The sequence below is a fragment of the Methylocystis iwaonis genome (genome assembly GCF_027925385.1).
GTDB classification, from domain to species: Bacteria; Pseudomonadota; Alphaproteobacteria; order Rhizobiales; family Beijerinckiaceae; genus Methylocystis; species Methylocystis iwaonis.
In genome coordinates this window covers 2,556,922-2,614,592 of sequence record NZ_AP027142.1, presented here as the reverse complement: position 1 = coordinate 2,614,592, position 57,671 = coordinate 2,556,922, and the positions used below count along the sequence as shown (strand labels likewise).

At 64.8% G+C, this 57,671-nt stretch carries 45 protein-coding genes and 1 pseudogene (2 of these 46 only partly in view); 20 read left to right on the top strand and 26 right to left on the bottom strand.

The window, feature by feature from the left end; genetic code table 11:
- A protein-coding gene (locus QMG84_RS12675) for a DUF1476 domain-containing protein (protein WP_281928288.1) crosses the window boundary here: on the top strand, window positions 1-240 show its 3' portion. The gene continues 84 nt to the left of window position 1, outside the view; 240 of the gene's 324 nt are visible here — the last part of the coding sequence; its start codon lies beyond the left edge, outside the window; the stop codon is at window positions 238-240.
- Between the two features lie 221 nt (window positions 241-461).
- A complete protein-coding gene (locus QMG84_RS12670) occupies window positions 462-1,454 on the top strand; it encodes a tyrosine recombinase XerC (protein WP_281928286.1) in 993 nt (330 codons plus the stop codon).
- 22 nt (window positions 1,455-1,476) lie between these two features.
- On the opposite strand, the gene QMG84_RS12665 is transcribed toward QMG84_RS12670, so the two are convergent.
- The 3 genes from QMG84_RS12665 to QMG84_RS12655 form a co-directional block, all read right to left on the bottom strand.
- Window positions 1,477-2,571 (bottom strand): right-handed parallel beta-helix repeat-containing protein, encoded by a 1,095-nt coding sequence (locus QMG84_RS12665; protein ID WP_281928285.1) that lies wholly within the window; start codon window positions 2,569-2,571, stop codon window positions 1,477-1,479.
- 125 nt (window positions 2,572-2,696) lie between these two features.
- Window positions 2,697-3,779: a 3,4-dihydroxy-2-butanone-4-phosphate synthase gene (gene ribB, locus QMG84_RS12660; RefSeq protein ID WP_281928284.1), complete on the bottom strand. Its 1,083-nt coding sequence runs from the start codon at window positions 3,777-3,779 to the stop codon at window positions 2,697-2,699.
- Between the two features lie 75 nt (window positions 3,780-3,854).
- The gene (locus QMG84_RS12655) at window positions 3,855-4,244 is read right to left on the bottom strand and encodes a hypothetical protein (protein WP_281928282.1); all 390 of its coding nucleotides are present in this window, start codon (window positions 4,242-4,244) and stop codon (window positions 3,855-3,857) included.
- Between the two features lie 127 nt (window positions 4,245-4,371).
- On the opposite strand from QMG84_RS12655, the pseudogene QMG84_RS12650 reads away from it, so the two are divergent.
- Window positions 4,372-5,125, top strand: a pseudogene (locus QMG84_RS12650) (phosphodiester glycosidase family protein).
- 3 nt (window positions 5,126-5,128) lie between these two features.
- On the opposite strand, the gene QMG84_RS12645 reads toward QMG84_RS12650, so the two are convergent.
- The 5 genes from QMG84_RS12645 to QMG84_RS12625 form a co-directional block, all read right to left on the bottom strand.
- Complete coding sequence (locus QMG84_RS12645) at window positions 5,129-5,449, bottom strand: hypothetical protein (RefSeq protein ID WP_281928280.1); 321 nt, start codon at window positions 5,447-5,449, stop codon at window positions 5,129-5,131.
- A gap of 10 nt (window positions 5,450-5,459) precedes the next feature.
- Window positions 5,460-6,464, bottom strand: a complete 1,005-nt coding sequence (locus QMG84_RS12640; protein WP_281928278.1) for a histone deacetylase family protein — start codon at window positions 6,462-6,464, stop codon at window positions 5,460-5,462.
- Between the two features lie 331 nt (window positions 6,465-6,795).
- Window positions 6,796-7,869: a chorismate synthase gene (gene aroC / locus QMG84_RS12635; protein WP_281928276.1), complete on the bottom strand. Its 1,074-nt coding sequence runs from the start codon at window positions 7,867-7,869 to the stop codon at window positions 6,796-6,798.
- 49 nt (window positions 7,870-7,918) lie between these two features.
- Complete coding sequence (locus QMG84_RS12630; RefSeq protein ID WP_281928274.1) at window positions 7,919-9,010, bottom strand: hypothetical protein; 1,092 nt, start codon at window positions 9,008-9,010, stop codon at window positions 7,919-7,921.
- 30 nt (window positions 9,011-9,040) lie between these two features.
- A complete protein-coding gene (locus QMG84_RS12625; RefSeq protein WP_281928272.1) occupies window positions 9,041-9,574 on the bottom strand; it encodes a SixA phosphatase family protein in 534 nt (177 codons plus the stop codon).
- Between the two features lie 387 nt (window positions 9,575-9,961).
- On the opposite strand from QMG84_RS12625, the gene QMG84_RS12620 reads away from it, so the two are divergent.
- The 3 genes from QMG84_RS12620 (at window position 9,962) to QMG84_RS12610 (ending at window position 12,631) form a co-directional block, all read left to right on the top strand.
- Window positions 9,962-11,686: an aq_1923 C-terminal domain gene (locus QMG84_RS12620; RefSeq protein ID WP_281928271.1), complete on the top strand. Its 1,725-nt coding sequence runs from the start codon at window positions 9,962-9,964 to the stop codon at window positions 11,684-11,686.
- 338 nt (window positions 11,687-12,024) lie between these two features.
- Window positions 12,025-12,228, top strand: coding sequence for a hypothetical protein (locus tag QMG84_RS12615; RefSeq protein WP_202073526.1), 204 nt, complete (start codon window positions 12,025-12,027; stop codon window positions 12,226-12,228).
- A gap of 106 nt (window positions 12,229-12,334) precedes the next feature.
- Window positions 12,335-12,631 carry a hypothetical protein gene (locus tag QMG84_RS12610; protein ID WP_281928270.1) on the top strand — a complete coding sequence of 99 codons (297 nt, stop codon included), beginning with the start codon at window positions 12,335-12,337 and terminating at the stop codon, window positions 12,629-12,631.
- 3 nt (window positions 12,632-12,634) lie between these two features.
- On the opposite strand, the gene QMG84_RS12605 is transcribed toward QMG84_RS12610, so the two are convergent.
- The 6 genes from QMG84_RS12605 to QMG84_RS12580 all read right to left on the bottom strand — a co-directional run bounded on the left by QMG84_RS12605 (window position 12,635) and on the right by QMG84_RS12580 (window position 19,151).
- Window positions 12,635-14,539, bottom strand: coding sequence for an AsmA family protein (locus QMG84_RS12605; RefSeq protein ID WP_281928268.1), 1,905 nt, complete (start codon window positions 14,537-14,539; stop codon window positions 12,635-12,637).
- Window positions 14,540-14,879: 340 nt separating this feature from the next.
- Window positions 14,880-15,320, bottom strand: coding sequence for a response regulator (locus tag QMG84_RS12600; RefSeq protein ID WP_281928267.1), 441 nt, complete (start codon window positions 15,318-15,320; stop codon window positions 14,880-14,882).
- Between the two features lie 71 nt (window positions 15,321-15,391).
- On the bottom strand, window positions 15,392-15,772 hold the full coding sequence (locus tag QMG84_RS12595; RefSeq protein WP_281928266.1) for a DUF423 domain-containing protein: 381 nt from the start codon (window positions 15,770-15,772) through the stop codon (window positions 15,392-15,394).
- 20 nt (window positions 15,773-15,792) lie between these two features.
- A complete protein-coding gene (locus tag QMG84_RS12590) occupies window positions 15,793-17,331 on the bottom strand; it encodes an undecaprenyl-phosphate glucose phosphotransferase (protein ID WP_281928264.1) in 1,539 nt (512 codons plus the stop codon).
- 16 nt (window positions 17,332-17,347) lie between these two features.
- Window positions 17,348-18,520, bottom strand: coding sequence for a glycosyltransferase (locus QMG84_RS12585; protein WP_281928262.1), 1,173 nt, complete (start codon window positions 18,518-18,520; stop codon window positions 17,348-17,350).
- A gap of 34 nt (window positions 18,521-18,554) precedes the next feature.
- A complete protein-coding gene (locus tag QMG84_RS12580; protein WP_202073520.1) occupies window positions 18,555-19,151 on the bottom strand; it encodes a polysaccharide biosynthesis/export family protein in 597 nt (198 codons plus the stop codon).
- Window positions 19,152-19,315: 164 nt separating this feature from the next.
- Here QMG84_RS12580 and QMG84_RS12575 point away from each other — a divergent pair, with 164 nt between their 5' ends.
- From QMG84_RS12575 to QMG84_RS12565, 3 genes are all read left to right on the top strand, one after another.
- The gene (locus QMG84_RS12575) at window positions 19,316-21,400 is read left to right on the top strand and encodes a GumC family protein (protein WP_281928260.1); all 2,085 of its coding nucleotides are present in this window, start codon (window positions 19,316-19,318) and stop codon (window positions 21,398-21,400) included.
- 105 nt (window positions 21,401-21,505) lie between these two features.
- The gene (locus tag QMG84_RS12570) at window positions 21,506-22,258 is read left to right on the top strand and encodes a class I SAM-dependent methyltransferase (protein WP_281928258.1); all 753 of its coding nucleotides are present in this window, start codon (window positions 21,506-21,508) and stop codon (window positions 22,256-22,258) included.
- Between the two features lies 1 nt (window position 22,259).
- Window positions 22,260-23,069 carry a class I SAM-dependent methyltransferase gene (locus QMG84_RS12565; protein WP_281928257.1) on the top strand — a complete coding sequence of 270 codons (810 nt, stop codon included), beginning with the start codon at window positions 22,260-22,262 and terminating at the stop codon, window positions 23,067-23,069.
- Window positions 23,070-23,422: 353 nt separating this feature from the next.
- Here the strand turns inward: QMG84_RS12565 and QMG84_RS12560 are convergent, their stop codons facing one another.
- Window positions 23,423-24,538 (bottom strand): GNAT family N-acetyltransferase, encoded by a 1,116-nt coding sequence (locus tag QMG84_RS12560; protein ID WP_281928255.1) that lies wholly within the window; start codon window positions 24,536-24,538, stop codon window positions 23,423-23,425.
- A gap of 189 nt (window positions 24,539-24,727) precedes the next feature.
- Here QMG84_RS12560 and QMG84_RS12555 point away from each other — a divergent pair, with 189 nt between their 5' ends.
- Window positions 24,728-25,783: a polysaccharide deacetylase family protein gene (locus tag QMG84_RS12555; RefSeq protein ID WP_281928254.1), complete on the top strand. Its 1,056-nt coding sequence runs from the start codon at window positions 24,728-24,730 to the stop codon at window positions 25,781-25,783.
- Window positions 25,784-25,857: 74 nt separating this feature from the next.
- Window positions 25,858-26,724 carry a J domain-containing protein gene (locus QMG84_RS12550; RefSeq protein ID WP_281928252.1) on the top strand — a complete coding sequence of 289 codons (867 nt, stop codon included), beginning with the start codon at window positions 25,858-25,860 and terminating at the stop codon, window positions 26,722-26,724.
- Window positions 26,725-26,821: 97 nt separating this feature from the next.
- On the opposite strand, the gene QMG84_RS12545 is transcribed toward QMG84_RS12550, so the two are convergent.
- Window positions 26,822-27,841, bottom strand: a complete 1,020-nt coding sequence (locus QMG84_RS12545; protein WP_281928251.1) for a linear amide C-N hydrolase — start codon at window positions 27,839-27,841, stop codon at window positions 26,822-26,824.
- A gap of 306 nt (window positions 27,842-28,147) precedes the next feature.
- On the opposite strand from QMG84_RS12545, the gene QMG84_RS12540 reads away from it, so the two are divergent.
- Together QMG84_RS12540 and QMG84_RS12535 are read left to right on the top strand one after the other, a co-directional pair.
- Complete coding sequence (locus QMG84_RS12540) at window positions 28,148-29,374, top strand: M48 family metallopeptidase (protein WP_350356490.1); 1,227 nt, start codon at window positions 28,148-28,150, stop codon at window positions 29,372-29,374.
- A 107-nt stretch (window positions 29,375-29,481) separates the two neighbouring features.
- Window positions 29,482-30,819: a PAS domain S-box protein gene (locus QMG84_RS12535; protein ID WP_281928247.1), complete on the top strand. Its 1,338-nt coding sequence runs from the start codon at window positions 29,482-29,484 to the stop codon at window positions 30,817-30,819.
- Here the strand turns inward: QMG84_RS12535 and QMG84_RS12530 are convergent.
- The gene (locus tag QMG84_RS12530) at window positions 30,783-31,400 is read right to left on the bottom strand and encodes a transglutaminase-like domain-containing protein (protein WP_281928246.1); all 618 of its coding nucleotides are present in this window, start codon (window positions 31,398-31,400) and stop codon (window positions 30,783-30,785) included. The two genes, QMG84_RS12535 and QMG84_RS12530, sit on opposite strands and share 37 nt — an antisense overlap.
- 481 nt (window positions 31,401-31,881) lie before the next feature.
- On the opposite strand from QMG84_RS12530, the gene QMG84_RS12525 reads away from it, so the two are divergent.
- The 4 genes from QMG84_RS12525 to clcA are packed head-to-tail and all read left to right on the top strand — an operon-like array spanning window position 31,882 to window position 39,914.
- Window positions 31,882-35,175 (top strand): transglutaminase family protein, encoded by a 3,294-nt coding sequence (locus tag QMG84_RS12525; protein ID WP_281928245.1) that lies wholly within the window; start codon window positions 31,882-31,884, stop codon window positions 35,173-35,175.
- Window positions 35,165-37,702 carry a circularly permuted type 2 ATP-grasp protein gene (locus QMG84_RS12520; RefSeq protein WP_281928243.1) on the top strand — a complete coding sequence of 846 codons (2,538 nt, stop codon included), beginning with the start codon at window positions 35,165-35,167 and terminating at the stop codon, window positions 37,700-37,702. The genes QMG84_RS12525 and QMG84_RS12520 overlap by 11 nt, the downstream gene beginning before the upstream one ends.
- Window positions 37,699-38,586 carry a transglutaminase family protein gene (locus QMG84_RS12515; protein ID WP_281928242.1) on the top strand — a complete coding sequence of 296 codons (888 nt, stop codon included), beginning with the start codon at window positions 37,699-37,701 and terminating at the stop codon, window positions 38,584-38,586. Before QMG84_RS12520 ends, QMG84_RS12515 begins: the two co-directional genes overlap by 4 nt.
- The gene (gene clcA, locus QMG84_RS12510) at window positions 38,583-39,914 is read left to right on the top strand and encodes a H(+)/Cl(-) exchange transporter ClcA (RefSeq protein ID WP_281928240.1); all 1,332 of its coding nucleotides are present in this window, start codon (window positions 38,583-38,585) and stop codon (window positions 39,912-39,914) included. The genes QMG84_RS12515 and clcA overlap by 4 nt, the downstream gene beginning before the upstream one ends.
- A 155-nt stretch (window positions 39,915-40,069) precedes the next feature.
- Here the strand turns inward: clcA and QMG84_RS12505 are convergent, their stop codons facing one another.
- From QMG84_RS12505 to QMG84_RS12490, 4 genes are all read right to left on the bottom strand, one after another.
- Window positions 40,070-41,797: an MEDS domain-containing protein gene (locus QMG84_RS12505; protein ID WP_281928239.1), complete on the bottom strand. Its 1,728-nt coding sequence runs from the start codon at window positions 41,795-41,797 to the stop codon at window positions 40,070-40,072.
- Window positions 41,798-42,107: 310 nt separating this feature from the next.
- Window positions 42,108-43,526 carry a DUF1236 domain-containing protein gene (locus QMG84_RS12500; protein WP_281928237.1) on the bottom strand — a complete coding sequence of 473 codons (1,419 nt, stop codon included), beginning with the start codon at window positions 43,524-43,526 and terminating at the stop codon, window positions 42,108-42,110.
- A gap of 478 nt (window positions 43,527-44,004) precedes the next feature.
- A complete protein-coding gene (locus QMG84_RS12495; RefSeq protein ID WP_281928235.1) occupies window positions 44,005-45,000 on the bottom strand; it encodes an AraC family transcriptional regulator in 996 nt (331 codons plus the stop codon).
- 765 nt (window positions 45,001-45,765) lie between these two features.
- Window positions 45,766-45,966, bottom strand: coding sequence for a hypothetical protein (locus QMG84_RS12490; protein WP_281928233.1), 201 nt, complete (start codon window positions 45,964-45,966; stop codon window positions 45,766-45,768).
- 245 nt (window positions 45,967-46,211) lie between these two features.
- On the opposite strand from QMG84_RS12490, the gene pdxR reads away from it, so the two are divergent.
- Window positions 46,212-47,744, top strand: a complete 1,533-nt coding sequence (gene pdxR, locus QMG84_RS12485) for a MocR-like pyridoxine biosynthesis transcription factor PdxR (RefSeq protein ID WP_281928231.1) — start codon at window positions 46,212-46,214, stop codon at window positions 47,742-47,744.
- 887 nt (window positions 47,745-48,631) lie between these two features.
- Here pdxR and haoB read toward each other — a convergent pair.
- On the bottom strand, window positions 48,632-49,579 hold the full coding sequence (haoB, locus tag QMG84_RS12480; RefSeq protein WP_281928229.1) for a hydroxylamine oxidation protein HaoB: 948 nt from the start codon (window positions 49,577-49,579) through the stop codon (window positions 48,632-48,634).
- A 234-nt stretch (window positions 49,580-49,813) separates the two neighbouring features.
- The gene (locus QMG84_RS12475) at window positions 49,814-51,517 is read right to left on the bottom strand and encodes a multiheme c-type cytochrome (protein WP_281928227.1); all 1,704 of its coding nucleotides are present in this window, start codon (window positions 51,515-51,517) and stop codon (window positions 49,814-49,816) included.
- 147 nt (window positions 51,518-51,664) lie between these two features.
- Between QMG84_RS12475 and QMG84_RS12470 the strand changes: the two genes are divergently transcribed.
- Window positions 51,665-52,402: a metallophosphoesterase family protein gene (locus QMG84_RS12470; protein WP_281928226.1), complete on the top strand. Its 738-nt coding sequence runs from the start codon at window positions 51,665-51,667 to the stop codon at window positions 52,400-52,402.
- Between the two features lie 163 nt (window positions 52,403-52,565).
- Here QMG84_RS12470 and QMG84_RS12465 read toward each other — a convergent pair whose 3' ends face one another.
- Window positions 52,566-52,946, bottom strand: coding sequence for a YraN family protein (locus QMG84_RS12465; RefSeq protein WP_281928225.1), 381 nt, complete (start codon window positions 52,944-52,946; stop codon window positions 52,566-52,568).
- A 205-nt stretch (window positions 52,947-53,151) separates the two neighbouring features.
- Entirely contained in the window at window positions 53,152-54,066 is a 915-nt protein-coding gene (gene rsmI, locus QMG84_RS12460) for a 16S rRNA (cytidine(1402)-2'-O)-methyltransferase (protein ID WP_202073496.1), read from the bottom strand.
- A gap of 199 nt (window positions 54,067-54,265) precedes the next feature.
- Between rsmI and QMG84_RS12455 the strand changes: the two genes are divergently transcribed.
- Window positions 54,266-55,489, top strand: a complete 1,224-nt coding sequence (locus tag QMG84_RS12455) for a penicillin-binding protein activator (RefSeq protein WP_281932000.1) — start codon at window positions 54,266-54,268, stop codon at window positions 55,487-55,489.
- A 215-nt stretch (window positions 55,490-55,704) separates the two neighbouring features.
- Here QMG84_RS12455 and glyS read toward each other — a convergent pair whose 3' ends face one another.
- Window positions 55,705-57,671, bottom strand: the 3' portion of a protein-coding gene (gene glyS / locus QMG84_RS12450) for a glycine--tRNA ligase subunit beta (protein ID WP_281928224.1). It continues 352 nt past the right edge of the window; only the last 1,967 of its 2,319 coding nucleotides appear in the window; its start codon lies beyond the right edge, outside the window; it ends in the stop codon at window positions 55,705-55,707.

Below are 57,671 nucleotides of genomic sequence, written 5' to 3'. Positions count from 1 at the left end.
CGCAACAAGCTCGTCGGCCTCTGGGCGGCGGAGAAGCTCGGCAAGACGGGCGCGGACGCCCAGGCCTATGCCGAGGCCCTGGTGGCGGCGGAAGTCTCCGCGCATGCCGATGAGCAGGTCGTCGCGACGGTGAAAAAGGACTTCGAGGCCGCCGGCGTCGACCAGTCCGAACATCAGATCCGTCGCACGATGGACGAGATGCTCGCCAAGGCCAAGGCGGAAATCCAGGCGGGCGAGTAAGGCGCAGGCGCCCGTACGATCGTAATGCCTCCCCTTCATGGGGAGGCCGGCCATTGCCGCTGTGCCGCTGGACCGCGAGCCTTCAGGCTCCCCGTCATTGCGAGCGGAGCGAAGCAATCCAGAGCCGCAATGGCTGCTCTGGATTGCTTCGTCGCTTCGCTCCTCGCAATGACGAGCGGTCCAGAGGCGTTCTTTTAAGCTTTCCGCGCCAAGCTCCGCCCATGCGCGAACCCTCCTCTCGAATCGCCCGTCCGGCCGCAAAGCCTCTGCCCGACGCCGCGCGGTTTTCCGCCGCGCCGCAAATAGCCCGAGAGGCCGGCCTTTGGCTGCAGGCGCTCGCGGGCGAAAAACGCGCCTCGCGCCACACGATCGACGGCTATGGACGCGACGTCGCCGGCTTTCTGGCCTTTCTCACGGAACATCTCGGCGCCCGGCCCGATTCTGCCGCGCTCCTCGCCTTGCAGCCGGCGGATTTGCGCGCCTATCTGGCCATGCGCCGCAATGAGGGGCTCGAGAACCGCTCGCTGCTGCGGGCGCTCGCCGCCATCCGCAACTTTCTGCGGTTTTTAGAGAAGAAGGGGCTCGCCAAAACAGACCTCTTCGGCGCCGTGCGCGCGCCCAAGAAGCCGCACAGCCTGCCCAAGGCGCTCGCCGTCCAAGACGCCCGCGATCTCATCGACCCCGAGCAGCGGGCGGGCGAGGCGCGCGAACCCTGGGTGCTGGCGCGGGACGCGGCCGTGCTCGCTTTGCTCTATGGCGCGGGGCTGCGCATTTCCGAAGCGCTGTCGATCGCGCACAAAGATGCGCCGATCGGCGGGATCGACCGGGTGACCATCACCGGCAAAGGGGGCAAGATGCGCACGCTTCCCGTGATCGAGCCCGTGCGGCGCGCAATCGAATCCTATCTCGCGATCTGCCCTTACGAACTCTCCGGCGGCCCGCTGTTCCTTGGCGCCAAGGGCGGACCGCTGTCGCCGCGAATCGTGCAGCTCGCCGTGCAGCGCCTGCGCGGCGCGCTGGGCCTGCCCGACAGCGCGACGCCCCATGCGCTGCGCCATTCTTTCGCGACGCATCTTCTCGGTCGGGGCGGCGACTTGCGTACGATCCAGGAGCTGCTGGGACACGCGTCGTTGTCGACGACGCAGATTTATACGGCCGTCGACAAGAAGCGCCTGCTCGACGCTTATAAATCGGCGCATCCGCGGGCGGATTAGCGTCGGCGCGCCCAAGAATATTTCAGTAGATCGGGTCGATCAGGCTGCCGGTCGTGGGCGCGGCGCCGAGAGTGGGCGCAACGGTGTAGCCGCCGTGAATATTTGTCGCCGAATATTTGCCGCCGGCGATCAATCCGCGCAGCGCGAAGTAACTGTTCCCGGAGCCGTAGGAGACGACATAGCTGGGGGTGCGCGCGCCAGCCCCATCGTTGTCCTTGCCCGTCTCGCTCGATCCGCCCGTGATGGTGATCTTGCTCGAATTGGCCATGGTGATCTGCGCGTTTTCGGAGGCGACTGTTGCGAGGCGTCCGTTCCGATAGAAGAAATTATTCGAGATGTTCCAATTGATCGCATGTTCGAGCACGATGGCGGCCTTGCCGTTGCGATCGAAGAAGCAGTTCGAAACATTATTGCCAAACGCCGCGTCGGCGCCGCTGGCCCAGGTGGAAATCCCCGGCCCATTATTCCATTCGAAGCGTGTGTTCGTGATGGTGTTCGCGTTGCTCCCCGAGCGCAGGTCGAGTCCAGGCCCCCAATTATTGGCGAAGTCGACGTTCGACAGATAGGAATCGATGATATTCATGATTCCAGTGTTATTCGCGCCGAAGGTGCTGTTAGTGATGCGCATGAAGCTCGTATAGGGCGCATTGACGCCGCCGAGACCCACGCCGCAATTAACAACAGTCAGATTGTCGATGCTGAGCGAAAAGCTGCCGTGCGAAATGCCGGTCATGTTGGATGACGCGCAGTCGAGGAAGAGGCCGACAATCGCGCCGCCGTCGGTGACCGATGTGACGTCGAGAAGATAGGCCGATCCCGCCTTGCCCTTGAGGATCGGCCGGGTCGCCGTGTTCGTGGCGTTGTCCATGCCATATTGCTGGACGGCCAAGCCTTGCAGTCGGTTTCCAGAGTTCATATGCACATTGCCGACAATGTAACTGCCTGCGTCGACCCAGCAGGTCTTATTGGCGGCGAGGCAGTTATTGAAGGCGGCGGTGTCGTCGTTCGCGTCAGCGCCATTCGCGCCATAATCCGAAACTGATGCGATGACGACGGCCTGCGTCGGCGACGAGAAAGCAAGGAGCGACAAGGCAAGCGCAGTCAGAAAGCGTTTCATAATATTCTCCCAATATTTGGCCCTCGAAATCCGGCAGTGTCATAAAATCTATAGCCTGGCCGGGCAGGCCGAAGTCTGCCCGAGCATGTCATGAAAGCATTGAATGCCTTGCCGGTGGGTGAGCGCTACTCCACCGGCTCCACCGCCGTAATCTCGATCCCGAATCCCGACAGTCCCACAAACGCCCGCGGCTTTGCGGATGAAGACCGCAGGCGGATCGACGACACGCCGATGTCCTTCAAAATCTGCGCGCCGAGGCCCACGTCGAGCCATTGCCGCTTGCGCGTCTCTTCGGCGTTCTCGTCCGGGAGGCCGACCACATTGGTCGGCACGCCGGCCGCGCCGTCGCGCAAATAGACGAGCACGCCATGCCCCTCGCGGGCGAAGCGCGCGAGGGTCTTCTTGATGGTCGGCGCGCCGCCCATGACGTCGGCGAGAATATCGGCGCGATGCAGCCGCGCCGGCACGTCGCGGCCGTCGCCGATCGAGCCCATCACAAAGGCGAAATGCTGCACGCTGTCGAAGGGCGTGACATAGGCGTGGCCGGTGAGATCGCCATATTCCGTATGCACCGGGAAGGTGGCGACGCGCTCGACCAGCTTCTCGCGCGCCTGGCGGTAAGCGATGAGATCGGCGACCGAGACGAGCTTGAGTCCGTGCTTCTGCGCGAATTCGACGATCTGCGACCCGGTCATCACCGTGCCGTCGTCATTGGCCAATTCGCAGATGACGCCGACCGGCGGCAGGCCGGCGAGCCGGCACAGATCCACCGCGGCTTCCGTATGGCCGGAGCGCATCAGCACGCCGCCGTCCTTGGCGATGAGCGGGAAGACATGGCCCGGCCGCACGAAATCGCCCGCGCCCATATTGCCGTTGGCGAGCGCCCGCACCGTATTGCAGCGCTGCTCGGCCGAAATGCCGGTCGTGAGCCCATGGCGCACGTCGACCGAGACGGTGAAGGCCGTGCCGAGCGGGGCGTCGTTCTGCGCCACCATGGGCGCAAGATGGAGCCGCCGCGCCTCTTCGAGCGTCAAGGGCGCGCAGACGATGCCGCAGCAATTGCGGATGATGAAGGCCATTTTCTCGGGCGTGCAGAGCGACGCCGCTATGACGAGATCGCCTTCATTCTCGCGGTCGTCGTCGTCGGTGACGACGACAATTTCGCCGCGCGCGATGGCCTCGATGGCCTCGGTGATGGAGTGGGACAAGCGGGTCTCCAAAAGGCGCCGGACGGCGCCGCTCCCGCATATGTAGCGGCGCAGGCGCGCCGATTCAAATCGCGCTCATTCGCTCGGCGTGGCGCCTGCGATGCGCGGCGCGCCGCAGTTTGTGCAGGGGAGGAAGCGGAGCTGCCCCGCCGGAAGGCCCTCGGTCGGCTCGCGGCGGGCAGGGGCGTCGACGGCGTCCGTGGAAACGAGCTTGATCCGGATGTCGTCGCCGATATGCAAGCCCGTATCCTCGATCCATTCGACGCTCTGCTCCCCGGCGGGATCGGAGGCGTCGATGCCGCCCACGCGCAGATCGAGGCCTTCGATGGCAGGGCCGTCGGCCAGGAGGAAAGGAGCCCCGGCTCCCTTGCCAACCCAGGTGAGCATGAAGGAAATCACGCCGTTCTCGTTGACGCCAGCCGTTGCGAGCTTCTCGCCGTTCTTCCAGATTTCGAAGCCGAGCAATCTAGCCTCCTGCCCTTGTCGCTCCGCAATGAATGCGCGCAATATCTTGACAATTAGAAACGGTTTTTCGCAACAATTTTATCGAAATGCGGGCCTTTCCCGTTTCCTCGAGCTCAAAAAGGGCTTCATGCGCATCGCTCACCGACAGTTAACCACAGCGCTTGCGCTGAGCCTGATCTGCGCCGCGCCGCGCGCGGCCGACGCCGCCTGTGCGGAGATGTCGCAAGCGGGCGCCTCCTATACGGTCTGCGACTATGACGCGCGGAAAACGTCGATCAGGCTGTTTCTGCGTGACGCGCGGGGCGAAACCTATGGCGCTTTCTCCCGTCTCGCCGATGATCTTTCCTCGAAAGGGCAAAGCCTCATCTTCGCGATGAATGCGGGGATGTATGGCGAGGATTTTTCACCCGTGGGCCTCTATGTCGAGGCGGGCAAAATGTCGCACGCCGCCAATACGGCGAATGGCGCGGGCAATTTCCACCTGAAGCCGAATGGGGTCTTCTGGATCGACGGCGCGCGGGCCGGCGTCACGGAGACAGGGCGGTTCTTAAGATCGGGCGTGCGCGCCGCCTACGCCACGCAATCCGGGCCGATGCTGCTGGTCGGCGGGCGGATCAATCCGCATATTCAGTGGAACGTCGGAGAAGTTCCGCAATGGCGTCGGGGTCTTCGACGGGCATGTCGTGCGCTTCGCCATCTCTAACCAGCCGGTCACCTTCCACCAATTCGCATCGCTGTTTCGCGATCGGCTGAAGTGCGCGGACGCGCTCTTTCTCGACGGCGGCTCTGCTTCGGCGCTCTACGCGCCCTCGATCTCGCGCCACGATCGGTTTCATCCGATGGGGCCGCTGATTGGCGTTGTGGAGAAGGCGGCGCGCTGAGGTTTATTTTTTCTTCGGCTCGGTGACGCAGCGGCGCGCTTCGCAGGAAGCGGCCGTATCGTCCTTCGCCGAGCCGAGGCAGAAGAAATAGGTATGGTTCAATCTATCCTGCGCTTCCTCTGCATGGGCGGCGCTCACGGCGAGGCCCGATTGGCAAGGCGCGGAGACGAGCGCGCAATCGTCGCTCTTCTTGCAGGCAAACCACGCTGCGGGGAGATTGGCCTCAGTGCGGATGCGCGCGTCATAGGCGTCGAGGTGGTGGGCTTGCGCTGTCGGCGGTAGGCAGGCGGCGACCATGAACGACAAGGCAAAAGCTTTCTTCATATGAGCCTCTTCAGGCGCTCATCAGCGCGCCGACATGCGCCGCGACGGACGCCGCCAAATCGGGCGGGCGATAGCCGCCTTCGAGCAGCGATACGATGCGCCCCTCACAGCGTCGCGCCGCGACTTCCATGATGCGCAGCGTCGCCTCGCGAAAATCCGCTTCCACGAGACGCAGCCCGCCGAGCGGATCGTGAAGATGCGCGTCGAAGCCTGCGCATATAATGACAATATCCGGCCGGAAGGCGTCGAGGCGGGGAAGGATGCGGGTCTCGAGCGCGGCGCGAAAGGCTTCGCCGCCATCTCCTTTGCGCAGCGGGGCGTTGACGATGTTGTCGTAAGCGCCGGTCTCCGTAACGGCGCCGGTGCCGGGATAAAGCGGCATCTGATGCGTCGAGCAATAAAGGACGTTCTTCTCGCCCCAGAAAATTTCCTGCACGCCATTGCCGTGGTGCAAATCGAAATCGACGATCCCGACGCGCTCGGCGCCATGCGCCGCTAACGCGTGGCGCGTGGCAATGGCGGCGTTGTTGAAGAAGCAGAAGCCCATCGGCGCTTCGGCGCGCGCATGATGGCCGGGCGGGCGCGCGGCGACGAAAGCGTTGTGCGCCTGCTTTTTCATGACGGCGTCGACCGCTGCGACGGCGCCGCCGGCGGCAAGATAGGCGGCGCGCAGCGTTCCCGCGCTCATGACGAGGTCATTGCCGAGGCGCGCCTGGCCCTCCTTCGGCGCGGCTTGTTCCAGATGCGCAAGATGCGCGGCCGAGTGAACGCGCAGCAGCGCCTCGCGCGACGCTTCGCTCGCGTCGAGGCGCGAGAGCGCGGCGAAGCCGGGCTCGCCGAGTTGGGAGAAGATTGCTGTCAGCCGCGCGGGACTGTCGGGAAAGCCGGGGCCGGGATCGTGTTCGAGTTCGGCCGGGTTGGAGACGAAGAGCGTAGACGAGGCCCCCGCCTGCGCGCCGACGGCGGCGAGGCTTGCGGCGCCGGCGAGGGCGGCGCGGCGGGTGATCGAGGCCATGATTGGGGCTCCCTTCTGAAATTTCCGCTGCGCCTCATCGATTGTGTTCGTGGCAGGCAGAGGCGGCGGCCCCATACCTCCCCGTTGCACTACGCCGTCATGGCCGGGCTCGTCCCGGCCATCCACGCCGCGCAGTGACGGCTCGTGTTGGGCGGGAGGACGCCAATCTCGAAAAATCATCCACTCGCATGTCGCCCGGCTCGGTCTTTGGCGCAGAGCCGGTCCTGTCCGTGGCTAGGCCGAGCCCCTCGGCGTGGGTGGCCGGGACAAGCCCGGCCATGACGTCCCCGAAATGTGTGACTCGCTTAGCCCGTTAAAGGGAGCGCTTCGCTCACCCGCACTGTCCCCTATGCCGCAGAAAGTGGTCCGCCAGCACGCAGGCCATCATCGCCTCTCCCACCGGAACGGCGCGGATGCCGACGCAGGGGTCGTGACGGCCCTTGGTGACGATCTCGGTCTCATTGCCCGCGCGGTCGATCGTGCGGCGGGGCGTCAAGATCGACGAGGTGGGCTTCACGGCGAAGCGCGCCACAATCGGCTGTCCCGTCGAGATCCCGCCGAGCACGCCACCGGCGTGGTTCGACAAGAAGGTGGGCCCGGCGCGCATCTCGTCGGCGTTTTCCTCGCCCGTCAGCTCCGCGGACGCGAAGCCGTCGCCGATTTCGACGCCCTTCACGGCGTTGATCGACATCATGGCCGCCGCGAGATCAGCGTCGAGCTTGCCATAGAGCGGCGCGCCCCAGCCGGCCGGCGCGCCTTCGGCCACAACCTCCACAACGGCGCCGATGGAGGAGCCCGCCTTGCGCACGCCGTCGAGATAGTCGGCCCATTGCGCGGCCATGACGGCGTCGGGGCAGAAGAGCGGATTGCGCTCGACTTCCGCCCAGTCGAAGCGGGCGCGGTCGATCTTATGCGGCCCGATTTGCACCAGCGCGCCGCGGATCGAGACGTTGGGAATAACTTTGCGCGCCACCGCGCCGGCGGCGACGCGCGCCGCCGTCTCGCGCGCCGAGGAGCGCCCGCCGCCGCGATAGTCGCGAATGCCATATTTCGCCTCATAGACGTAATCGGCGTGTCCGGGGCGGTACTTATTGGCGATCTCGCCATAGTCCTTCGAGCGCTGGTCGGTGTTCTCGATCATGAGCGCGATGGGCGTGCCGGTCGTGACCTGCCGGCCCTCGGCGTCAGTGAAGACGCCGGACAGGATTTTGACGTCGTCCGCCTCGCGCCGCTGCGTGGTGAAACGCGATTGCCCCGGCTTGCGCTTGTCGAGAAAGCCCTGGATGTCGGCCTCGCTCAGCGCGATCCCGGGCGGGCAGCCGTCGACGATCGCGCCGAGGGCGATTCCGTGGCTTTCGCCGAAAGTGGTGACGCGGAAGAGGTGGCCGAAGCTGTTGTGGGACATTGGCGCGTTCTAAGTCGCGCGGGCAGGCGGGTCAAACCCAGTGGCCGGCTCAGCGCTGCGAGGTGGCCTCGGGCGTCGCCGGGCTCTCCAAAAGCCGGCGCAACTGCGCGACCGCCGCATTCACAAGCCCCGAGCGCGGCCGGGCCGGGCCGATCTCCACCGCGGCCATATTGGCCAGCGCCCGGGCGAGCTTGTCGGTGGGGCGCCCCGTTGCGTCGAACAGCGCGAGGTCGTCGTTCGGCGTCGCGGCGATTCCTTCCGAGACATGCGCGGCGTAATTGCCGATGCGCGCGAGCTCGCCCGAGCAGTCGATGGTGGGCAGGGGCGGGAACGCCGGCGGCAAAGCGGCGAGCGACGCCGTCGCCTCGAGGCGGGTGTCGGGCGCCGGCGCCGCCAGCGTTTTGGCGCGCTTGGGCCGCGCCTCGGAAACGCCGGCCATGATCGACGGCGCAGGGATGAGGTCCGGCGCGGCGGGGGCGGAGCGTCGCCTTCCCCAGCCGACGTCGCCGCGGCCATGTGCGGCGAGCCAGCGGGCCCGCAGCGTATTCTGCAAGCCGCGCGGCGCGATCCCCATCGGCACGATGCGCTGCGGCAGCATGCGCATCATGCCGGCCCGCGAGGCCGGCGCGGCGCTCAGCGTGGGGCCGGTCGCCGGGCTCGGAGCCGGCCGGGCGGCTGCTGCGGGGGGCGTCGCGCGCGCCACCACAGTCGCGCATTGCGCCGGCGCCCAGCGCTCGATAATGGCGCGGGCGCTGTGGCGCTTATAGTCGACGTAATAGCGCCGCAGCAGCAAAGCGGCGACGGCGGCGCCTTCCTCGGCCGAGGCAAAGGCGACATGGCCGTCCGCGTCGGCGGCGATCTCGCCGTTCCAGCCGGCGCTTTTCACGCACCAGTAATTATTGAGCTTCACGCAGCGCGCCGGTTCGTTGTCGTCGGCGTCGAAGGCGCGTTTCGCCGCGGCGAGCGGGCTCATGTCGAGCCAGAGGGCGCTTTCGACGCGCCAATTGTCGACGGCGCGTTTCTCGGGCGCATAGGCGGGCGTCGGCGTGCGCCAAAAAAGCGCGGCGGGCGCGATGACGAGCGGCGGCGGCTTGGCGGGCGCGGCGGCGGCGATCAGCGTCACGAGCGTTTCGATCAGCATGCGCCACGCCCCCGCGCCTTTGGGTGAAACTCAGTCCGGATCGTCGGCGTCGCCGCCGAGCGCCGAGGGCGTGACGAAGCGATGCAGTCGCGCGGCGCCTCTGCGGACCTCGGCCCAGTGTTCCGTATCGAAGTCCAGAATGGCAAGCGCGGCCGTCGGAAAGCTCGAGCGCATATGGCCGAGTTCTTTCTCGTCGCCGCTGCCCGCGAGCCAGACGGCGAGTTCGGCGAAGCCTGGATTATGGCCCACCGCCAGCAGGGTTTGCGCCTTGTCGGGCGTTTGCCGCAGCACATCGAGGAGGTGGTCGGCCTCGGCGAGATAGATCGTGTTTTCGACGACATGCGTGACATGGCCGGGAAAGGCTTGCAGCGCCAGCTCCATCGTCTGCTTGGCGCGCCGCGCGTTCGAGGCGACGGCGAGATCGGGCGTCATGCCGGCCTCATGCAGAAAGGCCCCCATGCGGCGGGAGTCGTCCTCGCCGCGCCGCGTGAGTGGGCGCTCGCGGTCTCCACCAGCGGAGTGTCGGTCGGCTTTGCCGTGGCGCAGAAGAAGCAGTCGTCGCATGGCGCCTCTCTAGCACGCATTCGAAAGCTCGGGCTATCGTCGAGCGGGCGATTTACCCAGCTCACGCCCCTTGGAATGCGGGGAAATCGTCGCAGGCTTTACCCGGTAGGGCCCGCAGTGCAAGCTCCGCCCCGCCATTCGCCTCAGGGCAATCGGGTGAAAGCTGGGCGTGAGCCAATCCCTCCCCTTTACGGGGAGGGTGGCCCCGCGAAGCGGGGTCGGGTGGGGTAAGCCCCACCGGCTGCCGTTGCTGCGCGAACCCCACCCGGCGGCCTTTGGCCGCCGACCTCCCCGTAAAGGGGAGGTATTGGAGCTCGTGACGCCAAACAGCTATCACCCGATTGCCTGCTTCGCCGCCCGCCCGGGCAAGGGCCTAGAGTGACTATCATGCAAGAGCTTAGACACAGGAAGGCGGTTCTGGCGCGCCTCGTTTTCCTCGGCCTCGTCGCCGCGGCGGCCCTCGCGCCGCTTGCCCCGCGCGCGGGCGAGAGCGACATCGTCCTGGATAATCTTACCTTTACGGTCGGCGCCACGACCTATCGCATTCCCCATCTGGAGCTCAAAGGCGCTTCCCTGTCGGCCATTGATCTCGCCGATCTCTTCAAGGGCGACGCAAAAGCTGTGGATGGGCGGCTTGCGCGCCTCTCGGCCAAAAGCCTTCGCATTCCCGCGCTCACGAGCGAGACCAGGGCCGGCGGCGTCGTCGAGCGAAGCGCCTATCGCGACATTGACGCCGCCGACGTCGTCGCAGGCAGGATCGCCATCCTGCGGGCGGCGGGCGCCGAGCAGACGGTGGAAAAACCGGATGGCGGCGCGCAGCATTATCTCTGGGGCGCGAGCGTCGCCAAGGGCATCGACCTGCGCCAGCTTGCCTATCTCGCGCTCGCGACGCGGCTCGATTCGCAGGAGGCGACAAAGCCAGTCGTCGATGAGGAAAGCGTCGAGCAGCTTATCATCGAGGACAAGGCCGGCCGGATGACGACGACGATTGGCCGTCTTGCCGTCACGGGCGTGAAGGGCAGGGCGCTGCCTTTCCCTCTCCCGCAGCTTCGCGACCGGCTGGCCAAATTCGACGCCGACAAGGCGGAGGCCGATCCGGCGCTGCTGAAGGATGTGATCGACGCGGCTGCTTCTTTCGACGTGGCGTCGCTGGACATTCGTGAGATTGCCGCCACGGGCAAGGGCGCGCCGGCAGAGAGCCCCTATACGGTGAAAATCGGCCGCATCGCCGCTGCCGGCGTCGCCAATGGCGCGGTCGGGAGCCTCGCGCTGGAGGACCTCTCGCTCGTCGCCTCCGATGGCGGGCGGCTGGCGCTGAAGCGCTTCGGCCTGCGCGACGCGCGTCTCGCTTCTCTCGTCGAAAGCCCCTTTCCTCAGGTCGGCCATATCGAAGCCAAGGGCCTCGACGGCGATCTCCCGGACGCGCGACTGGGCGAGAGCGCGCGCATGAAATTCAGCCTCGCGGGCGCCGAGGCGGATTTCGCCGACTTCCGTGAAATTGCGCCGACGAAACTCTCCGGGCGCATGGACCAGCTCGCCATCGACCTCGCGTCGCGCGGCGAAGCGCCGTCGACGGCGCAGTTTCTGGCGCTGGGCTATCGCACTCTCGATCTCTCGGCCTCGCTTGCCGGGGAATGGCGCGAGAAGACTCAGGAGGCGGTTTTTGCGCCCTTGCGCGTCGAAGGGAAGGACATGGGCGCGGCGACGCTCAATGTGACTTTCGGCGGCGTGTCGGCGGCCGTTTTTTCGCCCATGGCGATCGTCTCCAGGGCCGCTTTGCTGGCGTCGTCGCTGACATCGGCGGAGCTGACGCTCGACGGCGGCGCGCTAGTCGAGCGGGTGCTGGCGCTCGAATCGAAAACCGAGAAGAAGCCGGTCGACAAGCTGCGCGCCGACTACGCCAAAACGGCGGCCGCCGCCGTTGCTGTCGTGTTCGGCGGCGGCGAAAAGGCGCGCAAGATCGCTGACGCCGTGGCCGCCTATGTCATGAAGCCCAAGCGGCTGCATGTGCGCCTCGTCTCCGAGAAGGGCGTCAATGCGCTGGACGCGATGGCGCGCAGGCCGGGGGACATATTGGAGAGCATGGAGGTGGAGGCGGTCGCCGAGAGGTAATATCGTTTCCGTTTGAATAGCTCGGACTGGCGCTTGTCATTCCCGACGTGCCGAAGGCCCGATCGGGAATCCAGAGCCACAAAAGCGCTGGTTTGGCTCTGGATGCCCGATCGCTCGCAGCGCGAGCGTCGGGAATGGCGCAAACTAATCAAGCGGATCTCGTATAAACGGCCTCAAAATCCGCGCCGCCCAAGGAAATGGCGATCTCGACCAAGGCGGGGCCAGTTTTTGCAGCGCGGCGCCCGCCATTTTCATCGCTGTCATTTCCGCTTAAAATACCTGCGGATGGGCAAAAAGCGCCGAAAAATCGGCCACGCTCACCTGAAGAGGGGAGAACAATGTTGCATGCTCTGATTGCCGACGCACAGACGAGGCTCGACGAAGCGCGTCGCCAGCTACGCCTCGCCGCCATCAACTTCGAGGTTCCCGACGACGAGTTGCTGGCGCTGCGCGCCGACGCCCGGAAAATCTATGACGAGCTCGCGGCGCTCGATCGTAAGAAGTTGAAAAAAGGTCTGCTCGGCTTGTTCAAATTCTGGTGAGCCGCCTGCGCTGACGATTTGCGTCTTGCTTCCGGAGCCGCCGCGCCCTCCATATCAGCGCATGAGGGCGCGGCGTGCGCCGCCCGCTTTCAGGTGAGGAAGCAAGATGATCAGCCCGGACACCCCTCCCGGAACGGAGGTCGTCTGCGTCGAAGCCCGGCCCGGACGCTATGGCGACGGCGGCCTGCGGCGTGGCGCTATTTACACGGTCGAGCGAATCGCGCCGGCGATCGACGGCGGCTATGTCGTGGTCCTGGGCGAAATCCCGCCCTGGCAGACCTATACGCCGCCCTGGGGCCTCGTGGGGATCGGCTTCGAGCTGCGGCGGTTCCGTTATCTCGACATTCCCAGCTCTCTGACGGAGCTTCTCGAGCACGCCCCGCGCGAAACCGAGGCGGCGTAAAGACTATTCGATCGGCGGAGCCTCGGGCAGCAAAGGGGCCGCGGCGCCCGAGCGGCGAATGAAGGCTTGGGGATCGGGCGCGAGGCGCAGCTCGTCCCAGCCGCCGGCGAGATCGAAAGCGATCTGCAGGCCCTTATCGCGCGGCTTGCCGGCGGCGTCGGCCTCCTGGGCGGCGGCTTTCAGCGCCAGGATACGCTCCGCGAGATTGGCGCTCCCTTCGAAGCGCAAGGCGAAACCGGGCCCATGGGCCGCGCCCTCGCTCAGCGCGCCGACGCCGTTTTCGATGAGGAGACTCAGGCGCGCATTCTGAAGCGCCGAGCTGCCCGAGCGGGCGGCCTGAGCGCTGGAGAGCGGGCGCTTCTCGAAGCGGCGAAGCGCGCGTTCGAAATCCACGCCGGTGATCTCGCCGTCGCTCAAGGCCGCCGAAAACCTGCCGTTCAGACTGTGCATCATGTCGGCGACGGCGGCGCCCGAGGCGTCGAGCGCGAGCGAGGAATCGAGCGTGCCGCCGAGCGTCTGCGTGCCGAGCGCGTCCCAGAGCAGGGCGCGGGCGTCGACGCCGGCGGTCTGCGCCGAGGCGTGCACGGCCAGCGCGCCGTCGGCCGGCTTGAAGGTGGCGTGCGCCTTCAGCGCGCCCCGATAGGCCCGGGCCTCGGCCAGCGAGAGGTCGAGCACGCCGTCGCGCAGCGCAAGGAAGATGCGGGCTTCGTCGATCGTGAGCCGACCAAGCCGGGCGTGGCGGGCGGTGACGTCGAGGTCGACGTCGACCCCGGAAAGATTGGGCGGATCGAGCGGCTCGCGGCTCCATTGCCCATCGGGCCCGAGCAGGGGCGGCGCGTCGGCGAGCATTGGCTTCAGCGCGACGAAATCGCTCTTCAAGGCGGCGGTGAGACAGGGCTTGCCGTCGTCGTCGCGTAAGGTGATGTCGCCCTCGAACGCATTGCCGTCGACATGGACATGCAGATCTTTGAGCGCGGCTTCCCGCGCCGTGATTGCCGCCTGAGCGGAAAACTGCGCATCCCCGAAGGGGCCGGGCAGGGGCGCTTCGAGATCGAAGAGATTGAGCGCTTGCCGCACCGATGCGGCTGAACCGGCGACGCGCCCCGCGTAACGCGCATTGGCGCTCGCTTCCACCACGCCTTGCGCCTCGAGCTTCAGGCTTTCGCCGTCGAGCCGGGCGGTGACGACCGAAGGATCGCCGCGCAGCAGCATGCCGGGCCGCGCGACCCAGAGAATGAGCTGCAAACGTTCGCCCCGCCAGTCGAAGGCGCTGGTCAACGCCGCCGGCTCGCCGATCTTGCGCCAGTCGAGCGTCGCCGACACGCGATCCGCCGCGTAGTCTTTGCCGTTTCGTCTCAGCCGCAGCGAACCATCGACGAGGTTGAGGACGCCGAGGCGGAAATTATCGGCCTTTTGGGCGGCCGGGCTCGCCGGCTGGGTGGCGGCGGCGCGCGAGGCGGCGCCGGGCGCGTCGATCGGTTTCTGGTCGAGATCGACCTTGATGCGCGGGCGTTTCAGGGTGATCGAGTCGACGTCGAGCCGGCCGGAGAGGAGGGGCAGCAGCTTCAGCCCGCCGAAAAGCTCCTCCGCCTGGATGACAAGGGCGCCGTTGTGATCGGCGAAGGCGACGCCTTCGATCGAAACGTGGGGGCGGGGGGCCAGCAGGAGGCGCGGCTTGCCATGCGCCTGGATGTAGAGGCCCGTCGCGTCCTGGAGCTGTGCGGCGATCGCGGATTGCGCGGCTGTCGAGGAATAGAGCCAGGGCGCGACGGCGACCGCGACGCCGCAGACGCCGAGAAGAGCCGTCATGGCGCCGATCAGCAGGTTGCGCTTGTTCGCGGCAACCCACGAAAACCGGCCCCGCGCGCTGGGCGCCTGCTTGGGATCGCCTTCCGCATCCGACGACAAGCTCATCTCTCCTTGGCTTTCATTTCGTTCTCGCGGGCAAGCGCGGCGATAAAGTGGCGGACACGAAATATGGCTCCCTGTGTCACACATCCTGGGGCCCGTCATGGCCGGGCTTGTCCCGGCCACCCACGCCGAGGGGCAAGGCTAACAAGACGCGTTATTACTGCGGATGAAGATCCTGCAGGGCTTTGGAGGCTCAAGGCCCCGTTCCTTTCGTCGTTGCGAATGTTCCAATTGCTCTCCGGCATTGGCTGATGTTGCGCGGCGTGGATGGCCGGGACAAGCCCGGCCATGACGCATGCGCCGGCACGCGAAGCGGGGGAGGGATGGGCAGGCGTCGTTAGCCGCTTCGCGCGAGAGCGAGCTGCTCGCGCAACGTCCGGAGGATCTCTTCGACATAAAAAGGCTTCTCGATAATGGGCCGAAGCAGATAGCTTTCGGGAAGCCCGGCGCGACCGCAACCTGTCGTAAAGACGAAAGGAATTTGGCGCGCGGAAATTGCGTCGGCGACCGGGTCGATCCTGTCCGATCCAATATTCACGTCGAGGAGCGCAATGTCGAAGGCGGCGGTTCGCGCGAGCAGCACGGCCTGGGATAAAGTCCGGGCCGAGCCGGCGACGACAAGGCCGAAATCCGTCAGCGTTTCTTCCAGAGCGAGCGAGATATAGGGGTCATCTTCGACAATCAGCACCCTGCGTCCGAGCAGGGGGTCGCTCGGCCGTTGCGGCGCATCGCTCGATGCGCCGCCGGGTCTGGGGTGTGGCGCGTCCGAGACAGACATAAGCAAGGATCGTGCGGCCGTTCACCGCACGAGTCCAGCGCTCGCCTCAAAAGCTTGTCGACTGTTGCAATTCAGTCGCAGTCGGCGCGGCTGGTTCTCCTCGCGCCCCAAAGCGCCAGCGCAAGCCAGGCGATGATGGTCAGCGAGCCGCCGCTGGGCGCGGCGAAGGGAAAGAGCTTTCCCCCCAGGTAGACGCGCGCCGCGAGGTCGGCGGAAAACAACGTCACGCCGGCCTGCAGGGCGAATGCGGCGCTCGTCAAAAGGCCGGGAAAGAGCGGCTTGTTGCGCGCCAGCGCCGAGAGCCCTAATCCCACGCCGGCGTGGATCATCAGGAACTGGCTCGCGGTCGCGAGCAGGGGATTGGCGTCGACATGCGCGGCCGCCGCGGCGAGAGACACGCCGGCCGCGCCCTGCAGCGCCGCGATGGTGGCAATGATCGCGCCTTTATTCACGCGGGTTCTCCTCTCGGCGCTCAATAGGCGTTTTCAGCCTTGAGGAGCGCGAATGGCGTCATCGCCAGAATATAGACGTCGAGCAGAATGGACCAGTTTTCGATGTAATAGAGGTCGCATTCGACCCGCTTTTGAATCTTTTCGGGCGTGTCCGTTTCGCCGCGCCATCCGTTGATCTGCGCCCAGCCGGTGATGCCGGGCTTGACGCGATGGCGGGCGAAATAGCCGTCGACGACCTCTTCATAGACGTGCTCGGCGGCGCGCGCGATGATCGCATGCGGACGCGGGCCGACAAGCGATAGATTGCCTTTGAAGACGACATTGAAGAGCTGCGGCAGTTCGTCGAGCGAGGTCTTGCGGATGAAGCGGCCGACGCGCGTAACGCGCGGATCGTTGCGGGTCACTTGTTTCGCCGCAGAGTGGTCGAGCTTGTCGACATACATCGAGCGAAACTTGTAGACCTCGATATTCTCGTTGTTGAAGCCGTGGCGCAGTTGCCTGAACAGGATCGGTCCGGGCGAGTCGAGCTTCACGGCGATGGCGATGAGCGCCATGATCGGCGCGGCGAGGATCAGGCACATCGCGCCGACGACCCTGTCGAAGATATTCTTGACGACGACGTCCCAGTCGGCGATCGGCTTGTCGAAAATATCGATCACCGGAACATTGCCGATGTAGGAATAAGAGCGCGGACGGAAGCGGAGCTTATTTGTGTGCGCCGCCAGCCTTATGTCGATCGGCAGCACCCAGAGCTTGCGCAGCATCTCCAGAATGCGTTCCTCGGCCGTGATCGGCAAAGTGAAGATGATGAGGTCGATGCGCGTATGACGCGCGAAGTCGACGAGATCAGCGACGGCGCCGAGCTTGGGATAGCCGGCGACGACATCGGGCGAGCGCGCGTCGGCGCGGTCGTCGAAAAGGCCGAGAATGCGCAGATCGCCGCTTTCCTGCGCCGCAAGCTCCCGCAGGACCGGATCGGCCAGTTCGCCGCCGCCAACGATCACGGTGCGGCGCTCGAGCTTCCCCTGGCGGGTGAGGACGCGGACAATGACGGAAAGCGCCAGCCGCTCGCCGGCGAGCAGCGCGAGACCGAGCGCATACCAGCCGAGGAGCCAGACGCGCGAGAAAGAATCGTCGAGCTTGAAGAAGAACAGGACGACAAGGGCGAAGATAAAGACGAGCGTCCAGGCGGCGGCGGCCTTCATTCCGTCGCGGATCGGCGCGCGAAAGGACGCCGTCGAGTAAAGCCCCAAAGACTGCATGACCGCGACCGCCGCCAGCGCCATGGCCGGCATCACCAGATAATAGTCGAGCGACCTTCCCCAGTTCGGCGCGACATGCAGCTCGTGAACCAGAACGCCGGCGCCAAGAAGCATGACGAGCTCGATGAGCCGCACGCTCCCGGCGAGCACAATCGGCGAATAGGCCTTTCCGGGCGTGCTGTTGCTGGCGATTTCCGCCAGCGTCGGGCTCAACGAGGCTTTCTCGCTCGTCTCCTTGTCGGCGCGGTCTTTATCATGAGGCCCGCCCTTCATGTCGCCGGCGGCAAAAGCGCCCATTTCTTTCTCTCCAAATTTAAAAAACGCCGCCAGATGAGGCGCGCATGCGCGCAGACGCGAGCGCGTCGCGATACCCGCGTAGCACGCCTTCATTCATGGAGGCGACAGTGAAGCGCGCGCGAATGACATCCGCCATGCGTTGGGCGAGCGCCGCGCGCGCCTCGGGCGGCGTCTCCAGCATCTCGCGCATGGCGGCTGCGAGCGCAGGCGCATCCTGCGGCGGAACGAGGCGATGCGCCTCTTCCCCATAGATTTCCGGCACGCCCCCGACATTGGTCGCGACGACAGGGATGCTTGCCGCGATGGCCTCCAGGACGATGTAGGGCAGAGACTCGGCGCGGCTGGGGACGATGAGAATGCGGCCGCAACGCAGCGCCTCGCGCGTGGGCATGCGCGGGAGGAAGCGGACGCGGGGCGTGAGGCCGAGGCGATCGGACAAATCGCGAAAGGCGGCTTCGTCCGGTCCGGAGCCGACGAGCGCGAGGCTGAGATGATCGGGCAGAGCGCGAAAGGCGTGAAGCAATTCCTCCACGCCCTTGGCCGCCCGAATTTCGCCGACGAACAGAAAATCCGCGGCGTCTGGCGCGGGAAGCGCCGGCTCGAATTCGCTCGGCGCGAGACCGTTGTGGACGACGGGCGTCAGCGCGCGCGGCGGCTCGACCGCTTCATGGAAGCGCCGCCGCGCAAAATCGCTCTCGAATGGCATCAGATCCGTCACGCGGCCCATTATGCGCTCGGCGGTAAAGAAAACTTGTCCGGAAAACGTGCTCGTGCGGAAATGTAGGCTTCCGCCATGCGGCGTGTAAACGCGCGCCAGCGGTCGCGCCGGTTTGGGAAACAGGGGCGCCAAGGCCGGAAGGCGCGCATAGAGCCCGCCTTTGGCGCCGTGCCCGTGAACGATGTCTGGAGACAGGCTTTGGATCAGGCGGGCAATCCGCCAGCCCGCCACGAGGTCGCCGGGGTGGGGCAGGCGCCGCATCGGAAAGCGGCTTACGCCAAGAGCAAGATGGGGCGAAAGCTCCGCGAGCGCACGCGCCGCGGCGTCGCCGCCGGTCAGAGAATCCGCGACAACGCCTACGCTATGGCCGTCTTGCGCCTGCGCGCGCGCGAGGTCGGCGACATGCCTGAACAGGCCGCCGACCGGCGCGCGCATTACATGCAGAACGCGCAGCGCCTCATGTCCATCCATATTGTTTCGCAAGGGGCCACAACCGCCCTTTCGGTTAGAAAATTCGTTCTTTGACAGTGATTGTGTCGCCGGGCCTGACCGGCGTATCGAGCGGCACGCGGCCGGTGACGGGATAGCCGTCGATCATGCGCGTGATGTCCACGCCGCCTTGATAGCCGCGCGGGCTGAAGCCGCCCGCGATGGCGACGGCCGTGCGTGCGGTCATGCCCTCGAGGAAGGGATATTGGCCGGCGGTCGTCACTTCCCCGAGCACGAAGAAGGGCCGGAAAGCTTCGACCTCGACGGAAACGCGCGGCTCGCGGATGAAGCCGTTGCGCAGCCGGGCGGCGATCTCGCGCTCGACGTCGGGCACGGTGCGGCCCTGCACGGGCACGGATCCGATGAGCGGCATGGCGATGCGCCCCGCGCCATCGACCGAATAGCTGTTTGAAAGCGAGTCCTGGCCGAAAACGATCACCCGCAACCTGTCGCCGGCGGCGAGGGTGTAGGGGGCGTCGGCGGTGGCGACGAGGAGCTCCCCCCGATAAGTGCCAGGCGCCGCGCAGGACGACAGAAAAGCGCTCGTCATCATTGCCATCGCCAAGGCAAGCGTCTTGCGGGCGACCCTCTTCGAGGCGAGTATCTTCGCCATTTCGGTTCCGTGCCTTGTAAACAAATCAAAAGACCGCCGCAGGGCGACGGCTTCCTTTTATTGCTTCATGGTTAACAAACTTTGACCTGGCCGGCCGGGCGCGGCTTAACCCCGCCTCAACCATAATTTCGTATGACGTCAACGCTTCATCTTCGGAGTAAGCCATGCGTTCGGGCGTTCCATCAGAAACAGAGGCCACGACAGGCGAGATCGATCTGTCCGGAATCGGCCGCGCGCTCGCCAGAAAACGGTGGTGGGTGATCGGCCCGACGCTCGTGGCGTTCGTCGGCGCGTTCGCCTTCGTCAATCTCGTGAAGCCGCGCTACACGTCGGACGCCAAGCTCCTTCTTGAAAATCAGGACAGTTTTTTTACGCGCGTCGACAAGGGCGAGCGCGTCGCCGCCACCGAGCCCGACGCCGAAGATGTGCAGAGCCAGATTCAGCTCCTCACCTCGCGCGACCTTGCGCGCCGCGTGATCAAGCAGCTCGGCCTGCAGGGAAATCAGGAGTTCGATCCGCTCGCCAATGGCGTGGGGGCGCTCACGCGCGTGATGATTTTGCTCGGCATCGTGCGCGATCCCACGCGCATGTCGCCAGAGGACCGCATTTTGGAAAAATTCGGCGAAAAGCTCGCCGTGCTCTCGCCGACCAAGACGCGCGTTCTTTCCATTGAATTCTCGTCTCGCGACCCCGACCTCGCCGCGCGCGGCGCCAACGCCGTCGCCGACGCCTATATCGAAATGCAGCAGGAAGCGAAGCGCGATCTGGCGCGCTCGGCCGCGCAGTCGCTCGCGACGCTCGTCTCCGACCTCCATACGCGCGTCGCCGAGGCCGAGGCTAAAGTCGAGGATTATCGCGCCAAAACCGGTCTTCTCGTCGGCTCGAACAATACGATCATTTCGACGCAGCAGCTCGGCGAGCTGAACAATCAGCTCTCCGTTGCGCGTGGCGCGCAGGCGGATGCGCAGGCAAAGGCCAATCTTCTGCGCGATATGCTGCGCCAGAACCGCATCGGCGAGATTCCGGACGTCGCCAATAATGAAGTCATGCGCCGAATCTTCGAACAGCGGGTCGCCTTGCGCGCGCAGCTTGCGCTGGAATCGCGCACGCTGCTGCCGCAACATCCGCGCATCAAGGAGCTGAACGCGCAGCTCTCCGATCTCGACATGCAATGGCGCGCCGCCGCAGAGCGCACGGCGCACACGCTCGAAAACGACGCCCGCATCGCCTCGGCGCGCGTCGAAAATCTCACCCGCGCGCTCGAAGATCAAAAGCGCGTCGCCGGCGCCGCCGGCTCGGAGGAAGTGAAGCTGCGTGATCTCGAGCGCGGCGCGCGGCTTCTCAAAGATCAGCTCGAAGCCGAGACGGCGAAATATCAAGAGGCGGTGGCGCGCGAGCGCGTGAAGGCGACGCCGGCCGACGCCCGCATCATCCAGCGCGCGCTGGCGCCGCAGATTCCTTCCTTCCCGAAGAAAATTCCGATCACGGCTTTTGCAACGCTGGCCGCTTTCATTCTTTCCGCGGGTGCGGTCGTCGCCGGGGAATTGCTCAGCGGACGCGCGCGCATGTCGTCGCGAGATTTGGCGGAAGAGGATGCGCCGGAAACGCCGCCTCCGGCGTCGCCAGCGCCGGCCGGTCCGGCTCCTGCCGGCGGCGGAGCCGCATCCGCCAAAGCTTTCGACGCAGGCTGGCGGAGAAGCGACGCCGACGCCTTGCGCCGGATCGAGAGCGCGCGCGCCGTCAGCTCCTGCGTGAAGGTCCTGGTGACGCCCTGCGAGGCAGGGGGCAAGCCGATCGAGACGGCGATTGCTTTAGGCCGCAGCCTCGCGCGGCGCGGACGCACGCTGCTGGTGGCGGCCGACGCCGGCGTTCGCAGCCTGGACGCGCTTGTGCATTCGCCGGGGCGCACGCCGAAAGGCCTGTCGGATCTGTTGACGGGCGGGGCGGATTTCACCGAGGCGATCCACCGCGACATCGGCTCGCGTCTCCATGTGATGCCGGGCGGCGTCGCGGAGGGCGCGGAGCGGGACGACCTTTCGCTCGTTGTCGCGGCGGTCGCGCATACTTACGACTTTGTGGTGTTCGCAGCGTCGGCGACGCAAGCGCTCGACCTCGCCTGGCATGTCGATCTCGCCTTCGTGCTCGGCGGGGACGCTACTGCGGAAGCCCTGCGCGCCACGCTCGCGGAAGAGGGCGCCGATGCGCATCTTCTCGAAGACGCTGCGAGCCTCGATGAACTCGCCGCCTGATACTATTGGAGCGGCCACGCGCGCGCGTGGCGGCGGGCAGGTCAGTCTCCCGACAGGCTGAGCGGCTAAGAGCGATCATCGGCATCATTTTTGGCGGGAACGCTGGTGCAAGACGCTCAATCGCTCGATCATTCGACTGCCCCCAACGTCGCCGAGACGCTCCGTCTGCTGGTGGAAACCGAGATCAAGCGCATATTCGGAATGGGCCTGTTTCCTTGCGACGGCGCAAATCTCGACGCCGTCGCGCCGCTCGCGGCAGGCGTCGACACGGCCATCTTTGTCTCCCAGCATCTTCCCGAGGCGGCGAAATTCCCCAATGCCGGCGCTTTGCTCGACGAGGCGATGCGCCGCCGCGAAGTCGACGGCTTGATCCTCGAATTTGGCGTCTTCTCTGGCCGGACCATCAACCGTCTTGCCGCTCAGACATCGCAGCAAATATTCGGTTTCGACAGTTTCGAAGGGTTGCCGGAAGACTGGCGGCCCGATGTCGGCAAGGGGGCCTTTCGCGCTGGGCTTCCGAGCGTCGCGCCTAACGTCGAATTGGTTGTCGGCTGGTTCAACGAGACGTTGCCGGAATTTCTCGAGCGGCATGAAGGGCCCGCGTCGCTTATTCACGTCGACTGCGATCTCTATTCGTCGAGCAAGACTGTCTTCGATTGCTGCAAGGAGCGAATTATAGCCGGGACCATTTTGGTCTTCGACGAATTCTTCAACTATGTCGGCTGGCGCCGACATGAATATCTCGCCTTCATGGAGTTCGTCGAGGCGATGGGCGTGCGCTACGAATATATCGGCTACGTCCCTGCGCACCAGCAGGTCGCTGTGCGGATCGTATCGGTGGGCGAGCGGACCGATTGACGTGAACGAGTTCGAGGCGGCGAAAGCCAAAGCCGCTGCGGCCTATAATGCTGCGGCCGATTATTTCGACCACCCCGTCAGCTCGTTCTGGCATCGCTTCGGGCGACGCACCGTCGAGCGCCTCGGCTTGCGGGCGGGTGAAACCGTCCTCGACGTTTGCTGCGGGAGCGGCGGCTCTGCGCTGCCCGCCGCTGAAGCCGTTGGTGCGCAAGGGAAGGTCGTTGCGGTCGATCTTGCCGAGCGCCTCGTCGCCTTGGGGAAAACGAAGGCGCGTGAGAAAGGCCTCGGCAATATCGAATTCGAGGCGGCGGACATGCTGTCGCTTGGCTACCCGGATGCAAGCTTCGACGTCGTCGTCTGCGTGTTCGGGATTTTCTTCGTTCCCGACATGGTCGCGGCCACGAGAGAGTTGTGGCGCATGGTGCGCCCAAACGGACGGCTGGCCATCACCACCTGGGGGCCGGAACTATTCGAGCCCGCCAACGCAGCCTTCTGGGAGGCCATCCGCGACGAGCGCCCCGATCTTCTGAGAGGCTTCAATCCGTGGGAGCGGATTTCGACGCCGGCAGGCCTGCGCGAGATGCTTGCCGAAGCCGGGATCGGCGAGGCGGAGATTGTCGCGGAAGCGGGGAGCCATCCGATCCGCTCTCCCGACGATTGGTGGCTGATCGCCATGGGAAGCGGCTATCGCGGAACGCTCACGCAGCTCGACGGCGCAACATTGGCTCGGGTGCGCGAGAGAAATCTGGCGCTTCTGGAGCGATGCGAGGCAATCACGACGAACGTGCTATACAGTGTCGCTGTCAGGTAAGTCATACCATTTTCGTTTGAACTGTTCGCATCGGTCGCGTGTCATTCCCGGCGGGCTGAAAGCCCGACCGGGAATCCAGAGTCACAAAAGCGCTGGTTTACTCAGAGCCCGTCATTGCGAGCGAAGCCAAGCAATCCAGGGCGGCGATGCGGCCCTGGATTGCTTCGTCGGCTCCGCCTCCTCGCAATGACGGCGATGATTCCTGTGGGTCCAAACGGCGCGAGCGTCGGGAATGGCGCCGAACAAATCAAGCGGATCTCGCATCATCCGTCATTGCGAGGAGCGCAAGCGACGAAGCAAATCCAGAGCCACATCACGGCCCTGGATTGCTTCGCTTCGCTCGCAATGACGGACTATGACAGCAAGCTGCGCGCTCTGCGGTAGAGGCGCGTCAGCTCGGGGTTCTGTTTGATGTATCGTTTGAGGCCGAGAAACGCCGAGAACAGTGGCGCCGCGAGGGCGCCTTTCGTCGTCAGCGAAATGACCTCGTCGCAAAGCTCGATCGTCTCATCGCAGACGGCGTTTTTGTAGCGCGCCTCGCCCGCGCCGAGGTCGAAATGCGTCATGCCGCGCGCGACGAGATTGCGCATCAGCGCATGCAACAGCAGCTCTCCGGGCGATGAGCGCGCGATGTCTTCGTCCATGTCGAATGAATTGAGCATGGCGGAGAAACGGCCGCGGCGCACGAGGCCGGCATAGGTCGCGACAATGCGCTCGCCGACGCTCAACGCATGCAGCTCGATGGCGCCTTCGCCATCGCCGGAGGACAAGCGTTCGAGCAGCGCGCGCACGCGCGCCATATCGAGAGCGCCTTCTGCGCCAATATCGGAAAAGCGCGCGGATTTTTGCGCGATCAGCGCGTCGATGATGTTCGCGGCGCGTTGCCCCGTCGCGCAATGCTCGTAGGAGAGCGCGCCGCGCTCCACGAGACGGGCTTCCTTCTTTCGTAGTTTCTTGCGCGTATCTTTCGAAAGGCGCGCCGCCAGTTCATCGACTGTCGCCGGAAGCGCGGCGCCATAGGCGAAGCTGGCGCTGTCCCTGGCCGTCTGAAAGGCGAGCGGATTATCCAGCCCCTCGAAGCGTCGCGGTTGATTGCGCAGATAGATCAGATCCGGACGAATTGGGGCCCGCTGCGCGGAGTCGAGTAGCAATCCGCGCAGGTCCGCCTCGGTGAAGCCGGCGGCTGGGTCCAACAGCGGCAGATTGAAATTGCTTTCGCGCCCGCCGAGGAAAAGAGCGATGTCGAGCCCCGCATGGCGCTCGATGCATAATGGCAGCAGCGCCAGCGGGCGCCCGGCCGCGTTGCGCGCGACGATGAGCAACGGGCGCGCGCCATCCGCCCGGCCCATCGTCTCGTGCCAGGCGGAGAGGAAGCGATAGGATTGATAGGGGCTGACGACCGCTTTTTCGGCAAGCTCGGCCCAATCCCCGCGTGCGTCCTCGAAAGTGACGAAGACGTCGATGCTCATGGAGCCGGCGGCGCTTACGCGCCGATTTTCGCGCGCTGATCGAATGGTCTCCAACCCCGTAACGATGCGTCTCATGAAACTCGCAGCCGAAAGGTTCGCCAGTGCGATAATCGCCGCAAGGCGCATAATAGATCGTTAGAACCTTGGCCCTAAAGCTATGAAGGCTTTCTTATGTGGGTTGAGGGATTCATGGCGAGCTGGCGCGAGCTTGCGATCGAAGCCGGGATGCAGCTTTTCAAGGCCAGCGGCGCGCATCGGCTCGCCGCCCCCTTCACCAGCGGCCTCGGCGCGATACTGATGTTTCATCGCGTGCGGCCCGAGCGGGGAGAGGCTTTCGCGCCCAACGCCGGCCTCGAGATCACGCCGCAATTCCTCGACGCCACGCTGACCCATCTCGCCGCGCGGGGCTATGATATTCTTTCGCTCGACGCCGCTCTCGACGTGCTGCGCGCGCACGCGGCTCCAAAGCACCCCTTTGTCGTTCTCACTTTCGACGACGGCTATCGCGATCTCGTCGAGCACGCTTTGCCGGTGCTGGAGCGTCATCGCGCGCCCTTCACAGCTTATGTGACGTCGGGTTTCGCCGATCAAACGGCGCGGCTCTGGTGGCTCGAGATGGAAGAGGCCCTGCGCCGGCAGTCGCGCGTCGATACTGTCGTCGAGGGTCGGCGGATCGCGCGCAACTGCGCGACGGCGCAGGAAAAGCGCGACGCTTTCGGCGACATTTATTGGGCGATCCGCGACGGCGGCGAGGCGCAGCTCCTCGACGTCGTTGCTCGGCTCGCGGCGGCGGCGGGCCTCGACTCCCATGCCCTCACCGCTGAAACCTGTCTCGATTGGTCGGGTATCGCAGCGCTGGCGCGTCATGAGCTTGCGACGATCGGGGCGCATTCGGTCACGCATGCGCGTCTCGCCAAGCTCGACGCCGCCGATGCGCGGCGCGAGATGGGGGAAAGCCGTGACGCCATCGCGCACCATACGGGCATTGCGCCCAAGCATTTCTGCTACCCGGTCGGCGATCCCACTTCGGCCGGCGCGCGCGAATTCGCGCTTGCAGCGGAGCTTGGCTTCGACAGCGCCGTCACCACGCGGCCGGGAATGATCTTTCCCGAGCATCGCGACTATTTGCACGCGCTGCCGCGTCTCTCGGTCAACGGCAAGCATCAAAGCCTCGCTGCGCTCGACATATTGCTGAGCGGCGCGCCTTTCGCGGTGATGAACCGCGGTCGGCGCGTCACGGCATAGCGAGGGAGGGGGCCATCAGCTTCGACCCGTTCAACGCGCCCTGGCGGGAGATCGAGAAGGGCGAGAGCCGCGGCATGCTGGCGCCGGCGCTGACTGTGGCGCTGGCGGTGGTTTGCCTGACGCTGCTCGGCGTCCTTGCGCTCTATACCAGCCAGCCGGGCGAGATGGCGACGCTGCCGGCGAATGAGGAAGCGCTGCGGCGTTATGCCGAGCAGGGCTATTTTCCGCTGATGGCGGCCGCGAATGCCGCGGAGCGGCGCGCTTTGGCGACGCTCGCCGGGCTTCAGACCTTCGGCGGCCTTTTCGCCATGCTGATGTCCTTCGTCTATGGCTGCCGACGCGGTTACGCCAATCCCCGGCCGCGCGGCTGGTCCAACGCCTTTTGGGCCTCGACCGTTGTCGGTCTCGCTTTGGCGACGTGGATCTTTCCCGAAGTCTCCGCGCAAAAGCTCGATTATCTGCTCACGTCTCTTGCAGCGAATGGGCGGAGCGCTCAGCTATCGCCCGTCGTCGTGCTTCTCGAGCGCGGCGGCGCGGTGGCCATGCTCGTCGCGTTCTTCCTTTTGCTTGGCCATGACCTCGGTTACCGGCTGCGAGAGGCTCTGGAAGACTTCGGCCTCGTCGAGGCGCATGAGGCGGCTCGGCGCGCGCCCTCGTCCAAGCCGGACCCGTCGGCGCATAGCCGGCGCCGCGACAGCGCGGGCGGGCCGGAGACCGAGACCAACTTCGGCGCGCGCGAGGCGTCGTCGCCGCCGCCGAGCGCCCCATCGAGTGCGGAGGTCAAGGCGCGCCTTATTCTCGGCGTCGGCTCCAACGCCTCAAAGCGCGAAATCGAGCGCGCCTATCGCGCGCAAATGAAACGCGCCCACCCGGATCACGGCGGCTCGGTGGAGCGCGCCTCGGCGCTCAACGCCGCCAGGGACGTGCTGCTCGGGCGTTGACGGCGCGCCGGGGGCCACGGACCGCGCGCCTTCAGGCGCGCTTTAAGGAAATGCGAACCCTGAAGGCTCGCGATCCGCCCGGCGCGAGGTTGCGCGCCTACATCTTCAACTGGGACGGCTTCAGCTTATCGGAAATCTCCCCGCTCAAATTGACGTCATAGGCGTCGACATCCAAGACCGGCGCCCCGTCAGCGACGTTCAACTTGCTGAGATCGACCCAGAACAGGTTCGCGCTCTTTGTCGACTGGAAGAAGTAGACCTTATTCGAGAGGTCGGCGAGCGAGGCCCAAAGCGTCGGCCATGTATCCGAAGAGTCGCCGCCCGACGTGTCATGCGCGCCGAAGGGCACCGCGACATTTCGGATGACGCTGTAGGCGCCTGCCACGGCTTCACGCAGCGACGCGGGCTTGGGGAGCGTCTTGAGATAGCTCGAGGCGCGGACAAAGCGGCTCTTCGGGTCGATGCCCCCCGGCATGGGTAGCTTCCCGCCGAACAACTTGTATCGCAGCAGGTTTTTCCGCTGGATGGAGAACGCGGGCTCGTTGGTCATAACCAGAGTTTCCGGCCCGCGATTGATGGTCAGTTTCCCATTCACAAACTCGAATATGGCGGAGTCGCCCTTGGCGTCGGCGATAGACAGGTGCAAGGGCCACTCCCGTCCTTCGGCGACGAGCGAGACGATCTGGAGCTGCTTCATCGCCTCGACGGCCTCCTCGACAGAGGCGAAATTGTCGAGAATATATTGCGCCCAGGCGGCATTGGTCAGTCCGGCCCGGCTGTCGCGCTTTTCATATTTCGTATCGTGCAAATACAACAGATTCGCGCTCAAACCCTTTTCATTCAGGCCGTCGCTCACGGCGATGTCCAACGCCGTGGCGCCTACGCTGGCATATTTGGATTTCCACGACAGCATGTTCGGCATGCCGGCCGGTCCGCCATGCGATGCGCCGCGAGGGAAAACGGCGATCCGCGCTTTGTCGCTCATGTAAAGGTCCATTGTCCGCGCGACGACATTGGCCTGATCCGTGTTCCATAAAATTCGGGAACAGGCGAAAGCGCTCGACGTAAGCAGGCTTGTGGCGAGGACCGCGGCGACAACGGTTGCTCTGGACGGCATGAGTATCGGCCTCCTTTGTGCGTGACGAGACGAAGAAAACGCCCGTGACACTATCTTTGGAGCCGTTCCACGCCGTGGAGGTCGGGCCGACGTCCAGGCGCATTTATCGGCGTTTCCAGCTCAATAGTTGCGAAGAAGCTTCAATTTTTTCTGAATCACCGTTCAGTGAACAAACGCAAAGCATTGTTCAGGCTGAGGCGGTCAGACATAGGCTATGCCGTAAGCAACTCCGCTCTGGCAAAGCTGGCGGGAAACGCCTATTTTTGACGTAAATCACAAAAACCCGGAGTGGACAGAATGAGCGCCATGGGCGTTGTAATTTGTTTGGCCATCGCGCTATCGGCGGCGTTGGGCGTCTATCTGCGTAAGCGGCAGACCGACAATGTCGCGGCAAACCGCGAGGCCGTGCCTGCCGATTTCGCCCGTGACGTCCCGCTCGACGAACATCGTCGCGCCGCCGACTACACCATCGCCCGCACCCGTTTCGCGATGGGCGAGACGCTCTACGACGCCGCGGTCTCCATCCTGTGGCTTGCGGTCTGGATGGCGCCGCTCTATGCGCTCGTCTCGCAGTTTCTCGCGCCGGGCCTGACGCGCAGCGTCGTCTTCGTGCTCGCGGTCGCGGCGTTCGGGCATCTTCTGGAGCTGCCCTTTTCGCTTGCGAACGCCTTTTGGCTGGAGGAGCGGTTCGGCTTCAATCGCCTGACGCTGAAGACCTTCATTCTCGACGAAGCGAAGGCGGCCTTGCTCGGCGCCGCGATCGGGACGCCGCTGCTTTACGGCATGTTCTGGCTGCTCGGCGCCTTGCCCGACACCTGGTGGCTTGTCGCCTATGTCGCCTTCATGTCGCTCACCGTCGCCATGACCGTGATCTATCCGACCTTCATCGCGCCGCTCTTCAACAAATTCACGCCGATGGAGGAGGGGACGTTGAAGGCCCGCATGGAGGCGCTGCTCGCCAAATGCGGCTTCGAGTCCAACGGCCTTTATGTGATGGACGCCTCCAAGCGCTCCGCGCATGGCAATGCTTATTTCACCGGCTTCGGCAAAGCCAAGCGCATCGTCTTCTTCGATACGCTGTTGGAGAAACACTCCGTCGACGAGATCGAGTCGATCCTTGCGCATGAGCTCGGCCATTTCAAATTCGGCCATGTGCGCGGGATGATCCTGCAGGCGGCGATCATCGCCTTCATCGGCTTCGCCGCATTGTATTGGGCTTTCGGCAATCAGACCTTCGCCGGCTGGTTCGGCCTGCCCAATGATCCCGGCGTCGTGCTCATCGCGCTGCTGCTCGCCAAGGAGCCGCTCTCGCATCTGCTGCGTCCCTTGCTCGCCTGGCGCTCGCGCAAGAATGAGTTCGAGGCCGATGATTTCGCCCGCCAGATCGTTGGCAAGGAGCCGATGATCTCGGCCTTGACGCGTCTGACCCGCGATAATCTGTCGACGCTGACGCCCGACCCGCTCTATGCGACGTTCTACTTCTCGCATCCGCCCGTGCCGGTGCGCGTCGCGCAGCTTCGATCGGCGGGCTGAAAAAGCCCCCGAGCCGGGGCCTGCGGCGGCAGGCGTAACAATTCGACGCGCGCTCTCGCCTCGGCAGGCTTGGCCACTATCTGTTCGCCTCATCGGAGGCGAGAGAGATGAGCATCGAGACGGCGCTGGGCGCGCGGCTGTCGCCGATGGCAAGGCGGCGAAACCCTTGGGCCGCTTACGGCGTCGCGCTGGCGGCGGTCATGATTGCCGCCTGGATTCGCTGGTCGGCTGCCGGCGCGCTTGGGGCAGGCGTTCACTTCATTACGTTTCTGCCGGCGGTGTTGATCGCCGCGGTCGCCGGCGGATTCTGGGTCGGGCTTTTTGCGATGGCGGCCTCGATGGCCGCGATTGGGCTTCTTGTCCAGAGCAGCTCCTTCGCCGGGGCGTTCGAGCCGCCGACGGCGGCGGCGCTCTTTGCTTTCGCCTTCGCCAGCGTCGCCGTCGCCGCCGTCGTCTCATTCTTCGAGCAGACGATCGATCGTATCGCCGCCCAGGCGCATAATCAGCATTCCCTCATCGAGTCGGCGCCCAATGGCATTGTCATCGTGGACGCCGGCGGGAAAATCATCGGGCTGAACCACAGCGCGGAGGGGCTCTTCGGCTATGAGCGCGCCGAGCTGTTGGGCAAAGGCGTGGAAATTCTCGTCCCCGCCCAAGTCGCCCGCGCTCATGTCGGCTTGCGTGAGAAATTCCAGCAGGCGCCAGAAACGCGCGCCATGGGAGCGGGGCGCGACCTGAGCGGGCGGCGCAAGGACGGCAGCGAGTTTCCCCTGGAAATTGGGCTCAACCCCATCGAATGGGACGGCCAAAGGGCGGTGCTCGCGACCGTGACGGACATTACCGAACGCAAGCAGCACGAGGAGCGGCAGGCGATACTGGCGCGCGAATTGGAGCATCGGGTCGGCAATATTTTCGCGGTCATTCTCGCCACCATCCGTCGCACGCTGACGAGGGGACGAAATGTCGTCGAGGCGGCGCAGATTTTGACGCAGCGCGTTCAGCTCATGGCGGACGCGCATGCGGTGCTCTCCGAATCCATGTTCAAGAATATTCCGTTGAACAAGCTGATCGACATCGGCGTCGGCAGCTTCAAGGATCAGGTCACGTCAAAGGGCGTCGACATCGCCGTCAATGCGCGCGCTGCTCAAGCGATTTCCTTCGTCGTTCACGAGCTCGTCACCAATGCGGTGAAGCACGGCGCGCTGTCCTCGCCGCGCGGCGCGGTCGCAATCGAGAAAGAAATCGAGACCATCGACGGCCAGTCGTTTTTTGTTTTCCAATGGTCGGAAAGCGGCGGCCCGCCCGCCGTGGCCACGACACGCAAGGGGTTCGGTTCTTTCATTCTCCTGGAGACGCCCAGGCAGTTCGGCGGCGAAGCGGAGATGGATTTCGGGGAGAAGGGGCTGACCTATCGGCTGCGGCTGCCGTTGGAGGCGATAAGGTGAGGCAGGGGCGTTACGTCGGGTAGGTTGAGGAAAACCGCTTCATCGCTCTCGCACGCCTCGAGCGTCCGTCTGATCTCGTAAAGCGGCTCGGGCCAGATTTCCGGCAGTTCGAACTCTCCCGGATGTGAGAGAGAGAAGGCCAGGAATTCCCCCGGCGGATCGAAGCGCGCGTCTACGCCCGGCTTGTTCCCTCGCGCATCGAGACGCAGCCACGCGTGGTCTTCGAGGTAGACTGCGTTCAGACCATGCAGGCAATAGGTCGCGGCCCGCTTATCGAGGATGAGGCGTTGATAGCAGAGGCCAGCGGGGATGTGGTTGGCGCGCAGCAGCGCGGCCAGGAGATGGCTTTTGGCGTAACACCATCCCGTGCCTTCCTGAAGAACCTCCGACGCTTTGCATGTTGGCCTGCCGCTGCGGCGGTCGTCCCAGCTATGATGGATTTTGTCGCGAACGAATGTGAAGGCGTTGTGGACGATGTCCGTCTCCCTTTGTGCACCCTGCGCAATGCGGGCCGCGGCTTCGGCGACGGTAGGATGGTTGAAGTCGATATATTTGCTGGCGTCGAGGAACTTGTTTTTCAATGGATGAAGCTCGCTCTCAGGGTCAATTTAAGGAAGATCTACCAGTAATATCCTATCCGGTTGAACAGCTCGCATGGGGACGTGTCATTCCCGGCGGGCTGAAAGCCCGACCGGGAATCCAGAGCCTCCCGTCATTGCGAGCGAAGCGAAGCAATCCAGAGCCGCGATAGCTGCCTTGGATTGCTTCGTCGCTTTCGCTCCTCGCAATGACGGCGGACCAAGATAGCGCCAGTTTTGCACGGGATTCCCGATCGCTCGCTTTGCGAGCGTCGGAAATGGCACCGGACCAATCCAGCAGATTTCGTATAATCCCAACTCCCCGCCCGCCGCTTGTGCAACGCCTGCCCATCCCCCGGTCATCCTGCGGGAATTGCCGTCAAAAGCCGCAGATTGCCTGCGGATTGGATTGACTTCCCCGCTTGCGCTCCCGCTAATCCGCTGCTGCGGCGCAATAGCCGTTGTCGCGAAGGCGGTGATCCCCTTGTCTATCCAGGTCGCGCTTCACCACGTCACGCATTACAAATACGACCGTCCCGTCGCTCTCGGCCCCCAGATTGTGCGCCTGCGGCCGGCGCCGCATTGCCGGACACGTGTCGCGGGCTATTCGCTGAAAATCCTCCCCGCCGAGCATTTCATCAACTGGCAGCAGGACCCGCACGGCAATTGGCAGGCGCGGCTCGTCTTTCCCGAGAAGACGCGCGAGTTCAAGATCGAGGTCGACGTCATCGCCGAGATGGCGGTGTTCAACCCGTTCGATTTTTTCGTCGAACCCTACGCCGAAGAGTTTCCCTTCGTCTATGACGCGGCTCTTGCGACCGAACTTGCCGCCTATCTCGAAATCGAGCCCGCCGGCGTCGCGCTCGACGGCTATATGCAGACGATCCCGCGTGAGCGACGACGCACGATCGACTTCCTTGTCGATCTCAACATGCGGCTCCAGCAGGACATCAGCTATGTCATCCGCATGGAGCCCGGCGTGCAGACGCCGGACGAGACGCTGACGCAGCGTTCGGGCTCCTGCCGCGATTCCGCGTGGCTGCTTGTGCAGATTTTGCGGCGGCTGGGTTTTGCGGCGCGCTTCGTCTCCGGCTATCTCATCCAGCTCAAAGAGGACGTCGATCCGATCGAGGGCCCCAAGGGCACGGATCATGATTTCACCGATCTTCACGCCTGGGCGGAAGTCTATCTGCCAGGCGCGGGCTGGATTGGCCTCGACGCAACATCGGGCCTCTTCTGCGGCGAGGGCCATCTGCCGCTGTGCGGCGCGCCGCATTACCGCTCCTGCGCGCCGGTTTCGGGATTGGTCGAACCCGCCGAATGCGATTTCGCCTTCGAGATGCGCGTCGATCGCATTCGCGAGGCGCCGCGCATCACCGCGCCATTCTCGGATGAAGCCTGGGAGCGGCTCGATCGTCTCGGCGAAAACATCGATGCGGATTTGCAGGCGCAGGACGTGCGCCTCACCATGGGCGGCGAGCCCACCTTCATCTCGATCGATGATTTCGAATCGCCCGAGTGGAACACGGCGGCGGTGGGCCCGACCAAGCGCGCGCGTTCGGACGATCTTATCCGCCGGTTGCGAAACCGTTTCGGCCTAGGGGGTTTTCTGCATTACGGACAGGGTAAATGGTATCCGGGCGAGAGCCTGCCGCGCTGGGCCTTCGCGCTCTATTGGCGCAAGGACGGCAAGCCGATCTGGAACAATCCCGCGTTGGTCGCTGGCATGTCGCCCAATTCGAACGTGGCCAACCCCGTCAACGCCGGGCGCTTCAGTTTCGAGCTGGCCGAGACGCTCGGGGTCGGCAAGGATTATGTCATACCGGCCTATGAAGACCCCGCGCATTGGATGGTGAAGGAGGGGCAGCTCCCCGTCAATGTCGATCCGCTCGATCCCAAGATCGAAGACGCGGAAGAGCGCGCGCGCATGCTGCGCGTCTTCGAGCGCGGCCTCTCGACGCCGACGGGCTATGTGCTGCCGATTCAGCGCTGGAACGCGCGCGCCGAGCAGCGCTGGCTGTCGGAGCGCTGGCCGTTGCGGCGCGGCCGATTATTCCTGGCGCCCGGCGACTCGCCCATTGGTCTGCGCCTGCCATTGAACGCGCTGCCCTGGGTGCCGCCTTCCATCTATCCCTATGTCCATAACCAGGACCCATTGGAGGATCGCGGACCTTTGCCCGATCCCTCGCATCTCCAGCAAATTTACAGCGAGACGCGATCGAGCCGGGACGAGCAGCTCGGCCAGTCGGCTGTCGAGGGCATTGTGCGCACGGCGCTCGCGGTCGAGCCGCGCGACGGGGTTCTCTGTGTCTTCATGCCGCCCGTGGAGCGGCTCGAGGATTATCTGGAGCTGCTGGTGGCCGTCGAGACGACGGCGGAAGATCTCGGCATGCCGCTGCATATCGAAGGCTATCCGCCGCCGGTCGATCCGCGCCTCGACGTCATCAAGGTGACGCCGGACCCAGGCGTCATCGAAGTGAATGTCCAGCCTGTCGCGTCGTGGCGCGAGGCGGTGGAGAACACCAGCGCGCTTTACGAGCAAGCCCGCGACGCGCGGCTCACCACCAGCAAATTCATGACAGACGGGAGATGCGTCGGCTCGGGCGGCGGCAATCACGTCGTGCTCGGCGGCGTCACGCCGGCGGATTCGCCATTCCTGCGCCGGCCCGATCTCCTGAAGAGCTTCGTGCTCTATTGGCAGCGGCATCCGTCGCTCTCCTATCTCTTCTCCGGCCTCTTCATCGGCCCGACGAGCCAGAGCCCGCGCATCGACGAAGCGCGCCACGACGCGCTTTACGAGCTGGAAACGGCGCTCGCCAATACGCCGGGGCCGAATGAGTGGGGCTACCCGATCTGGCTCGTCGACCGGCTCTACCGCAACCTGCTCGTCGACGTTTCCGGCAATACGCATCGCTCGGAAATTTGCATCGACAAGCTCTATTCGCCCGATGGACCGACGGGCCGTCTCGGCCTTGTCGAATTCCGCGCCTTCGAGATGCCGCCCGACGCGCGCATGAGCCTCGCCCAGCAGCTATTGCTGCGGGCGCTCGTCGCCTGGTTCTGGCGTGAGCCGCAGGGCGGCAATTGCGTGCGCTGGGGAACGGCGCTGCACGACAAATTCATGCTGCCGCATTTCGTCTGGGCCGACTTCCTCGGCGTGCTCGACGATTTGAAGAGCGCCGGCTACGCCTTCGATGCAGAGTGGTTCAGGGCGCAATATGAGTTCCGCTTCCCGCTCGCCGGCCGCGTCGAGCATGGCGGCGTAGAGCTCGAAATCCGCCACGCGCTCGAACCTTGGCATGTGATGGGCGAGGAGGGGGCGATCGGCGGCACGGTGCGCTATGTAGATTCCTCTGTCGAACGTCTCGAAGTGCGGGCGAGGAACATCGTGCCCAACCGCCATGTTGTCGCCTGCAACGGCCGCCGCGTGCCGCTGCACTCGACCGGAACGCCGGGCGAGGCCGTGGCGGGCGTGCGCTTCAAGGCGTGGCAGCCGGCGTCGGGCATGCATCCGACGATCCCCGTCCATGCGCCGCTCACCTTCGACATTGTCGATAGCTGGAGCAACCGGTCGCTGGGCGGCTGCGTCTATCACAGCGCCCATCCGGGTGGGCGCAATTACGACACCTTCCCGGTCAACTTTCACGAGGCCGAGTCGCGGCGCCTCGCGCGCTTTCAGGACCACGGCCATACGCCCGGCCGCATCGAGCCGCCGCGCGAGGAGCCCGCGGGCGATTTCCCGCTGACGCTGGATTTGCGGAGGCGATTTGGCCGTTGAACTCGACGCGCCGGCGAACGACGCCGAAGCCGGTCTCGGCGAAGAGGCCGGCCGACTCGCGGCGTGGATCGCCGATTACAAACCGATGCCGGGCGTTCCCGACGAGCTGATCGGCCCGGACGGGCGCCCGCGCGCCCATTGGATGACGCTGCTCGAAACGCTGGCGGGCCTCGGGCGGCGGGGGGTCGAGAACCGCTTTGCCGCCGCCGCGCGGCGCATCAACGACATGGGCGTGACCTATCGCGTGCGCGGCGAGGCGCGCGAGCGGCCCTGGCCTTTGGGCCGCCTGCCGCTGCTGCTCACCGAAAGCGAGTGGTCGGAGATCGCGGCGGGCGTGGCGCAGCGCGCCGAGCTGCTCGATCGCATTTTGCACGACGTCTATGGCGACGCCCACCTCGTCTCGGAGGGCGCGCTTCCAGCGGCCGTGGTCGCTGGCTCGCCGGAATTCATCCGCCCGATGTGCGGGGTCGCGCCCGTCGGCGGGCGCTGGCTGCGCTTCTATGCCGTCGACATCGGGCGCGGCCCGGACGGCAAATGGTGGGTGCTCGGCGACCGCGCCCAGGCGCCCTCGGGCGCGGGCTACGCCATCGAGAACCGTCTCATCCTCGCGCGCGCCTTCCCGAGCCTTTATCGCGAGATGAAGGTGCGCCGGCTTGCGGGCTTCTTCCGCGACTTCCGCGCCGGCCTCGCGGCGGCGGCGACGCGCAACGATCCGCGCATCTGCCTCATGACGCCGGGGCCGTGGAGCGAGACCTATGCGGAACAGGTCTATCTCGCGCGCTATCTCGGCTTTCTTCTGGTCGAGGGCGAGGATCTCGCGACGAGCGAGGGCAAGCTGCATGTGCGAACGGTCGCGGGGCTGAAGCGCGCCGATGTCGTGTGGCGGCGCGTCGACGCCGATTGGCTCGATCCGCTGGAGGCGAACGCCGCCTCGCGGCTGGGGGCGCCGGGCTTCTTCGACGCCATAAGGCGCGGCTCGGTCGCCATGGCGAATATGCCGGGCGCGGGGCTCGTCGAATCGCGCGCGCTGATGAGCTTCCTGCCGGCGCTGGCGCAGCGGCTCATGGGCGAAAGCCTGCGGCTTCCCAATGTCGCCACCTGGTGGTGTGGGCAGGAGGCGGAGCGGGCCGAAATCCTGCGCGACTTCGACAGCCGCGCCATCGCCGGCGCCTTTGGCGACAAAGCGGAGGGGCTCTTGGGCGCGCCGGCCGCCGTCGGCGCCGAGCTCGACGCGGCGCAAAAGGACCGGCTCGTCGCGGCCATTCGGGCGCGCGGGATGGATTATGTCGGGCAGGAGGTCGTGAAGCTCTCGACCACGCCGGCCTGGGACAATGGCGCGTTGACGCCGCGGCCTTTCTCGCTGCGCATTTTCGCCGCCGCGACGCCCGAAGGCTGGAAGGTCATGCCCGGCGGCTTCTGCCGCGTCTCGGATCGCCGCGACGCGCGCGCCATCACCATGGGCGCCGGGGCGCAAACCGTGGATGTCTGGGTCATTGGCCAAAAGGCGTCGGAACATGCAACGACGCTGCTGCCGCCCAATAATGATGTTCCGGTCGTGCGCGTCCCTGGCCATCTGCCGAGCCGCGCCGCCGACAATCTTTTCTGGATGGGCCGCTATCTGGAGCGCGCGGAAGCGACGCTGCGCATCGTGCGGTGCCTGTGCAACCGCATGACGGAGATTCAGAGCAATACGATTCAGGGGCGCCAGCCGATCGAGCGTTGCGAGCGTCTGCTCTTCGAGTGGGGCGCCGCAGCGCCTTTCGCCGCCCCGCATCCCGGCGCAGTCATCGCGCTCACCGCGGCGAGCAACGCGGATTTCCATGGCTCCGCGCGCGCCGTTGTCGGGGAGGCGAAGCGCGCCGCCTCCATCATCCGCGAGCGCTTGTCGCAAGACATGTGGCAATTGCTCGTGCGGCTGGAGACGCGGCTCGAAAGCGCGGCGGCCCGCCCGCCGCTGGAGCCGGAGATATTGGAGCTCACCGAGCGCGCTTTGCATACGCTCGCCGCGCTCTCGGGCCTCATGGACGAGAATTTCAACCGCGTCTCCGGCTGGGCCTTCATCGATCTCGGCAAGCGTATGGAGCGCGCCATCAACACCTGCCGCTTCGCGCGGCAATTCGCAGACAATGATCCGACGATCGAAGCGCTCGACGCGCTGCTCGAACTGGTCGATTCGCAGATCACCTATCGCTCGCGCTATCTCGCGGGCGCGGCGCTGGCGCCGACGCTCGACATCACGCTGCTCGATCCGTTCAATCCGCGCTCCGTTGCTTTTCAGATGCGCAGAATAGACGAGCATCTCGCATCGCTGCCGGCGCTTGTCGACGACGGCATGATGGAGCCGCAACGCCGCCTTGCCGTGTCGTTGCGCGCGGATCTCGAAGCCGAGGACGCCCGCGGCCTGGACGCCAAGCGCGTGCGCGCCGTCGAGCAGAAGCTCTTGGCGCTAGCCAACGCCATTTCTGAACGGTATTTCTCGCATTCCAGCGACCCGGCGCCGGCCGACAAGCGATCCAAGCTCGCGTGATCTACGACATCAGCCACGTTACGACCTACAGCTATGAGGCCGCCGTCGCGTCGACGCGCTGCGCGATCCGGCTCACGCCGCGCGACGGCAAGGGCCAGCGCGTCCTACGGGCGCGCGTCGACGCCGCGCCCTCGCCCGAGACGACGCGCGAGAGCGTGGATTTCTTCGGCAATCGCGTCATCGAGGCGACGATTCGTGAGGCGCATGAGACATTGCGTATTTCCGTCTCGGCGCGGGTCGAGGTGGCGCGCGAGGAGCCGCCCGCCGCGGCGCTAACGCCGGCCTGGGAGACGATTTCCCGCTCGGCGATGGCTGTGCGCGCCCTCGACCGCGAGTCGCCCGCGCATTGGCTGTTCCCGAGCCGCCAGACGCCGCTCTATGCGCCGGCGACCAGTTATGCCCGCGAAAGCTTCCCGCCTGGCCGCCCGGTGCTCGAAGGCGCGCAAGAGCTGATGCGCCGCATCAAGGAGGATTTCGCTTACGATCCGGAGGCCACTCATGTGGCGACGCCGCTCGAAGAGGCTTTCGAGGCGCGCGGCGGCGTGTGCCAGGATTTCGCGCATATCATGATCGCGGGACTGCGCGGCCTTGCGCTGCCGGCGGCCTATGTCAGCGGCTATATCCGCACGCAGGCGCCGCCGGGGCAGGCGCGTTTGGAAGGCGCCGACGCCTCCCACGCCTGGGTGGCGGTGTGGTGCGGCGAACCCTTCGGCTGGATTCACCTGGACCCCACCAACGCAATGTATGCCGACGATAATCATATCGTCGTCGCCATCGGTCGCGACTACGCGGATGTTTCGCCGATCGACGGCGTGATCGTCGGTGCGGGGCGCCAGGCGCTCGCCGTCAGCGTCGACATCAAACCCGTAAGCGAGGCGCGATGAACCTGCGCGTAGAGGTCGAGAGCGAGGTCGCGGTCGAGAGCGGCGACATGAGCCTTTTCTATCTGTCGATCCTGGCGCTCCTCGTCGGCGGCTTGGCGGGGCTCGTGGGCGCGATGTTTCGACTGGCGCTGATGGCGGCGGACCGTTTGCGCGACGCCGTCGTTCACTGGGCGCAGGGCGGGGAGATCATCGGATTTCTCGTCGTCGTCGGTCTCTGCGCCATCGCCGCGCTCATTTCCGTCTGGATGGTGCGCCGCTTTGCGCCGCACGCTTCAGGGAGCGGCATTCCGCATGTCGAGGCGGTGCTGCATAGCGAGGCCGCGCCGGCGCCCTTCATCCTGCTGCCCGTGAAGTTCTTCGGCGGCTGTCTCGCCATCGGCGCCGGCCTTGCGCTCGGGCGCGAAGGGCCGAGCGTGCAGATGGGCGCCGTCATCGGCCATCTTACCGGCGACGCCTTTCGGCGCAGCAAAGCGGATAATTGCGCGCTGCTTGCCGCGGGCGCAGGGGCGGGGCTCGCCACCGCCTTCAATGCGCCTATGGCGGGAGCCGTCTTCGTGCTGGAGGAGCTGACCCAGAAATTCGATCAGCGCGTCGCCATCGCGGCATTGGCTGCGTCGTCCACCGCCATCGCGGTCGCCCATCTGCTGCTCGGCGACGCGCCTGATTTCACGATTCCCAAGCTCGTCTATCCGGCGCCCGCCATCGGCCCGCTGTTCTTTATCCTCGGCGCGGTCATGGGGTTGTTCGGGGTCGTCTACAACAGGGTTTTGCTCGCCACGATCTCTGCGGTCGAGCGGCTTCGGCTCGCTCCCGAGAACAAAGCGGCGATGATCGGCGCGATGGTCGGCGCGCTGGCCTGGTTTGCGCCGGGGCTCGTCGGCGGCGGCGACGCCTTCACGCAAGCCGCAATTAGCGGCTCGCAGGATTTATTCTTTTTGCCCTTCGTGCTGGCGCTGAGATTTGGGCTCGGCTCGATTTCCTACGGCTCGGGAACGCCGGGCGGCATTTTTGCGCCGCTTCTCGCACTGGGCGCACTGGCGGGGCTCTTGTTCGGCGTCGTCTGCGGGCTGCTGCTGCCGGGGCTCGATATTCAGCCGCAAGCCTTCGCCATTGTCGGCATGACCGCCTTATTCACCGCCGTGGTGCGCGCGCCGCTCACCGGCATTGTGCTCGTTACCGAAATGACGGGCGCCGTGTTCCTGCTCTTGCCGATGCTCGCCGCCTGTTTCCTGGCCATGTTGGCGCCGACGCTGCTGAATGATCCGCCCGTCTATCACTCGCTGCGCGAGCGTCTGCTTTCGCAGGAGCGCGCCCGCGAACGAGAGTAGGGGCGTATTCGCCGTCATTCCCGACGGTCGCGAAGCGAGCGATCGGGAATCCAGAGCAGCATCAGCGCTATTGTGGCTCTGGATTCCCGGTCAGGCCTTCGGCCTGCCGGGAATGACACAGCCCAAAGCGAGCTGTCCGCGCGGAGATGGCGTTGTCACTCCGCGGCTTCCTCGAAGCGACCGATGGCGTCCATCAGCGGCAATGTGAAGCTGAACACGGCGCCTGCGTCGCGATTGGGCTGCGCCCATATCTTTCCGTCATGCGCTTCGATGATCACGCGCGACATCGGCAGCCCGACGCCCATGCCGCCTTCCTTCGTCGACGGCGAGGGTTCGAACAACTGGCTCTTGATATGGTCGGGGATGCCGGGGCCATTATCTGCGATGTCGACGCGGATTCTGTCGTCCCCCGTCAGGGAGGTCGAGATGACGAGGCGCCGGGCCCGCGAGTCGCTCATCGCTTCCTTGGCGTTTTTGATCAGATTGGTGAGAACCTGCTGGATCTGAACGCCGTCGACGAGAACCGTATCCTTGCTGGCCCCGAGGTCGAGACTGATCTCGGCGTTGCGGTCCTTGAACGACGTCGCGAAGCACTCGCATGTGCGCTCTATAAGCTCATGGAGGCTCAGAATGAGCTTATTGGGTTCGCCATGCGAGGCGAGCCCGCGCAGGCTGCTGATGATGCGTCCCGCGCGTTCCACTTGCGCCGAGGCGCGCGCCAGCGCTTCCTCTATTTTGAGCTGACGCTTCTCGGGCGGAATCTCGATCAGGCGTTCGGCTACCTTGAGATAGGTTTTCATCGCCGAGAGGGGCTGGTTGAGTTCGTGGGCGAGCCCCGCCGCAATGCCGCCCATCGCCGCCAGACGATCGATCTGAATTTGCTTAAGTCGGGTCTCGGCCCGATGTTTCTCGGACAAGTCACGCACGCTGCCGACGAAAAGGGGCGCGTTGTCATGGCGCGTCGCGGCCAAAGCGATTTCGGCCGGGAACAGCTCGCCATTTTTGCGTCGGCCTCGCGTCTCCTTGCTGCCCCGGATTTTGTGCAGGTCGAAATCCGTCGCCCATTTTTCGGGAAGGATCGTGCTGATGTCCTCGCCCAGCAGCTCGTCCTCGCCATAGCCGAACATGGCCGCGCCGGCGGGGTTGATCGAGTAGATCGAACCGGCGGCGTCGAAAGCGATGATGGCGTCCTGGACAGTTTCCAGGATCGCATGTTGCCGCCTTTGGCTTTCGCGCAAGGCGCGCCCCATGCGCCCGCGATTGGCGCTTTTGAACGATAGCCAGCGACCGTTCTCGTTGATCACCGCAAAATCGTGATTGGCGATGATGTCGAAAATTTCGCTCGGATTGCATGACGGCAACGGATAGGCGCACAAAGCGAGCATGCGCTTCGAGCCGATCTCGCGATCGACCATCGACTCGTAGTGGATGAAACCCTGCCACGCCACTTTCTCGAGCCAGAACGTATCGCCGGACAGGCGCAGGCCCTCGAAGCCGCGCTGCTCTGCGGACGTCAGCTTATCTACCCATGCGCGCAGCACGCGGTCGCCGTCGAACCGGCCGTTCTGGATATACCAGTCGGCGTAGCTCGTGATTTCGAGCTGGCCGGACAGGATGAAGGCGTCGAGGTCGGGAACGGCCGCTCTCAGCGCTGCTTTAGCTTGCTCGACGTCGACCAGCTCGGACGTCACCCACATGCAAAACTCGTTGGCGGCAAGCCCCTCAGCGAAATAGGGGATCAGGATCTCGAGGAGCTGCTCGGCGTCGTTGTACAAAAGGCAGAAATGCGTGCCCCACGGCAGATCGCCGACGGTCTCGAGGCCGGATTTCCGTGGCGGTTCATATCGCAAATCGCGAGGGTAATCGCGCGTATAATCGTCCACCGTCTTCCCCTACTCACTACGCGAATGTCGGGTGTAAGTCGCAAGAGCTTACACAAGCTCCAGCGCGGAAGACACTAAAAAGTGCCTGTAAATTGCGGGGCTTTTGCTAGTATAGCTTAGCTGATGCTTCGGCTCGAGCCGGGAATGACATGCGTTTTACGGAGCGTTCGGCGGTCCCGCCAATTTGGTTCTGCGTCGCAGGGGACGACACGAGCGTCGAGACTAAAAAGCGCTCTCTCCTCTCTTGTCCTCCCCATCGCGGAAGGTCGAAAGAGCCGGCGCCGGGCGGGAAGGCCCGGCGCCGCTCCGATCACCTCGGCTCCTCGATGATGTCCACGACGACGTGGCTGTCGGGATCGACGAGCACGACCTGATCGTTGAGAACGAAGTAGTCGTAGCGTTCGACATCCGGCGCATCGAGAGCGACGTTGCGGGGCACGGGGGCGAGATCGACGTAATCCGGCACGCGGTCGCCGACATGGACGCAGACCTGCCGCAAATTCTCGCGCGCTTGTCTCATCACGCCGCGGTAAAGCGTGCGTTCCTGGCGGGCGTCCAGTCGCACGCGCGGGGCGTAGCCATAGGCTTCGCCGCCACGCTCCCGCCGGCCATAGCCGCCGCGTTGCGCCTGGCGGCCGCCGTCGCGCCGTTCATAAGCGCCGCCGCCATAACGGCCCCCCCGTTCTTCATAGGCTGAGCCGCCGGGCATCGGCCCGCCGCCGACGTCGAGCATGCTGACGACCCGGCGATCGTTCGGATCGATGATCGCGATCTGATCCTCCACCATCACGTAATCAAAGCCGCGGTACTGCGGAACGATGGAGACGACTTCCGGAGGAAGCGGGGCGAAGGCGACACTGGGCGGCGCAATGGCGCCGATCCGAACGTCGAAATCAGTACGGGAGATTCGGCGTCCGCCGCGCTGCTCGATGATGTCGCGCACGCGGCTTTCCTGGCGCGCATCGAGCTGGACGCCGCCGCGCTGGGCCTCCCGTCCGGCGTAACCGTAGGTTTCGCGTCCCTGCACGCGGCCGCCCTGGGTCGCTTCCGCGCCGCGCTTCGTCTCCTCGCCGGTCCTTTCCTGCCCGGGCGCGCGTTCGGCCGCGCCGGGAGCGCGCTGTTCGGCGCCGGGGGTCCGTTGTTCGGTCGCGCTTCTGCTCCGCTCCTCGGCGCCGGCCGCTCTTTCTCCGCGTCGCTCATCCTCTGTGGCCGCGGAGCCGGCGCGGCCGGTCTTGTCCTGTTTCTCGGCCTCTTTGGCGCCCTGCGTTTCGGCCTTCGAGCCGCGCGTTTCGGCGCCGGGCTGGCCGCCTGGCGTTTGCTTTGCGCCATGCTCACGCCGCCGTTCGGCTTGCGCGCTCGGCGTCCGGTCGAGATTCTCGTTGGCGGCGCCGTGCTTTTCGCCCTTTTTCTCGCCGTGCTTCACGGCGGCGCCGCGCTGTTCGGGATGGCGCTCCTCCTGGCGCGCGGCTTTCTCCGCCGACTCATTTACGCCGGGGGAGGCTGCCTCCCGCTCGCCTTTCGCCTCGCCGCGCTCCCGGCTCTGCATCTCGCCACGACGCTCCCGCGCGCCCTGTTCGTCCGGCTTTTGCGGGCGCGCCGCAGGCTCCGCCTGCGCAGGCTTTTGCGGCTCGCCGCCCGGCTGGTCGCGAGCGGGGTTTTGCGCATAGCTCTGGGGCATCCCGAGAGACAGCGCCGTAATGGCGACGGAGAGTAGAAGCCTGGCACGCATTGCGGTCTCCATCCGGCGGCGCGGGCGGAACGCCGCGCCTGCTAGGGGCGGGTAATGGCGTGCAACGCGCGTCGAGGCCGTTTGTTCTGATGAATTCAGGGCGGCTCGATCTGAAAGCGGCGCAGCGCTGGCGCAAAGGCGCAGGCCAGCGGTCGACCAGGCGAAAGCTTGGCGAAGGCGTGTTGGGGCTTGACAAAGAGCAGGCCCTCCGGTGTACTGCCCGACGCATAAAGCAGCAAAAACGACGCCTTTAATGGCGTTTCCCAGAGGGAGGTTCAAATGGGTTGGCTGATTCCCGCTTGCATGTTGGCTATGATCGTCATCTCCGCTGTGACTCTGACGCGCCTCTAATCGCGTCGGTAAGCGGATGACCGGCCGCGAGCGGTCCGGTTTCCAGGCCGCCAGCGTGGGAGCGCTGGCGGTCTTCTGTTTTTCAGCCTTGTCGATTCTTTAGGCCGCGAGCGGCGGCGTCCCTGCGTCAGCCCCTTGCCCGTTTGAGCGTTTGAGAGGGAAGCTCCCCGTAACGCGCCCGGTATTTCGACGAAAACTGCCCATGGTCGGGGAAGCCGCAGTCCATGGCGATCTCGATCACCGACGCGGCGTCGCCGGCGAGCGTCAGGCGGTCTCGCGCGTTTTCGAGACGACACTCCATCAGATAGTCGCGCGGCGAGCAGCCGTAGCTTTTCTTGAAATTGTCCTGCAAGGTCCGCATGCTCATCCCGAGCGAGGCGGCGAGCCGCGATAACTCCACAGGCTCTGCCGCATGGGCCTTGATGTAATCCCGGGCCTTGCGGATGGGGGGCGGGCTCGTATCTCTGCCAGCCGCATTGATCTTGCGCGCGACAGCGGGAAACAGCGCAGCCGTCGCGAGAGTCTGCAGGGTTTCATCATAGCCGGCGCGCGCGAGCTGGCCGAGACCGGTCGCCTCCAAAGCGAGAATCTCGGACATGATGAGTTTCATGTTGCGCGCGAGCGTCGCGTAGAGCGGATCGGACAGATCGAACGCCGTCACCATGCCGTGGAAAGGCGTTCCGCTGAAGGGAAGGCCGGTAAGCCTTTCCGCCTGCGCCGCCGCAACCGCCATCGGAAGATGAAGGCTCAGGCTCATGGCTTGGGGAAGCCGCATATCGACGGTTTCGAGCGGGGGCCAGATGGCGCCGTTCCGCCCCGCGGCCAAACTATAGTTCCCGCCACCCATTTTATAAGAGATCGAGCCCTTCAGCGGGACAAAGACGAGAGCGGCGTTCGATGGAGGGCGCCGAAGGAAGACATCGGATGTTTCGGTTGCAACCAATACCGCCTTGCCCAGCCGCACGGCCGTGCAGCGCAACCGGAATGCGTCCTTGTTCTCGAGGAACGAGACGGACAAGTCTTGTCCAAACAAGACGCTGAGGCGTTTGGCGGCGGCTTCCGGGGTTTTGGCTTGAATCGTGGCGACGCCCAGCGCGGGCTTCTGCAAGTCGCTGTGCCCCATCAATCGACCCCGCCAAACCGACCAGCGTCAGAGTCACGCAGACGATCGCGAATTGTCAACGGAGGCGGGGCGTTGGCGGCGGCAATGTCGCGCTTTTCAACGGTTTTGTTTTGCGTCGCCGCACGGGAGAAAGACGGCCTGTCCGGGTGCGCCCCATAGGGACAGGCCGTCGGTTCCCCTCAAATCCCGCCCTGAAAGACCGCTGAATGGCTGCTCTCAAACGAGAAAATTGCTAACGCCAAAGCGATCCTGGGCCAAGCTGGACCGTGGCGAGGAACAGTGTTCCCCCCGTGAAGGCGCCCTGGCGTTGCAAAGAAGACACATGCGCAAGGGCGCGCGGCTATCCGAAAAGCGCGCTGGAGCCCGGCCCGCCAAATCGGCCCGAGGCGACTTAGTTTTAGCCTTCTGTCAGGGCGGGCGGAAAGCGCGCGTTCAGCCGTAAACCCAGCCGACAATCGCGGCGCCGAAGAAAAAGCCGACGCAGCCGATGATAATCACCTTCACAAGCCCGTCCGGCATATCCGCCTGCTCCTCGTCAAAACGGCCCGTCGCTCCATCGCGCCCGGGCCGCTTTCTAAGAGGCGGCCGTTTCCCGCGGCCCCCTTGGAAAAATATGGCAAGGCGCCCGGCCGTTGGCAAGGCGGGCGCGCGGTCAACCAGCGAGAGTCGCGACGAGCCAGAGCGTCAGAATGCTCGCGAGCTCCAGCGTCAGTAACAGAAGAAAAGCGGCGGCATGGCTCATGACCCGCTTCCTTGCGGCCGCGACTAATTTTGTCTCGCGAGGCTGGGTTTTGGCGCCGGCCGGTTGTCGGTCTCCGCGAGGAGGGCGTCGACGGCGGGCTGCTGCTTACCTGAAGCAAGGGCCTTATGTTGCTTGCCGGGCTCGGCGAAGCTGGAAACAAAGCCCAAAGCGAGGAAACCGATCCAAAAGATTGCCGGAGCAATTTTCGACTTCGCGAGCGCCATTTCGGTCCTCCCTTTTTTCTCTGGATTTCAAGAATTCCTAAAGTACTCTCCGGAGAAAAGCGCCAGATGCGCTGCGACCAATGGCGCCAGGCAAAGCTTTTTCGAGTTGCTGCTGTCCGACAAGGCTGGCGGGCGCCGTGGCGCCAGGAATGCGCATGGAAGTGGAGCTATGAGGTTGCAAAAGAGCGCCTTAATCCTCGAATAAAGTCGCCAGCGCGGCGCCACCCCTGGGCGGGAACGGCTAAATGACGAGCATCGCCTCTCTCGGTCGTCTAACTCCGGTGATCCGGAGCGGCCAAGTGCAACTGTCGATCATGCTGAAGGAGTCCGACAAGGCGACTCTGCAGACGCAGATCTTCGACCAGATTCGCGCCATGATTCTGAACGGCAGATTGCGCGGCAACGACCCGTTGCCGACGACGCGCGAGCTCAGCGCTCAGCTTGGCGTTTCACGCAACACGGCAGTGCTGGCTTATGAGCGGCTGGTCTCCGAAGGCTATATCCGCACCAAGCCCTATGTCGGCACCTTCGTCGCCCCCGATCTGCCGGACACCGCTTTCTTTTCCTCCAGCGCCCCGGAAACAGCGCCGGCCGCGCCGGCGCCGCTGAAAGACGGCGGCTTGACGGAGCCTCTGCGCGACATGCGCACGCACCGCCTCGCCGACCCCGACCGGCGCCGTCTCGTCGCCGATTTCTGGGTGGGTAAGCCCGATGCGCGCAGCTTCCCGCTCAAGGCCTGGTCTCACCACATCAAGGCGCGGTTGAAATCGGCGGGCTCGGAGCTCACGACCTACAGCGATCCGGCCGGGCTTCTCGAATTACGTCAGGCGATCGCCAAACATCTCGCGCCGGCGCGCGGCGTTGTCTGCGATCCTGAGCAGATCATCATCGTCGGCGGCTGCCAGGACGGCTTCAACCTCGTCGGGCGCCTTCTCGTGACGCCCGGCTCGCCGGCCGTCGTCGAATCGCCGTGCTATCAAGGCGCGGCCTATGTGCTGGAAAGCCTCGGGGCCAAGCTGCATCCCGTGCCGATCGACCGCGATGGGCTGGACGTGACGATGCTGCCGCAGGTCGAGGGAGCCGTCGCCTATGTGACGCCTTCGCATCAATATCCCGTCGGCGTGACGCTCAGCCTGCAGCGCCGCATCGAGCTTCTGGCGTGGGCGACGCAATATAACGCCTATATCATGGAAGATGATTACGACAGCGACTTCCGCTTCGTCGGATCGCCGCTGACGGCGCTGAAAGGATTGGACCGCAACGAGCGCGTGATTTATCTCGGCACTTTTTCGAAATGTATGGGGCCGGGGCTGCGGCTCGGCTACGTCGTCGCGCCGCGCCGGCTGGTCGAGAGCTTCCGCCGCATGAAAATGCTGATGAACAACGGCCAAAGCTGGCTCGAGCAGGCGGCGATGGCCGACTTCATGTCCAGTGGCGAATTCGGACGCCATCTGCGCCGCATTCGCCAGATGTATCGCGAGCGCCGCGACGCCTTGCTGGCGTCCCTGCACAAGCATTTCGGCGAGTGTGAGATTTACGGCGAGCAAGCCGGCATGCATCTCGTGTGGAAGCTGCCCGACCGATTCCCCAGCGCGGCGGAAGTCGAGGCCAAGGGGCTGGCGGCGGGCGTCGGCGTCTGCTCGCTGGCGACGGGCTCGGCGCTGCGCTTCGATAGTAACGATGGAGGCGACCGGCTGCTCATGCTGGGCTTCGTCGCGCTCACCGAAAAAGAGATCGAGGAAGGGATTGCGCGGCTGGCGACGGCGCTTCGCAGCTAAGGGCGCGCTGCGCTGCGAATGAAACGCGCGCGCTTTCAGGAATCCGCTCGATTGGTTCGTTGTTATTCGCGGCGCGAGCGATCAGGAATTGCTCTGGTCGCTCTGGATTCCCGGTCGGGCTTTCAGCCCGCCGGGAATGACAAGGCCCCATGCGAGCTACTCGAGCGGAAACGGTATCATACGAGATCCGCTTGATCCGTTCGGCGCCATCACCGACGCTCGCGCCGGTTGGATACACAGGGAATCACCGCCGTCATTGCGAGGAGGCGGAGCCGACGAAGCAATCCAGGGCCGCATCGCCGCCCTGGATTGCTTCGCTTCGCTCGCAATGACGGGCGCCGGGCAAAACTAGCGCTCTTGTGGCTCTGGACTCGAATGGCAATCCGAGCTGTTCAAACGGAAACGGTATCATTGGCTGGTTCGGCGTGCGATAGTCAGCCATGACGAATGAAAAGCCGGACCAGACCTATACCGTGAGAGTGCGCTCCAGAGGGGGCGCTGGGCATAACGCCATGTGGCAATGGGAAGTCTACGCGGCGGGAAACGCGCTTCCGATTGAAAAAGGCCTCTATAAAGGCTCGGAGGCGAGGGCCTACCAAACCGCTCAGGCGGCCATGGCGCGCTTGTCCGAGCGGCGCGCACGCACGCCGCAATAAGCGCGCTCGCATCGGGCCTTGTCATTCCCGGCGGGCTGCAAGCCCGAGCCACGAGAGCGCTGGTTTTACTCAGCCCGTCATTGCGAGCGAAGCGAAGCAATCCAGGGCCGCATCGCTGCCCTGGATTGCTTCGTCGGCTCCGCCTCCTCGCAATGACGGCGGTGATTTCTTGTGTGTCCAAACGGCGCGAGCGTCGGGAATGGCGCCGAACGGATCAAGCGGATCTCGTTATTACTTCAATCGATAAATCCACCAGCTCTTGTGCTGATACACAAGCTCCAGCCTTTCCAATTGCGCGGGGTTCGACGTCGAGAAAGGTAAGAGCTTGGCGATCAACGCGTCGCTGTCGCCCTTGCGCGTGAAATAGTGCAGCCGCGTCGCGCCGCCGATCGGCTCCACGGCGAAGCCGCCGTCGATCTTCTGCTCACGCATCCATTGCGTGGCCGATTTGATGACGCCATGCGACACGCCTGAGGAGGGGAAATCCTTATAGGCAATGGACAGGCGCTCGGGCCGCGCGGCGGCCGCCTTCCAGACATCGGAAATATGCACGGCGACATAGGCGGGTTTGCCCGCCGCAATTTCGGATAAGGTCTGCGCGCCGCGCTTTTCGTCCGAGAGCAGCGCGTCGATGAAACGGTCGAATGTTTCCGATGATTTCGGGACCGCTCCCGCGCCCCAGCGCGCCTGCTCGGCGCCCTGCGCGCCGGGCCACGCCGCGGGAATGAGCAGGCCGCTTGCGCGCGCGTCGTCGAGCGGCGCGTTGCGTTTCGCGGCGAGGCGAATGGCGCGCGACAAATCCCACCAGGCGAGAACGATGGCGTCTTCGTCGACATGATCGCGAATGGCCCCCAGCACTTTCGTAATGTCTGCCGCGGAGACGTCCGAAAACAGGATCGGCTCCGTCACCTCATTGCGCCAGACGAGCGGGCTCAGCCGCTCGCCGTCGCGCGCGACAAGGCCGGCGGCGATGGGGCGCCGTTCTTGGGGGACCGAAATCTCGATACGCTGCAGCGAGCCAGGCGCAAGGCCAAGGCTCGCGACTTCCTTCGCCGCATCCTCGGGCGCGGCGGCGATCGTCAGCGCGTAGTGGGACGCGGGGCGCAGGGCTGAATATCCCGCCCAGCCGAGGAGCGCGCAGCCTATGGCGATGAGCCCGGCGCCGACGATGGTTTTCATGCACCCTCACGCAGTCGATTTGTGTCCGATGTCATTCCCGACGCTCGCAAAGAGAGCGATCGGGAATCCAGAGCAAAACCAGCGCTTCTGTGGCTCTGGATTCCCGGTCGGGCTTGCAGCCCGCCGGGAATGACAAATCAGGCCCGTCATTGCGAGCGAAGCGAAGCAAGCCAGAGCGACGCCACGGCTCTGGATTGCTTCGTCGCTTTGCTCGTCGCAATGACGGAGCGGCTTCTACTGACGCTTCCTTCTCAGCAGGAACGCGCCGCCCAGCAGTACGGCGATGGCGCCAAGGCCCGCCGCGATGAGGCGTTGCTGCGGCGAGTCGAACTCGAGATCGCCGCGCTTCTCGCCGGAGATGCGCTTCAACTCCGTGCGAATCTCCGCCGCCTCGCGCAAGCGCGTATCTTCGTCATTGATCTTTGTGGCGCTCTTGATGAGCTGCGACCAGCCTTCGGAATAGGTGTAGCCGCCAGGGTTCATATGCGCGAGCGCCTTATAATGCTTGATCTGATGGTGCTCCCACATTTCGGCGAACTCATATTCCACCGCCGAAGGATTATTGCCCTTCTGCCAGAAGAGCTGGAAGAAGGCGCCGGCGTCGTCCTTCTCGGGCGCCGGAGGCGCGGGGCGGTTGGTCTTCTGGCCCGGCAGCAGCTTGTCGGTGTAGAGCTTCACCAGCACGCTGCGCGACTTCTCAGTGATTTCCAGCCCCGAGATGACGCCCTTGTCCATGCCGTCGAGATAGGCGCGCGCGAAACTGTCGGAGTGACAGTTCGAGCAGGTCGAGACCCAGGATTCCTTGCGCGCGGTGAACCAGGGATGGTTCAGATTGTCGGCGATCTTTGGCATGGGCATGAAGGCCCAGCGCGACTTGCGCACCATATTGTGCGTGAACTTGCCCTCATATTCCATATGGCAGAACTGGCAGGTCGGCGCGTTCATATGGCCCTTGTCGAGCGAGTCGGCGAGGCGGGCGTTCCAATCCCACTGATCGCCGCGCGCCTGATAGACCGTGCCATGCTTCGAAAGCATGTAGCCTTCGAACTCATTATGATCGACGCCATTGTGGCATTGCGCGCAGGCCTGCGGCTTGCGGGCCTCCACGGCCGAAAATTCGTGGCGCGTATGGCAGGAGTTACACGTCGTCTGCGGCGTGTGACAGAAGGTGCAGCCCTCGGCCACTTCGCGCTGCTCCATCGCCGCCCAAATGGCGTTCTCGACATTGGCCTTATAGGAGAGCGCGTGTGACGGATGGCCCGGCTTCCACTGGTCCTGCGGCCAGGTGAAAGTGTCGCGCTCGGATTCGCGCTCGGCGAATTGCTGCACGTGACACTGGCCGCAGGCGGCGGCGTCGGGCATTTTCAGCTCGGTCTTATGCTGGCCGTGATCCTGGCCGACGCCCATGTGGCAGTCGATGCAGCCGACTTCCTTCAGCGTCTCTCCGGCCTTGAGCTTGCCCATCGACTGAAGGTTCGCCTCGACCTCCTTGATCATCGCCTTCTTATAGGCGCGGGAGTCGCTGTCCGGCAGATGACGGATTTGATCCAGATTGCCATGGACGCTCCTCTGCCAGCTATGAGTCCAGCCGGGGGAGGTCTGCTGGTGGCATTCGACGCATTGGGCGCGCGTCGCGTCGACGTCGATCGTCTGCGGCGGCTTATAGAAGGAATGCGGGTTCAGATATTTCGAGATCGGAATCGGCTCCCAATATTTGGACAGCGATCCCTTGCCCGCGCCCTGGGTTTCATCATGATAACGCTTTTCCAGCGCCTCATAGAGTTCCTTGGGGGTGGCGCCCTTGGAAACGCCAAGCGCCTTGTAGGTCTCGTCGGGCGTCTCGGCGCGCCCGGGCGCAAGCGAAGCGGTCAGGGCGCTGAAAAGCGCGAGAAGGCCGACGAGAAAGCGGCGGCGCAGGATGGCACTAAATTTCGGCATTAGCCCCTCGGCCTGGGAGATTCGTCATCGCGGCATTGTCGATAGCGGAACCATGATTGGAAGCACCACAGCCCGTGGCGCCAATGGCGCCATCGGCAGTTTTCGCCATTCGCGCCGCGCGCCCAAAATATTGGATCGGAGGTTCCGATGGATGAAACAACGATCTCGAACGCCGCGGCGCCGGACGGCATGCGCATCTATGCAATCGGAGACATTCATGGCCGAGCCGATCTGCTGGAGCGTCTTACCCAGACCATAGACGACGATTTGCGCAAAGGCGACTACAGCGCGGCAGTCTGCGTTTTTCTCGGCGATTATGTCGATCGCGGCCTCGACTCGCGGGGCGTCATCGACCGTCTGGCGCGTCGCGATTTCCCAACGCCGATTGTGACGCTGCGCGGCAATCACGAAGACGAGATACTGCGTTATCTCGACGACCCCGCGATGCTCGACCAATTCGTCGCCTTTGGCGGTCTGACCACGCTCGCTTCCTATGGCGTCGACGCGGGCCGGGAGATGAAGCGCGGCGGCGCGCCGGCGGTGCTGGCGGCGTTGCTCGAGCGCTTCCCGCAATCGCATCGGCGTTTTCTCGAAGAGACGCAGCTTTCTGCAGAATATGGCGACTATTTCTTCTGCCACGCCGGCGTGCGGCCGCATGTGCCGCTGGAGCGGCAAGAGCCCGGCGATCTCATGTGGATTCGCTATGAGTTTTTGAATTACCGGGGGGCGTTCGAAAAGGTGATCGTGCATGGGCACACGCCGCATGCGCGCGTGGAAAATCTGGTGACCCGAATCAACCTCGACACCCACGCCTTCAAGAGCGGCGTGCTGACGGCGGCGGCGCTGGAGGGAAAGCGGCGGCGGTTTATGGATACGGCGGGGTGATGCGATCCGCTCGATTGGGCTCGTGTCATTCCCGACGCTCGCGCAGCGAGTGATCGGGAATCCAGAGCAAAACCAGCTACTTTGGCCCGGGATTCCCGGTCAGGCCTGCGGCCTGCCGGGAATGACATTCCCCGAGTCCGTCGTCCTTTCAAGCAGCACAGTATCACCCCACCCGCAGCTCGAAAGCATTCTCCAAATGCTGCGGCAACTTCCCCCGCGCGATGAAGATCGCGTCGCCGCGTAGCGTGCAGCGCATCGCCCAAGGGTTCGCGGCGATCCAACGGTCGACAGCGCGTGAGATGCGGCGCCGCTTTTGCGGCGTAATCGCAATTGCCGCCTCCGCCAGATCGCCGCGCGCTTTCACCTCGACAAAAACGACTGTGCCTCCGCGCTTTGCCACAATGTCGATCTCGCCGCCCTGCGTTCGGAAATTCCGGTCGAGGATCGTATAGAGCTGCGCTCGCAGCCATAGGGCTGCGATGGTTTCCGAGCGCAGGCCATAGGCAAATGCGGAGCGGCGCGCGTCCTCGTCCCTGTGCTTCATCACTGCGCCATGAAAAGAGCTGCAAAAAAAGAGAGCGATCTTACGTTACTTTAATAAGCTATTTCTACTTCAGACTCCCGCTTTTGGGGCTTTTGTCATTCCCGACGGGCCAGAGGCCCGATCGGGAATCCAGAGCCAAAATAGCGCTGGTTTGCTCTGGATTCCCCATCGCTCGCTCCGCGAGCGTCGGGAATGACAGGGCTCATTACTTCCCGCGCTCCGCCGCCAATTGCAGCGCCCGCGCATAGACCTGCCGGCGCGGCTGGCCGGTCTCCGCCGACACGACGCTGGCGGCGTCTTTGACCGAATAAGACCCCAGGGCGGCCTCGATTTTCGCGTCGAGATCCGCCGCCGCGACCTCCGCCGCGCCCGCTTCTGGCGGCGCCACCAGCAGCACGATCTCGCCCCTGGGCGGCTCCTCATTGGCCAGCGCCTCGGAGAGCGCGTCCAGCCGCCCGCGCCGCACGGATTCATACATTTTGGTCAGCTCGCGGGCGATGGCCGCGCTGCGAGGGCCGAGCACGGCGGCGCAGTCGGCCAGCGTCTCGGCGAGGCGGCGGGGGCTTTCGAAGAAGACTAGCGTGCCGGGAATCTGCGCGAGCTCCGCAAGCCGCGCCCGCCGGGGGCCGCTCTTATGTGGCAGGAAGCCTTCGAAGAAGAAGCGGTCGGTTGGCAGGCCGGCGACGACGAGCGACGCCAGGACGGCGGAAGGGCCGGGAACGGAGGTGACGTGCAGCCCCTTCTCTAGCGCCTCCTGCACCAGCTTGAAGCCGGGGTCCGAGACGAGCGGCGTGCCGGCGTCGGAGACGAGGGCAAGCTTCGCGCCGGATTCGAGCCGCGCGAGGAGATGCGGACGAATCACCGCCGCGTTGTGCTCATGATAGGCGACGAGCGGCGTCGAGATTCCGTAATGCGCCAACAGGTTTTTGGTGACGCGCGTATCCTCGGCCACGACGGCGTCGGCGGCGGCGAGCGTCGAGAGCGCGCGGAAGGAAATATCCTTCAAATTGCCGATCGGCGTCGCCACAACATGCAGGCCGGGTTCGATTTTCTCGGCCTCGGCGCGCAGGCCGAACGCCGTGTAGCCCGCGGCGGGAGAGGGGGCGTCGTCGGCGGCCATGCTGGCAATCTCCAAACTGTTCGTTTTTTCGTCCGAATGTTCGGAATATGGAACGATCCGGGCGGTCTCGGCAAGGCCTCAATTAACGCCCAAAAGCCGCATCTATTGACATTCGCATCGGGAGACGGACCCTATGCACAGGAAACATGCGCGCGCGGCCCTGGCGGCTCAGGCGCGGGGGCTCGGGGTCTCTATGAATATGGGTTTTTCAGTCGGTTTTCCCGGCGCTGTCAGGCGCTTGCGTGCGGGGCTTCTCGCCGGCGCGGCGGCGCTGACGCTCGCTGCCTGCCACCCGGGCGCGGGGCCGGGCATCCCCGGCGCGAAGAATCTCGGCGCCGGCGCGCCGCCCTCGGGGCAGGTCGCGACCGCCGACGCCAATGAGATGATCGGCAATGGCGCGGTGAAGGTCGGCCTCGTGGTGCCGTTGACCGGCCCCAATGGCCCGTCGTCGGTCGGCGCCTCTTTGCGCAACGCGGCCAAGCTCGCCTATGCCGACAGCGGGTCCAATGACGTGACCATTCTGGTCAAGGACGACAAATCCACGCCGGCCGGCGCCGCCGCGGCGACCCAGGAGGCGGTCAACGAGGGCGCGGAGATTATTCTCGGGCCGGTCTTTGCGACCGATGTGAAGGAAGCGGGCCGGGTGGCGCATTCCGCCAGCAAGCCCGTGATCGCTTTTTCGACCGATTCCTCGGCGGCGGGGAAGGGGAATTATCTCCTCTCCTTCCTCGTCGAAGGCTATGTCGATCGCGGCGTGAGCTTTGCGGCGCAGCGGGGCAAGAAATCCATCGCCGTGCTGGCGCCCGAAAATGATTACGGCACCTTGGCGCTGGCGCAGTTCCAGCAGAGCGCGGCGAATTACGGCCTGCGCGTGCCGATGATCGAGCGCTATAAGCCCGGCGCGCCGGGCGAATCCATCCAGCGCCTCGCAGCCGCCCGCGACCAGTTCGACGCGATCTTCGTCCCCGAACAGGCCGACGCGATGGGCGGCGTCTCGAAAGAGCTGGTCGCCAATGGCATCGACTCGAAGAAGGTGCAGATCATCGGCACTGGCCTGTGGAACGACGCGCGAGCGCTGAACCTGCCGGCGCTGCAGGGCGCCTGGTTCACGGCGCCGGAGAACGCCGGCTTCAACGCCTTCGCGCAGCGCTACAAGGCGAAATTCGGCTCCGACCCGGCGCGCATCGCGACGCTCGCTTACGACGCCGTGTCGCTGGCGATCGCATTGTCGCGCTCGCAGGGCTCGCAGCGCTATTCCGAAAGCGTGCTCACCAATCCATCGGGCTTCAACGGCGCCGACGGCGTCTTCCGCTTCCGCCCCGATGGGACGAATGAGCGCGGGCTTTCGGTGCTCGAGATCGGCGGCGGCGCGGCGAAGATTATTTCCCCGGCGCCGAGGAGCTTTACGGGGAACGGGGCGTAACAGTCGTCTCACGACCGTCATGGCCGGGCTTGTCCCGGCCATCCACGCCGAGGGATACGGCCCACCTTGGACGTGCTGATCGGTAGGCGAGGTGCCCCGTCGTAACTCATGCCCAAACGCTCTGGCATCTGCATGGCGTGGATGGCCGGGACAAGCCCGGCCATGACGCGGCTGCGAGGCGAGGGTGTGTTACGTCCGGCGTAGGTGCGCCTGCCTCAGGCCGTCGCCTCGCCTGCGACCTTGCCGAAATCCGCCACGCCCATCATCACGCGGCGCAACTCGGCGAGCAGGCGCAGGCGGTTGAGGCGCAGGTCGGCGTTTTCGGCGTTCACCGTCACCTTGTCGAAGAATTCGTCCACCGGCTCGCGCAGCTTGGAGAGCGCGCGCATGGCGCCGGCGAAGTCTTCCTTCGTGAGCCGCTCGGCGGTCTCCTCGCCGGCGCGGGCGATGGCGGCGGCGAGCTTGTGCTCCTGCGGTTCGATGCGCAGATTCGGCGCGTGGCGCTGGGCGTAGGCCTCGGGGCCGTCCTTCTTTTCCTCGGCTTTCAGAATATTCACGGCGCGCTTGAAGCCGGCGAGCAGGTTCTTGCCGTCGTCGGTGGCGAGGAAGGAATCGAGCGCTTCGACTTTCTTGGTGATCATGAGCAGATCGTCCTGAAGCGGCGCGGCCGCCTCGCCGTCGGCGAGGGCCACGGCGCCGAGCGCCGCGTCAATGAGATCGTAACGGGCGCCCTTGTCGCGCAAGTAGACCTTGAGGCGATCGACGAAAAATTCGAGAAGACTTGGGATGAATGCACCGTGAGGCTGGTGCCAGACGATAGCGTCGTATTCCCAGCCGCTACTGCTTTGCATATTCTTCAGCTTCTCAAATTCCTCATCGGTGCCAAAAACACGGCCGAACTGAGAGTAATTTTCTAGGATCAATTTCTCGCTTTTGTTGAATATTACTAAGCGGTCTGCGACGAGGCGATTTAGCTGATGAATTTGATTGACGTAGATTTTATAGGACTCGTATAGCGCCCGCCCGAGTGGCAGCCGCAATTCATTCTCCAGCACCAATTTGACCAGTCCTAGCGCGGCACGCCTAAGGGCATAGGGGTCCTTGCTGCCGGTCGGCTTCTCGTCAATCGCCCAGAAGCCGACCAATGTATCCAGCTTGTCGGACAGTGCGACGGCGATGGATACTGGATCGGTCGGCGCGTAATCTCCCTGGCCTTGCGGCTTGTAATGCTCATAGCAGGCGTTGGCGACAGACGGGTCTGCACCCTGTGCGGCAGCGTAATAGCTGCCCATCAGGCCTTGCAGCTCGGGGAATTCGCCGACCATTTCCGTAACGAGATCCGCCTTGCAGAGCATCCCAGCGCGTTCAGCCTTTTCCGGAGCGGCACCGACGGTTGGCGCCAACTCCTTCGCTCCTGATGCGATCCGGCTCACGCGCTCGCCTTGCGTGCCAAGCAGCTTATGGAAGACGATCTGGTCGAGCTTGGGCAGGCGCTCTTCGAGCTTCGTCTTCAGATCTGTCTCGTAGAAGAATTTCGCGTCCGACAGGCGCGCGGCGATGGGCCGCTCATTGCCCGCGACGATGGTCGCACCATGGTCGCTCGCCTCGATGTTCGAGACGAGGATGAAGCGATTGGCGAGGGTTCCGTCCTGCTTACGCAGCACGAAGCACTTCTGGTTCACGCGGATCGTCGCGCGAATGACTTCCGGCGGAACCGAGAGGAAGCTTTCGTCGAAAGACCCCATCAGCGTCACCGGCCATTCGACGAGGCCGGAGACTTCCTCCAGAAGCCCCGCGTCCTCGACGAGCTCAAGATGCTGCGCGAAGGCGAGGTCTTTGGCGTCATGCAGAATAATGTCGCGCCGGCGGTCTGGGTCGAGAACGACCTTGGCGCGCTCCAGCGACATGGCGTAGTCCTCGAAGCGCTTCACGCGTATTTCGCCGGGCGCCATGAAGCGATGGCCGCGCGTGAAATCGCCCGACTTTATGCCGTCGACCTCGAAGGGCACGATCTCCGGCGTCTCCGTTTCCGGGCCGAAGGTCGCGATAATGGAATGCAGCGGGCGCACCCAGCGCAGGCTGTCGCTGCGCTCGGAGGCCGCGCCCCAGCGCATGGATTTCGGCCAGGGAAAGCTCTTGATGATCGCGGGCAGGAGGTCGGCGAGCACCTGGATGGTCTCGG

What these genes read in the sequence shown, in the direction of transcription:
- QMG84_RS12670 (WP_281928286.1), top strand. Translation starts at nt 462, where the DNA reads ATGCGCGAACCCTCCTCTCGAATCGCCCGTCCGGCCGCAAAGCCTCTG.
- QMG84_RS12665 (WP_281928285.1), bottom strand. Translation starts at nt 2,571, where the DNA reads ATGAAACGCTTTCTGACTGCGCTTGCCTTGTCGCTCCTTGCTTTCTCG.
- QMG84_RS12645 (WP_281928280.1), bottom strand. Translation starts at nt 5,449, where the DNA reads ATGAAGAAAGCTTTTGCCTTGTCGTTCATGGTCGCCGCCTGCCTACCG.
- QMG84_RS12640 (WP_281928278.1), bottom strand. Translation starts at nt 6,464, where the DNA reads ATGGCCTCGATCACCCGCCGCGCCGCCCTCGCCGGCGCCGCAAGCCTC.
- aroC (WP_281928276.1), bottom strand. Translation starts at nt 7,869, where the DNA reads ATGTCCCACAACAGCTTCGGCCACCTCTTCCGCGTCACCACTTTCGGC.
- QMG84_RS12630 (WP_281928274.1), bottom strand. Translation starts at nt 9,010, where the DNA reads ATGCTGATCGAAACGCTCGTGACGCTGATCGCCGCCGCCGCGCCCGCC.
- QMG84_RS12625 (WP_281928272.1), bottom strand. Translation starts at nt 9,574, where the DNA reads ATGCGACGACTGCTTCTTCTGCGCCACGGCAAAGCCGACCGACACTCC.
- QMG84_RS12620 (WP_281928271.1), top strand. Translation starts at nt 9,962, where the DNA reads ATGCAAGAGCTTAGACACAGGAAGGCGGTTCTGGCGCGCCTCGTTTTC.
- QMG84_RS12615 (WP_202073526.1), top strand. Translation starts at nt 12,025, where the DNA reads ATGTTGCATGCTCTGATTGCCGACGCACAGACGAGGCTCGACGAAGCG.
- QMG84_RS12610 (WP_281928270.1), top strand. Translation starts at nt 12,335, where the DNA reads ATGATCAGCCCGGACACCCCTCCCGGAACGGAGGTCGTCTGCGTCGAA.
- QMG84_RS12600 (WP_281928267.1), bottom strand. Translation starts at nt 15,320, where the DNA reads ATGTCTGTCTCGGACGCGCCACACCCCAGACCCGGCGGCGCATCGAGC.
- QMG84_RS12590 (WP_281928264.1), bottom strand. Translation starts at nt 17,331, where the DNA reads ATGGGCGCTTTTGCCGCCGGCGACATGAAGGGCGGGCCTCATGATAAA.
- QMG84_RS12585 (WP_281928262.1), bottom strand. Translation starts at nt 18,520, where the DNA reads ATGGATGGACATGAGGCGCTGCGCGTTCTGCATGTAATGCGCGCGCCG.
- QMG84_RS12580 (WP_202073520.1), bottom strand. Translation starts at nt 19,151, where the DNA reads ATGGCGAAGATACTCGCCTCGAAGAGGGTCGCCCGCAAGACGCTTGCC.
- QMG84_RS12575 (WP_281928260.1), top strand. Translation starts at nt 19,316, where the DNA reads ATGCGTTCGGGCGTTCCATCAGAAACAGAGGCCACGACAGGCGAGATC.
- QMG84_RS12560 (WP_281928255.1), bottom strand. Translation starts at nt 24,538, where the DNA reads ATGAGCATCGACGTCTTCGTCACTTTCGAGGACGCACGCGGGGATTGG.
- QMG84_RS12555 (WP_281928254.1), top strand. Translation starts at nt 24,728, where the DNA reads ATGGCGAGCTGGCGCGAGCTTGCGATCGAAGCCGGGATGCAGCTTTTC.
- QMG84_RS12550 (WP_281928252.1), top strand. Translation starts at nt 25,858, where the DNA reads ATGCTGGCGCCGGCGCTGACTGTGGCGCTGGCGGTGGTTTGCCTGACG.
- QMG84_RS12545 (WP_281928251.1), bottom strand. Translation starts at nt 27,841, where the DNA reads ATGCCGTCCAGAGCAACCGTTGTCGCCGCGGTCCTCGCCACAAGCCTG.
- QMG84_RS12540 (WP_350356490.1), top strand. Translation starts at nt 28,148, where the DNA reads ATGGGCGTTGTAATTTGTTTGGCCATCGCGCTATCGGCGGCGTTGGGC.
- QMG84_RS12535 (WP_281928247.1), top strand. Translation starts at nt 29,482, where the DNA reads ATGAGCATCGAGACGGCGCTGGGCGCGCGGCTGTCGCCGATGGCAAGG.
- clcA (WP_281928240.1), top strand. Translation starts at nt 38,583, where the DNA reads ATGAACCTGCGCGTAGAGGTCGAGAGCGAGGTCGCGGTCGAGAGCGGC.
- QMG84_RS12500 (WP_281928237.1), bottom strand. Translation starts at nt 43,526, where the DNA reads ATGCGTGCCAGGCTTCTACTCTCCGTCGCCATTACGGCGCTGTCTCTC.
- QMG84_RS12495 (WP_281928235.1), bottom strand. Translation starts at nt 45,000, where the DNA reads ATGGGGCACAGCGACTTGCAGAAGCCCGCGCTGGGCGTCGCCACGATT.
- QMG84_RS12490 (WP_281928233.1), bottom strand. Translation starts at nt 45,966, where the DNA reads ATGGCGCTCGCGAAGTCGAAAATTGCTCCGGCAATCTTTTGGATCGGT.
- pdxR (WP_281928231.1), top strand. Translation starts at nt 46,212, where the DNA reads ATGACGAGCATCGCCTCTCTCGGTCGTCTAACTCCGGTGATCCGGAGC.
- haoB (WP_281928229.1), bottom strand. Translation starts at nt 49,579, where the DNA reads ATGAAAACCATCGTCGGCGCCGGGCTCATCGCCATAGGCTGCGCGCTC.
- QMG84_RS12475 (WP_281928227.1), bottom strand. Translation starts at nt 51,517, where the DNA reads ATGCCGAAATTTAGTGCCATCCTGCGCCGCCGCTTTCTCGTCGGCCTT.
- QMG84_RS12470 (WP_281928226.1), top strand. Translation starts at nt 51,665, where the DNA reads ATGGATGAAACAACGATCTCGAACGCCGCGGCGCCGGACGGCATGCGC.
- QMG84_RS12465 (WP_281928225.1), bottom strand. Translation starts at nt 52,946, where the DNA reads ATGAAGCACAGGGACGAGGACGCGCGCCGCTCCGCATTTGCCTATGGC.
- rsmI (WP_202073496.1), bottom strand. Translation starts at nt 54,066, where the DNA reads ATGGCCGCCGACGACGCCCCCTCTCCCGCCGCGGGCTACACGGCGTTC.
- QMG84_RS12455 (WP_281932000.1), top strand. Translation starts at nt 54,266, where the DNA reads ATGGGTTTTTCAGTCGGTTTTCCCGGCGCTGTCAGGCGCTTGCGTGCG.